Origin of the sequence: Nostoc sp. DedQUE07, from assembly GCF_034530975.2 — a bacterium.
GTDB lineage: Bacteria > Cyanobacteriota > Cyanobacteriia > Cyanobacteriales > Nostocaceae > Nostoc.
Genome location: NZ_JAVRCC020000040.1, coordinates 1 through 57,671 on the forward strand (window position 1 = coordinate 1; position 57,671 = coordinate 57,671).

A 57,671-nucleotide genomic window follows, 5' to 3' on the forward strand; every position below is an offset into this window, starting at 1 on the left:
GGATTAGTTATTTACGGGCTGGATACCGAGATTGTCTAATCAACGAATCGCACTAACTTGTCTCCACCAAACATAGGGCGCAAAAAATCGACACTAGCATGAACAATGGGGAAAGCTACAGAAGGATTAGTAAAAAAATCTTTGAGATTAATACTTGATGCTTCTAAAGATTCTTCATAAGCTTCATGGCAAATACCCAAAACGTTAGCAAAATAAACTACCCCAGCAGCATCAGTATCTTGAAAGCGAACCGTGCGGTTATAAGTAAAAGGCATTTTTGACAATTGAATATTAAAAAAACAGCAGGATTATTGCCTAATCTACAAACTAATTTTATTGCAACTAAGTAAATCGGTGAGAAAAATTCTATTCTCCCAATTCTGAGTTTGTATCAAGATGTTTAGTCTTATCTAATGCTTTGGGGTGAGGAAAAGCGATCGCTTCTACATTGACTCCAACGGCGGAACCTCGAAGTCATTAAACGAGGAAACATTGTAAGACGAAGCGGCTAGAGCTTTCACCAGCTTACCATCAAGAGTCAGCAAAGTAGCACCTATCTGCTGTGAAAGTGCTACATAAGAGCCATCGTAAGCGGAGATTCCATAATTTAATGCGATCGCAACAGCATCCGCCATCAAATCAGCCGTGGAGACAACACGTAAAGGGAAGTTTTTGAGAGTTGCTAAATCTGCTGGCACATCAGCAACAGCATAAAGTCTGGCGCGGACATACTTCCAAATGATGTTGCCACACTCAATGTAAAACAGGTCTGGGACAAAGATCGCAGTTTGAGGATTGGCAAGATGAGCAAACAGTTGATTAACTTTCGGAGTTAGTGGCTCGTCTGGTATAAATTGCTTAATACCTACACTTGCGTCTACAACACACCTGAGAGGGATAGTCATCTGTCTCGGTCTTCTCGGATTAACGCGGTACTATCAGGCCATTCCACATCAGTCTGGCGACTCTCACGGCGAAGACGGATTTCCTCTAAGAGTTTTGGGACATTTTTTCGTCTTTCGTCCTCAGTTAACTGTGTTTTTGTCTTCTGCAAAGCGTTCTGCAATATTGTAATAACTTGAGCATCAACTGAGCTATTTTCAGCTTTAGCTAACTCTTGCAGTTGTTCATATAACTCATCAGGTATGTTTAGCGTATTAAGGGTAGCCATTGATTGAACTCCCAAAAGAATTTATTGGTAATGGTAGCATGATATCCATAAGGGATAGAGGGTGATTATACTTTTTGCTTTCTAATAACGTATTTGAATCTTTAATTATAGAGGTTAAATAATATTTAATTTTTAGTCTTCTAAAAAATCGTTTACATGGGTTTCAATCCATGTCATACAGTCTCTAAAGTGACCCATCTTATCTTGTGTCATCTGTTTTGCATGTGCATCAGCTCTATACTTGTTTATAGCTTCCATTTTTGAATTAAATTCATCTTGCTTACGTGAGAAAATGTGTTCAAAGGTTGACCATTCTTTTTTGATTATATTTCTCAAAATTTCAAAATATATATTTACCTTATCAGGATCGAATAAATCTTTATAAGCTATGTGATTATGCTTTTTTTGTTCCTCTTTACTAAAATAAACTAATAATTTCTCTCTTGCTTGATTCTCGCCGTATTTGGCTTTTAACTGAGTACGAACTATTTTCCTTAACTTTGGTTCTAAAGCATTTCTTCTTTGAGATATTTCATTTAACATATCTCCATTGCTTGCATTAACCTTTTTATATTTATTTTTTTGGATTAGATACTGTTTGACTGCATCTATTTTAAAATCATATTCATCTCTAGTCTGGCTGATAATTCCATAACCTTTTAGATGATTAGTATATTCTGTTGACTCACTAGCATACTGATTAAAAAAGTTAAGCTCACCAATGGCTAAATATTCTAGTAAATCGTACTCGTCAGGATAAAACTCACTTAATACGCTAACCATCATTTGAATATACTTAGAAGCATGATTTTTATCAAATTCATTTTTAGCTTCATTATACGTAATTCTATCTACTATAATTGGTAAATTTTGAGTGTTTAGCTTATGGATTAAACTACATACTTGTCTGATTAAAAATGGATGTCCACCATAATCTTCCGTTAATTTTGAATAAATTGTTTCCTCAAACTGCAATCCCATAATTCTCCCAAGTTTTCTAACCATATCTCTGGTTTGTGGTACATCAAATCTTGGTAAGTATTCAATTGGTATTGAGTGAAAAATAGGATTATCTTTCCCAAAAATACTTGATTGTTCTATACAAAGTGGGTTAGTTCCTACGATTAAATAAGAGAAGACATTATTTAATTTTTGGAAATTAGCTCTTAAAGTTTGCCAGAAAAATATAAAATCAAATTTTTTCTCCCAGTGTGTAACACTAGAAATATTAAAAGTTATACGTTCGATTTCATCAAATATTATTAAAATGCTTTCTTTTTGAAATATATGATATATTCTACAAATTTCTTCGGCAAAAATTTGAGAAGCATTTTCTTCTGTATATTGATCTTCTGTTTGCAAGAGTAAATTTAATTTATATTTTTTGTGAATTTGTAAAATTATATAATGTAAGCATTTATTCCATCTCCTTTGTTGAAAACTGGTATCATCGCAACTAATCAAAATTGATTTTGCACCTCTTTTATCTAGTGCCCTTTGAACACCAAAAATTACAGAGGTTTTTCCTGTTTTTCGTAATCCAAATAATCCTGAATTTTCATTTGAAAGATGTCTAGTTACTATTCTATTAATAATATCGGTTCTACCAAAAAAGTATAAATCTTTTTTTAATGGAGATTGAAAATCAAATAAGTCCCTTGTATAAAAATTGGTTATAAATTTATTTCTTAAGAAATAAGAATCACTATAATTATTCAAAATTTCGCTATAAGATATTGGAACTATAACCTGAGATTCTTGAGATTCCTTTAAATAGTTTCTGATTTTTTCTTCTATTTTATCGTCTTTACTCAACATAACACTACATATTTTGTCTATTCTTAAATCTTGAAGTTGATCTGAAACAGCATCAATCGCGTCAGTTGATCTAGGCTGAAAAGACTCATAATCACTAAAAATAATAATTAATTCTCTTTCAAAATTAAAAAGCTCCTGATAATTTTTAGGTGCTTTAATTAAGGCATACTTGTATTCACTTCTGTCTCCGATTTTTAAACCATCAAGCCTAGTTACAAACCATTCATTAGCAAACTTCTGAAGAATCTTTTCTTCTTCGTCGCTCAGTATGTATAATTTACGTTGCACTTGTCCGTGTAAACCCGGTTTTATTTGTTCTTGCATACTTAAATTTATTACCCTTATATTACAAAATTGAAAATGTTCTATCTGCCTAAGCCTTGTCTATGACAGCTTGGTATCAATAGAAAAATTCAATTATATTGTATAAATTATAAATATCCTTTTAATTTTAAAAGTGCTTTATGTTGCTTAAAATTCTAAGTGTATAGTTAAGCTTAAGGATGTTGCACTTCTATCAGCCAGCCTTATAGATTTAGTGATAGCAGCCAAAATTTGATAAAAGTATCTCTGTTAAAATACCTCTATGTTTAAAGCTATTGTCAAACATTAGGTTTAAGCTGGCAATTGAAAAACATAATCATGATGTAATCATGACTATCATTGGCTGCTACTATTCGCAAAATATTCAACGGAGAGGGGGAGATTCGAACTCCCGGAGGTTTTAGCCTCATCCGATTTCAAGTCGGACGCAATCGACCACTCTGCCACCTCTCCAATAAATCTGTCAAACTTGTGCTTATCCTAGTTTCAGACGCTATTCAGGCGCTTTTGTTAGTTAGCACTAAAGCTGACAGATAATACTATATCGTATCATCTACGCAGATTGCACTACTGGATGCGAATATCTACGACACAATACGCGATCGCTCGTACAAAATTTCCCCCTTAGCCACCTGAAAGTCATTCCCCACCCAAACTAGGGAAACTTGCGAAACTACACCCGCCTCTAGGGTGACAATGGAAAAATTACGCAACTTATCGCCGTCATTTTCCACAATCCTGGGGACACTAGCCGCATTTAAGTAAATTGTCCCCTCTGGACTTCTAAAGATGGGCTTGCGCTGCACCTTTTTGGTATGGCGTAAATCTCGGTGCATGTGACCAAATGTCACCAGAGGAATGGTTTTACCAGCAGTCAAGGCTTGAGAAATCGCCTCGCCCAAATCTGGATCGCCAAAATCGCCGCCAATTGGGTGCCAGTCTTTACCGCAGGGGTCTTCGGGGCGATCGCCTAACCCACTAGGCCCATTGTGACCCAAAAATATAATTGTCTCGTAAGCGGCGCTTTTAACAGCTTTGAAGATGCGATCGGCGGATTCTTCCAAACTCGTCACACCGTAACGTTCTTTACAGATTTCCGCGAATTTCCACTCTGGGCCACCCCAAGTAAAGGGGCGACCCCCCACTACAGTTAAATTCCAAGCGGGAAAATCCAGCTTACCGTAACCAACATGGGACGAACCTAATAAATCGAGTTGTTCCTGTACCCAGTCTTCCTTAGAGCGGTCATAAGGAGCCTTTTTACGTCCCCATTCGGTGGCGGTGTACCAGGCATCGTGGTTGCCCATCACGGCTGCTTTGGGAATATCGAGAGAAGCGATCGCTCTGACCACTTCCACCGATTCATTGCCAAAATCCCCGACAAACAGCACTAAGTCAACACCCAAATGCTTGAGTGCAACGCCATCTTCCACTTCCCATTGGTCGTGAATATCTCCAACTACAGCAATTTTGAGGTTTATCGATTGAGTTTTCTGACTGGTCATGCCACTTTCCTTGCCGTCTATCTCCAGGATATGAAACTCAGCCCGATTTGGACACAACCCGAAAATATCAACCGTCCACTATTTTTGGTAAAAACTACTATAATTGATTCCACAGGACATAAATTTGCAACATAAAGCACCCCTAAACTGTGTTTACCACTGCACTAGCTCAAAGAGAAAACACCCAACTGGGTGAACTATTACTAGATTTGTTTGCCGCGATTCAGAGTCTCAAAAAAGAACTCAACGCCGTTATCCTGGCACATTATTATCAAGAGCCAGATATTCAGGATATTGCAGACTTTATTGGGGATTCATTACAACTAGCAAGAGCCGCCGAAAAAACCAATGCGGATGTGATTGTCTTTGCTGGCGTTCACTTCATGGCAGAAACAGCAAAGATACTTAATCCTGATAAATTAGTACTTTTACCAGATTTGGATGCTGGTTGTTCTTTAGCAGACAGTTGTCCACCAGAGGCGTTTGCAGCTTTTAAAGCAGCGCATCCGAATCATTTGGTGGTGTCTTACATCAACTGTTCTGCTGATATCAAAGCGATGAGCGATATTATTTGTACTAGTTCCAACGCTGTGAAAATTGTGCAGCAGATACCCAAAGAACAGCCGATTATTTTTGCTCCAGATCGGAATTTGGGGCGGTATGTCATGGAACAGACGGGAAGAGATTTGGTGCTATGGCAAGGTAGCTGTGTTGTCCATGAAACCTTTTCGGAAAAGAAAATTGTCCAGTTAAAAATTGCCCATCCTGAAGCAGAGGCGATCGCACACCCAGAATGTGAAAGTAGTGTATTGCGCCACGCCAGCTTTATTGGCTCCACAGCCGCTTTACTCAAGTATTGTCAAAGTAGCCCCACCAAAGAATTTATCGTTGCGACAGAGCCGGGAATCATTCACCAAATGCAAAAACTTGCTCCTGACAAGCATTTTATTCCTGCCCCGCCAATGAATAACTGCGCTTGTAACGAATGTCCGTTTATGCGATTAAACACCCTAGAAAAGCTTTACTGGGCAATGAAAAATCGTACTCCCGAAATTACCATGTCAGAGGACATTCGGCTGGCTGCACTGCGACCAATGCAACGAATGCTGGAAATGAGCGTGTAACCAGTATTTTTTATCGAGATGGTAGAGACGCAGTTTTGTTGCGATCTCTACCTGCAAGTTATTTTTTCTAATAACTTGCAATTTATAAAACATGGTGCTAAGATTTTAAATCGTGAGACAAATCGGGTCGGTGTCCGAGTGGTTAATGGAGACGGACTGTAAATCCGTTGGCTAGCGCCTACGCTGGTTCAAATCCAGCCCGGCCCACCACTTACGAAGTTATAAGTTATAATGACTGGGTTAAGAGCAAAGCTCCCAGCATTGTAACTTAAAACTGAAAAATCAAAGTTATATATTGCCCGTGTGGCTCAGTGGTAGAGCACACCCTTGGTAAGGGTGAGGTCACGAGTTCAATCCTCGTCACGGGCTTTTTAAATTGATACGTCATGGATTGTTAACTGTCCTTGTACTTTTCCATAAGCTTTCTTTACCCAATACCCTCTAGGTGGCTTTTCTATCCCATAAGCCTTACACCACTTTTCTACAGCCTTATCAGATACGCCAAAATCTTTCCCAATTTGCGCTGTTGGCTTTTCCCAAACTAGTTTTTCTAGTTCTTCTTTAGATGGCCTTTCTACTTTTCTAGTATGAATCCTAGAGTCTGGGTTAACCTTTCTAGGTGTTAAGTCAACACCAAACTCCTTGTAGGTTCGCTTAGACGCTGCTTCAGTTAAATCTATAAAATCTTCCCACCAGTAAAACGGTGTAGCTGAATTAGGTATTTGAGTAGTTATGTAGCAACCATTAAAGTTAATTGATGGATAAACAACTTTATCTATATCAGGCAGATAAACAGCATAAAAGTCAAAGTCATTTTCTTTATACTTCTTCTGATGAGTACCATTTTTATCTACCCAAATAGTTTTATTGACTACTCTATTATCTCCCGCGTATTTAGCTTGTATTTTGTAAAATTTATCGTCTTTGTAGGCAACAAAATCAAAAGATAAATGCTCACAAACAAATGGTGTGAGAATTAAGTATCCTTTTAAAGTTAGATCGGCGATCGCTTTTGTAGCAGCAATATCGCCTTTGTTCTTAGTATGATGCAGCAATAACGAACCCTCATTTGAGGAAATAATTATATCACTTCACGGTGCTTGAAGGTTCATATTGAGTAAAAACGAGCGCGGCAGGGTTCGAACCTGCGGCCGATTGCTTAGAAGGCAATTGCTCTATCCACTGAGCTACGCGCCCAAAACAAAATAATGGCTCCCAAAAGAGTCATCTTAACTATTATATCGTTTCGACGTAACAAGAAGCAATCGAAAATTGCAGATTTACCACTAGCAAGGCTAAGATGCTAGTCGCTAGTTAGTGCAATCTACACTGAAAACGAAACAGATGGGGTATTGGTTTAGATATATTGTGTTGTCAAGGGGTTATTTGCCCGTTAGCGCTAACGTCCTCTGGGCGGCTACCTTCGGGAAGAATCTGGCGATCGCGAGGCTCATTCCTACAGTATGCTAGGTAATTTCAGCCTTGGCGATACTGCCAAATGCCATTATATATTCCATATTAAGAGTGCCCCTGTGAGGAGTTATTTGCTAGTGCCATGTTTATTCTCAAACGGCAGGATGTTGAAATATCAAGCATTCAGCACCCAAAAAAGGATCAGCAGGTGCCGATTCTTAGTTATCAAGGGCAGACTTTCCGCTTGATTAGTGTTTTCAAAGCTAGTCAAGAGGAAGAAGCTAGAGCCTTATGGAGAGAATTAACGGATAACCGAGGTAAAGCCTGTGTTTTGCTGGAGGAACCGGAACGCTTTAGTGTTTGGGGTAAAATCCGTTTAGAGCAACTAGATAGTGACACAGGTAATCATGGCAAAACGGCGATTTTAATCCAAGCCGGTATTTTGCTGTTGCAGGGTGTTTCTATCGACATTGAAGAGTTTTTAGGTGCTAGACAAGCTGCATTATTTGAAAAAGATATTGCGGAGGTGTTCAAGCAAAAACAATTTCCCCAAGCATCTTCCTTAGAAGCAGTGAAATATCTGGTATCTACTAATCCTTTGCCAACAGCCAAAATACCTGATTGGCAAGAAAATCATGTAGTTATCCTGTTACAAGAACTGCATAGATTAGGAAAAGCCTATTTTGGCAATGCTAATTTTACCAAACAAGTAATTTATAAGCTAGAAGATATGCCAGAAGCCGAGCGATCGCTGTTTATCACTTGGCTAAATCAATCGCCACTGGGTAAACTATGGCAGTAGCAGGGAAATTTTTTCACAAAATTCCTGCCACTGGCACTTGCTTTTGGTGTCCGATTGTGTATTACCTAATAGACACACTGCTAGATATACAGTCCTTTAACTCAAAATACTGCCAGAGTGCATCTACATAGTCAAGTCCTATGAGTAACTCTTACGAGAATTCGTTCCTTTCTAAATCAATTTTCACTACTCAGAACATTGTCTTAGCTAATATTGGCTGGGCCGTACTGGCACTGCTATACTTTTTGTTATTTAGTGCCAAAGTTCCTGGAGCCGATGGCATAGAAAGCCGAGCCGAGTGGTATGTGATTGGCACAAATATTTTTGAAGCTTTAGCTTATTTGGGTGCCAGTATCTTATGCTTGAGGAACTGGCTGAGTCCGCAAATCGTCAGTGGGCGGAATGTTTGGCTCTTAATTGGGCTAGGTATGCTTTCTTATTTCGTTGGAGGGATAATTTTCGGTTATACCGAAATAGTTTTAAAAGATGAACCGGATGTGTCTGTGGGCGATATATTTTTTGTACTGACTTATCTATTACTTGGCGCAGGCATGATTTTAGCTGTGGCTTCCAGGCGAATCAATCTGGAAAAATGGCAGTGGCTAATTGTATTAGCAATTGCAGTGTTCGGTAGTTTGTTGGCATGGTGGATTTCTATGCAACAAGAAACACCCTCAGAACTGCTAGTCGCTATTTTGAATTGGTTTTACGTAGTTAGCGATGTAGTTTTGTTAATTATTGCTACCACTCTGCTACTAGCCTTTTGGGGGGGAAGAGTTTCCCAGTCTTGGCGAATGATTGCAGCGGCGGCCTTTTCGCTCTACATTGCAGATATGTGGTTTAAATATGCCCAAGGCCCCAATTATCAAAGTGGAGAAATATTAGAAGTGTTTTGGGTGTTTAGTGGAGTGTTATTTGGTATGGGCGCTGCCTTAGAATATGACGCATCACTAAGACGAACGCGGCGTACCAGCGGACGTAAACGAGCTTAGTAAAGATTTTTGGTATCTACCGTGAGAAAACTAACAGACTCTGACAAGCAAGAAATTCTTAAGTTATATCGAGAGACTGCTGAAACAACCTCAACTTTGGCAGACCGCTATGGTGTGAGTAATTCGACAATTAGTCGCCTGCTCAAAAGCACTTTGCCAGAAGATGAGTATGAATACTTAGTCTCCTTAAAGCGGGCTGCGAGAACTCCTGAAGGAAGGGCACAGGTGAGCTACGAGCAGTTACCACTGCTGAGTCAACCAGAACCAGAGCCGGAGATAGAAGTTCCACCCAGCGAAAGCCAACCCTTGGAAGTGCCAAAGGTTGAGCCACTACCACGTAAGATAATTCGTGTAGAGCAGGAAGTGTACTCAGAGGAAACGGCGGAGTCAATTGCTGCTAGTAGACGAGTGCGGCGACGCCCTTCGGCGACGGAGAAACCGAAACTCCGAGTCACAGCAGATAAATTAGAAACTCCAGAGCCAAAGCCGCCGGAAATAGTCAGCATCCCTATCCCACCGCTAAAGAATGAACATCCAGGAGCGGCTGTCATCGCGCACATGCTAGGCGAAGATTTGCTCGACGAATCAGAGGATTTGGATGATTTAGATGATGATGATTTAGAGGATGACGACTTTGAGGAAGAAGACTTTGATGATGATGACCTGGATGAGCAAAGACCTTTAGTTACAAGAAGAAGACCAGGTGAAGCATCAGTTGAAGTTTTACCACTGTCGATAGCCAATTTGCCCAAAACTTGCTATTTGGTAATTGACCGTTCCTCAGAATTAATTACCCGTCCTCTGAAAGACTTTGGTGATTTGGGACAAATTCCCAGCCTGGAAACCCAGCAAAGAACTCTGCCGGTGTTTGATAACCATCGCGTCGCCAAGCGTTTTTCTACTAAACGCGATCGCGTGATTAAAGTTCCTGATAGTAAAATGCTGCATAAGGCTCGGACTCATCTCCAAGCTAAGGGCATTACACGACTGCTAATTGATGGTCAGGTCTATTCTTTGTCTACGGTTTAAGAGTTAGAAGTTAGGAGTTAGGAGTTAGGAGTTTAGAGTTTCATAATTCTTAACTCTTAACTTTTAACTCCTAACCTAAGTGTAGACAGCCCTTGCAAAACGCTCTGCTAAGTAAATAATGTCCTGTCTACGAGCAATTTGATTTATCCATTGTTTGGGAATATTTTCCACGCCGTAGTAAATTCCCGCTAATCCACCAGTGACAGCAGCGGTAGTATCTGTATCTCCGCCTAAGTTGACAGCTTTCAGTACAGCTTCAGAATAAGACGAGCTATTTAACAAACACCACAGGGATGATTCTAAAGTATCAATCACATAGCCACCAGAATTAATCTCTTCCACTGGTATCTTGGCAATCTCACCACTGAAAATTCTGCCAAAATGCGGCTTCTCTAATAAAAATTCTCGGACAGAATAAATTGTTTGGATATCTTGCAGTCCTTGTAAATAAGCTGTTTGGGGGTCAGCCCCTTCTAAGAGCGCCACTGCAATACTAATATAAATGCCACAGGCCATTTGAGAACGGAGATGAGCGTGGGTAATGGAAGAAACTTGATGTACCCGTGCAATCAATTCATCCAGAGATAAACTTTTGTGACAATAAGCCATCGGCAAGATTCTCATTAAAGAACCATTACCATTACTATTTTCACTAGTACCACCTGCTTTCAGGGGTGGAGTTCCTTGTTTCCAGTTCACAATTGCTAAAAATGTGGTGTTACCGATATCAAATACTTCACCTTGAGCAGTCCAGTAACTTTCGTGATACCAGCGCCAGAAGGAATTAGCAATCGCATCCAGTGAAAATCCCTCACAAAGACATTCTGCCAAGCAAAAAGTCAGAGAACTGTCATCTGACCATGTACCAGCAGGAACATCCCAAGTTCCATAACCCAGCATCGATATGACTGGAGATTTTACTCTTTCAGCGCGGCTGGTGAATTCCACTGGCACACCCAATGCATCACCAACACATAAACCCATCAAACCAGACAACGTTTTTGCAGAGGTGAGCATTGTCAACCAGTATGAAACTTTTCTACAACTGATTTTACTTGCGAAAAGCCGGTTATCAAACGCTTGGTATAATTTTTAATTCCAAACTAGCTGTAGACAGCCCTTGCAAAACGTTCTGCTAAGTAAATAATGTCCTGTCTACGAGCAATTTGATTTATCCATTGTTTGGGAATATTTTCCACGCCGTAGTAAATTCCCGCTAATCCACCAGTGACAGCAGCGGTAGTATCTGTATCTCCGCCTAAGTTGACAGCTTTCAGTACAGCTTCAGAATAAGACGAACTATTTAACAAACACCACAGGGATGATTCTAAAGTATCAATCACATAGCCACCAGAATTAATCTCTTCCACTGGTATCTTGGCAATCTCACCACTGAAAATTCTGCCAAAATGCGGCTTCTCTAATAAAAATTCTCGGACAGAATAAATTGTTTGGATATCTTGCAGTCCTTGTAAATAAGCTGTTTGGGGGTCAGCCCCTTCTAAGAGCGCCACTGCAATACTAATATAAATGCCACAGGCCATTTGCGATCGCGCATGAGCATGAGTAATTGCCGAAACATCATGCACCCGCGCCAGCAATTCGGCTAAAGTTAAGCTTCTGTGACAATAAGCCATCGGCAAGATTCTCATTAAAGAACCATTGCCATTAGTATTTTCAACCTTACCACCGGCCTGATGGGGAACAACTCCCTGTTTCAGGCGCATAATTGCTGTGTGGGTAGTTTGACCAATATCAAAGACATCGCCACGGGGAGTCCAGTAAGCCTCCTTATACCAGCGCCAGAAGGAATTGGCTATCGCATCCAACGAATACCCCCGACAAAGGCATTCTGCCAAGCAAAAGCTTAAGGAACTGTCATCTGACCAAGTTCCTGGTGGTTGATTCCATGTGCCATAACCTTGCATCGTTGTCACTGGAGATTTTACTCGTTCAGCACGGCTAGTAAACTCCACTGGCACACCCAACGCATCACCGACACATAAACCCATCAAACCAGATAACGTTTTTGTAGCGGTTAGCATTATTCAATCTCCACAAGAATTGCTCAAAATTAACTTTATAGATTCCCTCTATAGCTTGTTGCAACAGATGTTACAGCCTACTTTATCATCTGTGAAAAGGTAGGCAAAAATTATTAATCGGGTATTTTATTTACCATATCCCGACTTATTTTTAGTTCCAAATATTGTGACAGTTTTAAAAGCGTCTATTGGGGGAACAAACAGACAGAATGTAAAGACATTGAGATGTAATTATAACAGCTTATTTATCAATTTAAGGGATAGTTATCCTGTAAGCTTTATACATTAACCACAACAATTTTTTAATAAAAATTGGGAATCATTTGGAACATTATCACTTTATTTTCGACCTGGAATATACAAGTAAAAAATACAAATTTTGGTAAAAATTATGAAACGCTTACTCAAGTCTTTCGTGACAATTTCTGCATTGTCTTCCTTAATAGTTGCTCCTTTTGTTCTATCAGCTGGTCAAGCTTCTGCTGAAACTAAAAAGGGTACTGATGCTAGCTATGTTGGTGCTGGTGTTGCCGCTGGCGTTACCAGTGGCGGACAAGGTATCAACGATGATGCCACATTTGGTGGTAATGTTACAGGTCGCGTGAAATTAGGAACTACGCCATTTTCTGCACGCGGTAATGTCCTCTGGAGTGATAAAACAAGTGCCATTATCCCAGAAGTTTCTGTGGATGTGCCTATCGCTAATAGAACTAATGCTTATTTAACTGGTGGTTATTCTTTTGTAGAGAAAGATGGCTCACCAACTCCTATAGGTAACAAAGATTCAGTAGTGGTAGGTGCTGGTGTTGAATCGGAAGTTGCTAATAACTTCCTCGTCTACACTAACGCTAAAGTAGGACTTGGTGCCTACCAAAATAGTGATGCTTCTGCTGTTACCATCAACGGTGGTCTTGGCTATCGCTTCAAATAAAAAATTATTGAGTCCTCAGTCAGTTTATACTTTACTTAGTACTTAGGACTCAGCACTTCTTCACTCACTACTCCAAAAAGCTGGTTTTGTTAAGTATTACATCACTGACAAAGCCAGCTTTTGCCGTGATAAAATTAAAATATTCCTCATTATTCCGGCCGGATTACCGGGGATAAACTAGCCGAAGGGTGCTGATTCGGCGTCTACTAATGCTTTATTGAGAATACTATACAAGTCTAATGGTTAAATCTGCTCCTTCCCCCATCGCTAGCCGTAAGCCTTCCAAAGTAGAAGGGATCAAGGAAAATAGTAATTTTTTGCGTGAACCTGTAGCAACTGAAATCCTTCAAGACACTACCCATTTTACTGAAAATGCGGTACAGCTTTTGAAGTATCACGGTTCTTATCAGCAGGATAACCGCGACAACCGCACCAAGGGACAGGAAAAAGATTACCAGTTTATGCTGCGGACAAAAAATCCGGGTGGTTTAGTACCGCCGCAGCTATATCTGGCTTTAGATAAAATAGCTGATGAGTATGGCAACCACACGTTACGAGCAACTACGCGTCAAGGTTTCCAACTGCACGGAATTTTAAAGAAGAATCTTAAATCAGCAATTGCCACGATTGTCAAGAACCTGGGTTCGACTTTGGGAGCTTGCGGCGACATCAACCGCAACGTGATGGCACCACCAGCCCCTTTTAAGAATCGCCCAGAGTATCAGTATGCTTGGGACTATGCCCAGAATATTGCTGACTTGCTGACAGCACAGACAGGCGCTTATTACGAAATTTGGTTAGATGGCGAAAAAGCAATTAGTGCTGAAGAAGACCCAGAGGTGAAGGCAGCCCGACAGCGCAATGGGAATGGCACAATTATTCATGACAACGAAGAACCGATTTATGGCACGTACTATATGCCTCGCAAGTTTAAAATTTGCGTGACAGTGCCAGGGGATAATTCGATTGATTTGTATTCTCAAGACCTGACGTTGGTAGTGATTACCAATAAAAAGAAGCAATTAGAAGGATTTAATATTTTTGCTGGTGGTGGTTTAGGTAGAACCCACGGTAAAGAAGAAACTTTCGCTAGGTTAGCAGACCCCATCGGTTATGTGGCGAAGGATGACGTTTACGACATAGTAAAAGCGATTGTTGCTACCCAGAGAGATTATGGCGATCGCACCGACCGTCGTCATGCCAGATTAAAATATTTAATCAACGATTGGGGCCTAGATAAATTCCGTGCCCAAGTTGAAGAATATTTCGGTAAATCAATTGAAGCCTTCAAACCACTGCCAGAGTTTAAATATTACGACTTCCTCGGCTGGAATGAACAAGGTGATGGCAAGCTATTCTTAGGAATTTCCATTGACAATGGTCGAATCAAAGATGAAGGTTCGTTTCAACTGAAAACCGCTTTGCGGGAAATTGTCGAGCAGTTCAACTTACACATCCGCCTGAGTGCCAACCATAACCTGATTTTTTACGATATCGAACCAGATAGCAAGCAAGCTATTCAAGACATTCTCAGCCGTCACGGTGTCGTAGACGACCCCAGTAAAATCGAACCTTTAGTACGGTATGCAATGGCTTGTCCGGCTTTGCCCACTTGCGGCTTGGCAATCACGGAATCAGAACGAGCAATACCGGGTATTTTGGAAAGAGTTCGCGCCCTTTTGGATAAAGTTGGTTTACAAAAAGAGCATTTTGTGGTAAGGATGACTGGATGCCCCAACGGTTGCGCTCGTCCCTACTTAGCAGAATTGGGCTTTGTCGGTAGCGCCCCAGAATCTTACCAATTATGGTTAGGGGGTTCGGCAAATCAAACTCGACTGGCGCAACCTTACATAGAAAAGCTGCACCATAATGACTTGGAAACCTTCTTAGAGCCGATTTTTGTCTACTTTAAGAAATCTCGCAAATCGAAAGAAAAGTTTGGTGATTTTTGCGATCGCGTTGGTTTTGATGCCATCCGCGAATTTGCTGCTAGCTACGAACCGCAAACAGCTAATGGTGCAAACAAATCGCGTCATCGGGTCAATTTGAAAGAAGAGGTTTATGGCAAGTTGAAAGAAGTAGCAGAAAGTCAAGGTAAGCCGATGACTCAGTTAGTTACTGAAGCGCTAGAGGTTTACTTCCAGAATCTTTCGTAAGCCGAATAAATAATTAAACCATGATGGACACAGATGGATTTATCTGTGTCCATCTTTGATTTGATATTCTTGAAATTCCAAAATCCCATGTCTCAACTGCAAAGAATTGCGATCGCACCCTCCCAATTTCAACAAGGGCAAATTTTACTCACCAAAGAACAGCAGCATTATTTGGGGCGTGTGTTGCGCTTGCGTGAAGGCGATCGCTTTATTGCAATGGATGGTAAAGGAAAATGGTGGTTAGCGCAGCTAGCAGGGGAACAAGCACAGGTTTTAGAACCGCTTGTAGTAGAAACAGAATTACTTGTATCAATTATCCTGATAGTGGCGTTGCCCAAAGGCAATGGATTTGATGAAGTGGTGCGGTGTTGTACAGAGTTGGGAGTAACTTGTATTGCACCAGTATTGAGCGATCGCACTTTACTTCATCCTAGTCCTCAAAAGCTCGAACGCTGGCGGCGCATTGCAGCCGAAGCCGCCGAACAATCAGAACGCTCATTCGTGCCGACAATTTTAGAGCCTGTTGCTTTTAATACGGGTTTGTCATCAGTCATTAGTCATTTGTCATTGGCGAATAGCCAACAATATATTTGTGTCGCGCGTGGTGAGTTTCCCCATTTAAAAGATTGCTTACACCACAAAGGACAAATGACAAATGACAAAGGACAAGAAACAATTGTCATTGCTACTGGCCCAGAAGGGGGATGGACAACAGAAGAAATTGAGAATGCAAAGTCAGCTGGATTTCAGCCTGTTTCTCTTGGTCGCCGCATCCTGAGAGCAGTTACAGCCCCAGTAGTAGCATTATCCTTGATTACCGCAAGTTGTGAAGTATAAATGATTAATAGCTCACGCAAAATTACTTTTGCGCGAGACATCACTCCAACGTGTATTTAGAGTAAGTGATGATTGAGCAAGTTGCGATCGCCTTTGAGCATAAAGATTATCAAACAGCAGCTAAATTACTCAAACAGCTGCAAAAAGAATCACCCGAAAATCCTTGGGTACAATATTATCTCGGTCGGCTCCATGAAGTATCCCAAAAGCGCCAAGATGCAGAACAAATTTATCGGCAATTGCTGCGAGATACAAGGAACGCCAAAATAGTAACGCTCGCACGCCAAGGTTTGCGACGCCTACAAGAAATGGAGCTAGAAGAAAGACAAAGAGCTATTTCCCAAGCAAAATCTGAACCAAATAACACCGAACTTGGCGTACTAGTCTTAGAGCCACTCAGTAACGAATTGAAAACAGAAGTGTCTCGAAAATTCGCCCAGATTATGCAGCTAGACCCCTACACTGCACGGCTGGTACTCCCAAGTCGTGGCTGGAGATTGTACCGCACTGGCCAAGTAGGAGAACTAAAATTTTATGGCAAACAGCTACAGCAGGCTGGTATTCCTTGCTTTTGGGCAACAATAGCGCAAATTCAGCAAATTCAAGTTTATCAAGTCAAACATTTCCAAGCATCTACCCCACAAGCTACTGTTGTTTGCCGAAACGAAGTCAATCAACTTGGTTCTCTCACCTTTGACTGGTCAGAAGTCACAGCGAGAGTAGTAGGACTTTTGCCCATTTTTGAACAAGTTGTAGATGTTGATGCTCGCCGTAAACTGGAATGGAAAACCCAAACACAAGACTATGCTCAGTTTTGTGATTTACACATACCTGGTAGGCGTTCTATTCTCCGACTTTATGATAATGGCTATGAATTCCAGCAAGGTTTAGAAATCATTCCTCAAGCTAGCCAAAATACAATCAGAATTAATTGGAATAGTTTATCAAGTTGGATTGACCAGCAACTACCTCAAGTCAAAATCTGGTCAGATTTCACGCCTTTTGCAGATACAACATTAGATCAAACAGAAATGTTGAGTCATATCAAGTCTCACATCGATTTGTTTCGTCGAGAACAGACTAATTGGGATTCAGCTTTTCATTTGTATAGTGGACTGGTGTTTGTTAAATAATTCGTAATTCGTAATTCGTAATTCGTAATTAAGTTACTTATTGCCTACTTTAAAAAGTAAGTTCACAAATCAAATAGGAGTGTTCTATGAATATAGTAAGTGCTAAAAAACAACATCTAGGGGGTTTGTATGTTCAATCGCCTCAAGGAGAGCAACTAGTTTTTCCACTCAAGCATACAGAGGTTCTAGCAAAAATTGCAGGTAACTTGTCACGAGTTGATGTCATTCAAAGCTTTGAAAATACCTTCACGCAGCCTTTAGAAGCAGTCTATATCTTTCCGTTACCTGATGAGGCGGCGGTGGATGACATGGAAATAAAAATAGGCGATCGCATCATCAAAGGTAATATAAAAAAACGTGAAGAAGCACAACAAATCTATGAACAAGCCAAACAAGAAGGACGCACCGCCGGACTTCTAGAACAAGAACGAGACAACATTTTTACCCAATCTCTAGCTAACATCAAACCTGGCGAACAAATTGATGTTACAATTCGTTACACCGAAAGTTTAAAATTTGAGGCGGGAAACTACGAATTTGTTTTCCCGATGGTGGTGGGGCCAAGATATATTCCGGGAACGCCGATAGATGGTAGCGGTGATACAGACCAAGTTCCTGATGCTTCCCGCATTACACCGCCTGTAGTCCCAGAAGGAATGCGATCGCGTCACAATATTAATGTCACAGTCGAAATTGATGTAGGTTTACCAATTTCTGAACTACGTTCTCCTTCCCATCAATTAAAAATTGAACACTCAGGTCAAATTGTGCGGATTGAATTAGCCAAAGAAGATACAATTCCCAACAAAGATTTAATTCTCCGCTATCAAGTTTCTGGTAAAGAAACTCAATCCACAGTATTAAGCCAAGCCGACGATCGCGGCGGACATTTTGCCATATATCTGATTCCAGCTTTGGAATATTCCACGGATCAAATTGTCCCTAAAGATGTTGTATTTTTGGTGGATACTTCCGGTTCACAATCTGGCGATCCGTTATGGAAGTGTCAGGAATTAATGCGGCGATTTATTAATGGGTTAAATCCCAACGATACTTTCACAATTATCGATTTTTCCAATAGAGTCAGACAGTTATCAAAAAAACCTCTACCGAATACAGCAGAAAATCGTACCAAAGCGATCGCTTACATTAACAATTTACAAGCTGATGGCAGCACAGAAATGCTCAGTGGCATTCGTACAGCCATAAATTTCCCTACACCAGTCGGAAGATTACGCAGTGTTGTACTCTTAACTGATGGCTATATCGGCAACGAAAATGAGATTTTAGCAGAAGTACAACAGCACCTCCAACCAGGAAATCGCCTTTACAGTTTTGGTGCTGGTAGTTCAGTCAACCGTTTTTTACTGAATCGCATCGCCGAAATTGGCCGGGGAATATCCCAAATCATTCGTCATGATGAACCCACAGAAGAAGTTGCCGAAAAGTTTTACAGGCAAATTAACAACCCCGTACTTACAAATATTCAAATTTCTTGGCAGGGTGAGACAGAATCGCCTGTTATTTACCCAGCAATAGCGCCTGATTTATTCAGCGAACAACCATTAGTGTTGTTTGGTCGGAAGCAAGATAAAGTCGGAGGTAATCTGCAAATTTCTGGCGTTGCTGCGGGCGGTAAAGACTACGAAAAAACTTTTCACCTCAAATTTGAAGAAACAGGAAATCTTGCTGTAGCCCAGTTATGGGGACGTGCTTGCATCAAAGACTTGATGAATCAGATGGTGAGCTTTGAAACTAAAGCTGGTGTAGAAGCGGTGACAGAAACAGCCTTAACTTATCAACTACTTTCTCAATACACTGCTTTTGTTGCCGTCAGTGATGACGTGCGGGTTGAACCAGGAAGCGAATATGTATCTATGCAAATGCCAGTGGAAATGCCTGAAGCAGTTAGTTACAAAGGAGTGTTTGGCAATGCTCCGGCTGGTGGTTTTGCGGATCAAATGGAATTCTTAACCTTATCAGCGCCAGCTTCAGCAGAAGCTCCAGATTTTCTTCGGCAAAAGCGATCGCCACAATCCCCAGTAGCCAAAGAAGTCGAGATATCTTTGAACTTTGATTTAGAGGAGATGGCACAAGATGAAATATTAGACGCAGCCATCAACCATCAGTTAGAGATCATCAGCGTTACTGGCTTGGATGACACAGAAATTGCTGATCTAACCCGACACCTTCAGCAACTAAACTTTCCTTCAGGCTTCAGTGGTGAAATCGTCTTTGAGTTCACCGTCAAGAAAGGTCGGGTAGAACGGGTAGTTTTGGATGAGGAAACCTCCACCCTCAAAGATTCAGTTGTAGTGGAGAAAATTAAGCGATCGCTCTTACTTTGGAGAGTTCCCCCATCTACAACTGGCAAAGTTATCTTAACCTTGCATCTTCACGCTTAATCTATAGAGACCGTAAATTTACGGTCTCTATAAATTATTTAGGTGTTTTAATCTGACGTGCCATGTCTAGATAAGCACTCATATTCGCCCCTGGACGACGACGACCATTAGAACTAGTAGCCGAGGGAGCAAGATATTTTGGTGCAAAGGTAGTTTCTTTTGGCTCCTCTTTGAGGACTTTGGCGGCTGCGGCTTTTTCTTTTTTGCCCGGTTCAACTTTCAGACCTTCAGCAGTCTGGACTAGTTGAACATCGGCTGGTTTGGGATTTTTAGCTGATTTCTCCTTAGCCTTACTCTTAGCCGCAGCAGTTTTTGTTCCGTTCAATGAATCTGGTTTAGATGGAGTTGGTGCTTCTGATGTAATCGTCTCTGCTACTTTCTTAGCATTCGATGCAACTGTCGATGTAACTGTCTCTGCTACTTTCTTTGCGTTCGATGCTACCTCTTTAGCAGCATCTTTGGCAGCATCTTTGGCTTCGTCCAATTCTAAGAAGTAGCCGTTGCTTTTCTTCTTCCCTGGTAACAATCCAGTAATGAAACCCAGAATACCGCCAAGAAAACCCTGAATACCCGAAATTAACTTTTTGATAAAATCCATTACAATTACTCCTGCCTTTTACCTTTTATATTTTGAACTCGACCGTAATTGTTAAAAATTACGACAAAATGTTACATTATCTACTTAGTGTCACCTCGCTCTGGTGACAACCCTTATAGGCTTGTGCTTAATTAACATTGTAGTAAAACCACAGGGCAAATGTTCTATTGCAAGCATTTGCAACCTGCACACACCGAGAATTAATTATTAAATTTTACTGTAGCTAAGAGCAAGATTCTGAAAGCAAGCTTTACAATAATTAACATTTCTTTGTTTGTTAAATACCCAATTGAAGTTAAATAAGCAGTTTGCTCTCACCCAGTAAGAAGAGTGTCATAGCCTATTGGCAGACGAACGAATTAATTTGTAAAACTTTATACAAATTCTCTTTGGAAGCATTTCAGTTTTGTTTGCAACAATATCGAATCCGAAAAGCAATAGCTTCAGTTTGTAGAGCAGGATGTGTCTACAAAAGTGAAATACACCCTTTAATTCAGTTAGATTCTGTAAATGAACATTGAAAATCAACAACGCAATCCCGTTTTGTTAATACACGGCATTGTCGATACAGAGGCAGTTTTCCATAAAATGAGGGCATACCTCATACAACGGGGTTGGTCTGTATATAGCCTGGATCTCGTTCCCAATAATGGTAATGTGGGTCTTGATGAATTGGCAAAGCAGGTAGCCGATTATGTTACAGCTACCTTTGCACCAGAACAACGCCTAGATTTAGTAGGCTTCAGCATGGGAGGAATTGTCAGCCGTTACTATGTTCAGAGATTGGGAGGAATTAACCGCGTGCAGCGGTTTATCACGATCTCTTCGCCCCATCATGGAACTGTGGTTGCTTATGGTTCTTGGCGTCTTGGTTGCCTACAAATGCGCCCTGACAGCATTTTTCTCAAGGATTTAAATTCAGATGTTGTAATGTTGGGGCAGCTAGATTTTACATCTATCTGGACACCTTATGATTTAATGATTGTCCCAGCGAATAGTTCACAAATCTCCGTAGGAAGCGAAGTAATAGTACCAGTTGCTCTACACCGTTGGATGGTAACAGACCCCAGGAGTTTAGCAGTAGTCACAGCAGCTTTAGCAAAGCCTATTAAGTTACCCTTGCTGAATAAAAAATCCAGTCAGTAACCAGGATGCTTGATAGACTTGCATTACTTAATTTTTAATTTTTAATTTTTAATTTTTTAAGTCCTATCGCCAATTTGCGTATGTTCGTAACTCCCAAAAATTGCCTCTGGATGACGATAATACTTGAACTCCATGAGATTATAAAAGGGATCTTCTAAAAAGAAAGTGCGATGCTCAAGAGGAGAACCGATAAAGCGATTTTTGGTTTCTTCACGAAAAAGTAGCTGTTGTTGTTGTGCCCTTTGTAGTAAGTCTTGCCAGTCACGTTCTTGGGTAAAAATTAGCCCAAAATGTCTGGGATAGATAGTTTGTTGCGGTGTCAAAAGTTCTTTTGTGACATGAGCCACTAATTGATGACCGTAGAGATTGAGTATCAGGGCATGGTGGTTTTCACGACCAGGAATGCAGCCCAAACCATCTACATAATATGCTTTTGTTTGGGCAATGTCAGTTACAGGGAAAGCTAAATGGAATAAAGTTTGGCTCATAGCTTATGTGAAAAATACTAGTAATTTATGCTATCTACAATTTATGCTATGAAGTTTTGATTGTGGTTAACTTGGACACAGTTTGTATTGACATTAACTTATATTCTTTATCCTTATTACTAAGATTGGGGACTGAGTAATACTTCCGCCACTGTACTCTGCGGCTACAGAGAAGAGTTTACCTAACTCAAAAGAAGTTTTGCATTTTGTTTAATCATTGCAGCGTAAATCTAAGACACCATTGATGGTTTGACACTCAGCTTTCAGAATGATGCCTACGCAATTTAGTTAATAATACAAACATATTATTTTACCTAGAGAGGTTGCAAAAATAAAGCACTAAGCATCACAAATTCGTTATTCTGTTGATATTCAGACAAAATTACTCATGATTAATTGCTGATGTCATCCACAATAGATTCTGTAAATCCCTGGTTAGTAGCAGTAGTATTAAACACAATTTTATTGGGTTTAGCTTGGATTGCTCCCAAAAAGCTACTTACCCCTGCTGGATTATTCCACGCCTGGTTTTTGGCCATCTTAATTTGGGTAACATTAGGCTGGCAAGGATATGCAGTAGTAATGTTCTATTTTTTGGTTGGTTCTGGCGTTACCCGCATCGGGATGGCGCAGAAGGAGGCAGAAGGAATTGCTGAAAAGCGTTCTGGGGCAAGAGGCCCAGAAAATGTCTGGGGTTCGGCTTTGACTGGGGCGCTGTGTGCCTTGGGAGTAGGGATAATAAATTCGGGATTTCTTGTACCTAGTCCTCAATCTTTAGTCCCCAATACTTCGGCTTCGCTCAGTACAAGTCTCCAGTCCCTATTATTGCTAGCCTATGTAGCGAGTTTCAGTACCAAGCTGGCTGATACCACTGCTAGTGAAGTTGGTAAAGCTTATGGTAAAAGCACCTTTTTGATTACCACACTCCAACCAGTACCTCGTGGCACAGAAGGAGCAGTAAGCTTGGAGGGAACTTTAGCTGGGATTGTGGCTTCTGTAGCGATCGCATTTGTGGGTTGGGGAGTTGGTTTAATCGATCTATTGGGAGTCGCTTGGTGTGTGCTGGCAGCATTTATTGCCACCAACCTAGAAAGTGTGATTGGCGCAACACTGCAATCTAAGTATACCTGGCTGACCAATGAAGTAGTAAATATTTTTAATACATTAATCGGTGCGATCGCATCTGTACTACTTGCTTGGACATGGATAAGTTTCATTAACTAGACTGGAAAGAAATAATTACTCTATTTAAGTGGGGCATTGCTAGAAAATAACTAATTTGCCGTTACTACTACGCTATCAATGATATTTTCAATCCTGTTTTGTCCCCGTTAGACTGTAAAAGTGATCGTGGCAAATTATTTTATTTACTAGCTATATAATTTTTTGACCATTTAGATGTAATTAGTTCACGGAATCTTTATCATATTTATCCATCAATAACCAGATTATTTCTATATGATTTAATAAAAAAGTACTATAAGTGATTAACCATTTTCACATAATTAGTTCATGGAATCTTTATCATTTTTGACAATTAATGACCAAATAATTTCTATAGAGCAAGCAGTAAAGTACCTGCAAGCGTCTGGAAAATTGGGACAGTTCATTGGAGATATTCTCCGGCAGTACGTAATTGAGGAAGAAATCCGAACAAGAGATGATATTGAAATTGGCACTGCAATAACTGAACAGTCAATAATTGACTTTAGACTAAAAAATCAACTCACTGACCCCCAAAGTTTTCAAGAATGGTTAAAGACAAATAATACGGATTACGCTACTTTTCACACATCGGTTGCTTTTGGTTACAAGTTAGAAAAGCTGAAAGCTGTAGTGACACAAACAAAACTCCCAGAATATTTTATTGAACGCAAGATTTTTTTGGATCGGGTAGTACTTTCCCGGATTGTTGTTGACAATCGAGAATTGGCAGACGAACTCCAAACCCAAATTGAAGAAGGAGGTAGTTTTGAGCAACTAGCTAAAGAGTATTCCCTTTCAGATGACCGAATTGTGAATGGCATGATGGGAATCGTCAGCCGAGGTAGTATGCCGGATATATTACGGGCAGCTATTGATGTGGCCAGTCCTGGACAATTGATTGGACCCATAGAAATCGTTGGCAAAGACTCTCCCCAAGGAGAAGGGCCTTATGGTTTGTTTCGAGTAGAACAATTTCTACCAGCGTCTTTAGAAGATACTCAACTACAGCAAGCACTACAAAATGAGTTGTTTGAAAAATGGCTAGCAGAGAAAATTCAAAAACTGACAGTCAAGTTACAAGTGAGTTAAAAACTCTGGATAATGAATCTTTACGATTAAAAGTGCTAGCTTCTTTGCCTTGGAATCAGCCACCGCTATCCTGGCTGACTCCCGAACAACAATCTCGATTGGAAAATGAGTGCCAAACCCGCCAGTATCGTCTTGGAGAAAAAATCTGGTCAAACGATGTTCGCGGTTATCAATTTTTAATTGTGGCTGGGAAAGTCCGCTTGCGAGAAGAAGGCATTGGTAAACCAATAGCCGCCCTAGATGCAGGGGATTGGTTTGGCGACTTCCAAAAGCTGTCTGCGGATTTTAAAGCTGTAGCTGCTAGTAAAGAAGTGATAGTAGTTTATTGGGATACTGCCCTGTGGGCAGAATTTTCTCATCCACAAATTCAGGAATTTTGGCAAGCGTTACCAGTAGAGATGGAGGGACAAAGGGAAACATTTTCCTTCTCTAGCACTCCTTCAGTAACTTCAGCCTCAGACGGGACTTCCAGCCCCCACAGCCTCCAACCCCAAAAAGGACTCCCAGCCGCCAATTTAATCGCTGCAATTTATCCGTTTGTTGCCAGTTGGAATACCGCTGCTGCCTGTTTAACAATGGTGGCGCAACAACTAGAAAATTCTGTACAACTGGAATGGGTGCAGCGTCAACTCAGAGGACAACGCCCAAAACAGGTTGTGGAAGCAGCAGAAAAGTTAGGGTTAGTGTTGCGGCGCTTACAAGTGAGTTGGAGTGAGTTGCGACAGTTGTCATTTCCAGCTTTATTGCTGTGGAATTCTGACTCACCCCAGAGTCCATCCTGGGTGGTGGCTTATGGAGTTAAAGGCGATCGCTTAATTATTGCTAACCCTCTAAATCCCGAACGGACTTGTGAAAGCTTGCCGCAGTCCATAGTTGAGGCGTCTTGGGATGGACAATTGTGGCAAGTAGAACTCATATCCCAGCAAGAAAAATTTAACCTCAGTTGGTTTACCCCAGCAGTTTGGAAGTATAAGGGATTGCTCACAGAAGTATTGTTAGCATCTTTTACCTTGCAGCTTTTGGGGTTAACAACACCGCTAATTACCCAAGTCGTCATTGATAAAGTCATGGTGCAGGGGAGTTTGCCGACTCTCGATGTGATGGCGATCGCACTTTTATGCGTAGCCATATTTGAATCCGTACTGGGTATTCTGCGCCTATTCATCTTTACCCATACAGCTCGCCGTCTGGATTTGAGTTTATCAGCGCAGCTATTTCGCCATCTGATGCGTCTGCCATTAGCTTATTTTGAGTCGCGACGCGTCGGAGACACAGTAGCAAGAGTCCAGGAACTCGAACAAATTCGTCAGTTTCTCACAGGTACAGCATTAACTGTAATTCTAGATAGCATCTTTGCTGTGGTGTACCTGGCATTGATGTTTTACTATAATATTCCACTCACCTTTGTGGCCTTAGCAGTACTGCCGCTATTTGCCACATTGACGATAGTTGCAACACCAATTCTGCGTAACTGGCTCAACGAAACCTTTAACCGGAGTGCCGATAGTCAATCGTTTCTAGTAGAGACAGTGACGGGAATTCACTCCGTTAAAGCCCATGCAGCCGAACCAGTAGCCCGCGATCGCTGGGAAGGCTTATTTGCCCGCTTCATTCGCACAGGTTTTAAAGCCTCTACCACCTCCAATATCAGCAGCAACATTGGTGACTTTCTCACTAATTTGTCCACCATGCTGATTCTCTGGTATGGAGCCAAGTTAGTCATCGAACAAAAGCTCACAATTGGACAGCTTGTTGCATTTCAAATGTTGTCTGGTAGAGTCACAGGCCCGCTTTTGCGCTTAGTACAGTTGTGGCAAAACCTTCAACAAGTGCTACTTTCTGTAGATCGCATTGGTGATATTCTCAACGTCTCCCCAGAAGCTGAACTGGGAACTGGCTTAGTTTTGCCACCCCTGAAAGGACAAATCACCTTCGAGCAAGTATTTTTCCGCTACCGCCCGAACTTTGAAGCAATTCTGCGGGGAATCTCTTTCAGTGCCGAACCAGGGCAGTTTGTTGGCATTGTCGGACGTAGCGGTTCTGGGAAAAGTACTCTGTCTAAACTATTACAACGCCTCTATCAAATTGAATCAGGACGCATCCTGATTGATGGTTTTGATATAAAAAGTGCCGATTTAGCCTCACTGCGGCAACAAGTTAGTGTAGTTCTCCAAGAAGACTTTTTATTCAATGGTTCTATTTTGGAAAATATCACTCTCGGTAGTCCTGACATTACCGCAGAGCAAGTAGTAGAAGCGGCAAGATTAGCCGTGGCACACGACTTCATTAGTCAATTACCTTACGGTTACGAAACCAATGTTGGCGAACGCGGTACAGCTTTATCTGGCGGACAGAGACAACGTATTGCTCTGGCAAGGCTATTTCTTTCCCAAGCGCCGATTTTAGTTTTAGATGAAGCTACTAGCGCCTTGGATAGTGAAACTGAACAACAAGTACTGCAAAACCTGCAAAAAATCTCTGCCAACCGTACCGTGTTCCTGATTGCTCACCGCTTTGCTCCCCTTAAACGTGCTGATTTGATTTTGGTATTAGAGCAAGGCGTGATTGCCGAACGTGGTACTCACTCACAGTTGTTGCAACAAAAGGGTTTGTATTGGTCATTATATCAGCGACAGCAAGCAAACATTTAATAGATTTAACTAACTCAAAGCTTGTAGCTACATAAAAAAGAAACCTTTGCAAAGCGGCTTAAGCATAGCCTTTGGCGAATGGAGCATAACTCCATTCGTTATTTTTATTTTGTTGATGCTCCAGTCTGTGTGGTGTAAATAACTTTTATAGCTAGCGATCGCAGCAGTTTTAAGAGTAACAAAAGGAGTCATAGCATCCTATTATCATTTTTACTTTAGTCTCCATTAATACACGTCAAATATTTAAGATTTACTCGATAAAGTTACTCTTAATAAAAACCGTAATTATCATAATTTTTTTTGGTAATAAAATTAGCATTTTGTTATTAGATTCCATAGTAATTATTGAGAATGAAGTTTGATTCACCCATTGAGATATTTTGATTGTCAAGGTTTCAATACTTCAAGCTGTCAAAAAACGGTTGCTATCTTTGAGAAAAATTTATGCACATTGATGATGTTAATAACAATATATTGTCAAATAAACAGCTAAATACCACTTCAATCTCCTCATTAGATAGCTTTAATACAAAAGATGAATACAGCCTCAACTTCAGCAGACGTAGTAGCTATAACTCAGCCGATGCTGATGTGCAGTTGCGAAATAACGATGAATCTAAAAATAGCAATAACCCTACTAATAATGCTTTTAGCACTCAAAATTATAACTCCACTAATGGCTATGGTTTGATTAATGGAGCAGCAGCAGTGGCTAGAGCTATTGGTCAAAATACCTTTGCTGATGTTCCCGATCTCGGTGGCAATAATTGGGGAGCAGACATAGTTAAAGCACCGGAAGTTTGGGCACATGGATATACAGGTAAAGGCGTTGTTGTCGCTGTTGTAGATACTGGAGTTGACTACAACCACGAAGATTTAAAAAATAATATCTGGACGAATAGCAAGGAAATTGCAGGTAACGGTATAGATGATGATGGAAATGGCTATATTGATGATAATTATGGCTGGAACTTCGCCGATCAAAATAACAACACCTTAGATGATAACGGTCATGGTACTCATGTTTCCGGCACGATCGCAGGAGAAAATAATAACTACGGTGTCACTGGTATTGCCTACGATGCCAAGATTATGCCTGTCAAAGCTTTAGATAGCTCTGGCTCTGGTTCCTATAGTTCCATATCTAAAGGTATTCGCTACGCTGTAGATAATGGAGCTAATGTGATTAACCTGAGTTTAGGAGGCGGATCTTCCAATCGCACTTTAGAGTCAGCCATTAACTACGCCAGCAGTAAAGGAGTGATTGTCGTCATGGCAGCAGGTAATGATGGTGACTCATCACCAGACTATCCCGCCCGCTATGCATCCAAGTCGGGAATTGCCGTTGGGGCAGTAGATAAGAATAATAATTTGGCCGACTTCTCTAACCGCTCTGGAACAAATCCAATCGCTTACGTCACAGCTCCAGGAGTCAAGGTTTATTCATCAGTTCCGAATAATCAATATGCAACTTATAGCGGCACATCTATGGCTGCTCCCCACGTTGCTGGTATCGTTGCCCTAATGCTTAGTGCTAACTCTAACTTGACAGATGCCCAAGTACGTCAGATTGTCACAGAAACCGCAGAAAAGAGTACGCAAACTACAAGCTCTAGTTTTAAAATTTCTAATGTCAGTTCTCTAGCGAGTCGGGTGATTGCAGAAAGCGCAGGAAATAACACACAAACGACAAACTCTAGTTTTAATAGTTACAATTTTGGCTCTCTAATTGGTCAGGGAATTACAGAAACCACAAGATATCTAACCCCAGAAAATATCAATAGTTTTAATAATTCCAATTTTGGTTCTCTAATCGGTCAGGGAATTACAGAATCCACAAGATATCTAACACCAGAAAATATCAATAGTTGGAATAATTCTGATTTTAACCCTGTAATTGGTCAAGCAATTACAGAAACCACAAAATATCTGATATCAGCCGAAGGTAATAACATATCAACAAATCCAGAATTATGGTCGCAATTTCAAAGCTATGAGAAGATTCTGGGTAGCATCAATGTGAATAGCAATCAGGATGAGAATAATCCAGATTTTGTCAAACTACTAGAGGGAATGTAAAAACAAATAGATCGGTATAGAAAATAAAATTTTTGGGTATAGCTTGAAAATTATAGCAATTTGCAGTTAAGTTCAATACTGCCCGTGTCTCGTTCCCAGTCTCCGACTGGGAATGCCGTCCTAGAGGCTCCGCCTCTCTTGCTGGCGGCAGCAGCCCAATTGAAGTGCATTTCCAGCCAGAGGCTGGAAACGAGGTTTTAAAGGAGTTTCAGCTTAAGTTGACACCAATGAACAATGCTAAACCCTTACTTGTAGCTAATCTAACAGACTTTCCTACCTAACAGAAAATGCCTCGCTGAATCGCCGTGTCACAGGCTCAGTAATGAATGTCAAAATTGACTTTTTCCGAGTGACAATTTCACCTGTAGCAGCCATCCCTGGTGTAAATTCTACTTCTTGACCTCGAACATTTACCGCGTGTTTATTTAGCTTAATTCTCGTCGGAAAAACTAAACCCAATTCTTTATCAGCAATTGCATTTGGACTGACTTGCATAACTTCGCCATCCACAATGCCAAATTCTTGGAAGGGAAAAGTCGCCATTTTCACTTTTGCCTTCATTCCTTGACGAATAAACCCAATATCACGGTTGAGAACTTTCACCTCTAGAAGCATTTCTTCGCCTTCCGGCAAAATTGACAGCAATTCTTCACCCGATTGTACTGGCCCCTTGGTGGCTTTGACTTTATAAATTGTACCGGCTACGGGAGCCTCAATCGTTTCTAAAGCTTGTTGCTTCCTCGCCTGCTCTAATTGACCTTGTACAGTTGTCAGTTCTTCTTTACGCTTATTATATTGCGTCAAAATTTCGCTTTGGCGTTCTGATGCTACACGCTGCGCCTGACTGCGTGCAGCGTTGTAAGCTTGTTGTGCTTGGCGAATTTCCTGGACTTGAGCAGCAATATCTTTTTCTAATGATGTGACTTTATCTTGAGCCTCTGTGATTCTATTCTGAGCGTTGATCACTTCATCTTGCGATCTAGTGATTTCTGTCTTTGCACGAGTTAATCTTTCTTGGGCATCAAGGTAATCGACACGAGGCACAGCGCCAGGAGTAATTAGAGTGCGTAGGCTTTTTTCCCTTTCTTGAGCAAGGGCTAAATTACTTTCAATTTTAATTCGGATGCTATCTGCATTCACAAGGTTGGTTTGAGCATTCGCAAAGCTGCTTTTAGCATTAACTAAGTTATCTTGCAACCTGCTCAAGCGGACTTTAGCTTGATCGATGAGTGCTATTTGACGATTTGCTTCTGCTTCTGCTGCTGCTTGACGCGCTTGGTAGTCTTGCAGGCGGGAACTTAAAAGTTCATCTTGCAGTTTCGTCCCAGTAGTTTTAGCTCCGGTGCGTTCTGCATCCAAACGTTGTAAATCGTCTTGAATCAATCTGGTAGATTTAGCTAGGCGGGAAACATCGGTTACTTGCAAGTCTGGATCTTTTTGAACCAAAACTTGACCTTTAGTAACGCGATCGCCTTCTTGTACTTTAACAGCGACAATTGACCCTCCACCCAAAGATGTCACCGGTCTTACCTGTGTAGAAGCAATTAATTCCCCCGGTGCTGTTGCGACTTCATCTATTTGCGAGAAGTACGCCCAAGCGATCGCTCCAAATACAATGGCACTCATCGTTCCCGCTAATAATCTAGTGTACAGGGGTGGCAATTCCTGTACGGCCTTCCCTAATTCATAAGTAAGTTGTTCCTCCGGTTTAGCGAATCGCTCTTTTGTTTGACGTGCTTGAGCAGCATTTACCATATATTTTTGTCCTTTGTCATTTATCATTTGTCATTTGTCATTTGTCCTTGATTATTCACGAATGACCAATGACTAATGACTAATGACTATTCAAACTGCTAAATAGCGCCGCAAAAAACTGTCTAATGTCTCTAATTGGAAGTTAAAAATCGTCTCTAAATTGGCAATTTCATCTTTTGTACAGAAAAATTCATTTGCTAGCAATGTACGAAAAGTTCCCAAAGCTTTTTGGGTTTGGGGATTAAATAAACCTAATGCACTCTGTAACCCATCAATCAGAAATAGGGGTGAGTTAATTATTACTGGTTCTTTGGCAAAAATCCGACCAAAAATCCGGGGAATATCTTCTCGTAATAAAATCTCTGGCCCTCCCACGGGTAAAATCTGGTTGCGAGCGCCTTCAACTGTCACAGAATCCACTACTATCCTTGCCAAATCATCGGTACTGACAATTGAGGTACGGTTTTTGCGATCGCCAACCAGCAGATACAATCCCGTTTCCCGAAATCGTTCTACTAGTGGCAGCAAGTTAGATGCTAATCCAGCTGGGCGCAAAATAGTGTAATTTAAGCCACTAGCTGCTAAATATCGCTCTACTGCTCGTTTAGCTTTAAAAACAGGAGCATCTTCATAACCGCGATCCGCTCCCAGTACAGAAATGAAGACAAAATGCTCTACGCCATTGGCTTTCGCTTGGTCGATGAGTTCAATATTGGCACGGTAATCTAAAGATAGGGCATCGCTATCAGAACCGTGGGCGCTGATAATATACCGCACACCCTGACTAGCTTTCTGGATATCTTTTTCCTCTAGCAAGTCACCAATGAAGATTTCTGCACCCCGATGTTCTAACTCGCTATAGCGCGAGGTAAGGCGGACAAATGCCCGCACAGACTGTTCTCGTTGTCGTAGAAGTCGCACAACTCTGCGACCAATGCCTCCCGTTGCTCCAGTTACCAGAAACATACAAATACCTAAATTGAATAGTTACAGCGTTTATAATTGTCAAAATTCTCGATATCTCGATATATAGTCACACCTTATTTATTTTAATACTCTAAAAATGATCCCCCACATCCTTGTAGATGCAGGGGATAGAATAATAGGATTAGTTTTACTGGCTCAACAAGTCAATAGCTTGTTCAAGCGACATCTTAGCCTTGTGCAAATTTAGCAGGTTTTCCTGGTCGTATCGGTCAGGATAGCTCATTTTCCTGCCCTCTAAAGTTATCCGAATTAGTGCTGCTTGCTCATCTGTGGGTGAATTCATCTCATCTATAGCAGAACTGATTACCTGGATAGCGTTAAAGTTAGGGAATTTTAACCCTTTACCTTGCTTCATTTGTTGCAGTGCTAAAAGTGGAAATGCCATCAGAGTTACGATGTACGAGGTTTTGTATCCTGCATTCCCAGTTGGTTTGATGCCGTATCTCCGACACAAGTCGCGTAATTCTTTAATAGTCTTGATTTCAAGTTCGGAACGCGTGAACATAAAATAGTAGTGTCCATTTTTGAAATTGGATATTGGTGGTTGTACTTCCGGCAAGTTGTAGCAACCACCAAAAAAGAATTTAATCTGCTGCCTACCAGTGATTAAAATTATATTTATATTTCTACATAAATGCCTAACCCTAAAGGTCATCCAGAAAATTTAAAACCATTTAAATCAGAGAGGGAAGAACCTTTAAGTGAGCGTCTTAACTTACGTGTCACAAAAACTATGAAGGAAGAACTATCCACCAAGGATGATTCTCCAGAATTTTGTCGTCGTGCAATCCAGGAAGCATTAGATAAGGATAAAGAGAAGTAATTTCAAAGGGAATGAAGGGGTTGAAGTGTGAATGCCGAAGAGTTGTTGCAGCGATATGCTGCTGGGGAGAGAGATTTTACTGGAGTTAAGTTGCCAAGAGTTCGCTTGCGAGACGTGAATCTTAGCAGGGCTATTTTCAGGGAAGCCGATCTCAGTAACGCTAGTCTGGATTGGACTAATCTTAGTTATGCTGACTTGAGCTATGCCAACTTGAAGGGAGCGCGTCTTGGTGAAGCCGCTTTGACAGGAGCTAATTTGGAAGGGGTTGATTTGAGTGGAGTTGTTTGCGGTCAAACTGGTTTCTTTGATGCTAATCTCAGTCATGCCAACTTGAGAAGAGCTATTTTGACGGAAACATCTTTTGACGATGCCAACCTCAGCCATGCTGATTTTAGAGGAGCTAGTTATTTTAGTATTAATCGTTGCAAGGGAGCTACTTTTAATGAAACCATTATGCCTGATGGAAGCATCAGAAGCGATCGTATTTGAGGTGAGAATACCTCATAAAATAAGTGTTTCATAGGCAACTACAAGTGCAACTTTACAAAAAATATTCCCCACATCTTTGTTGATGTAGGGGAGTAGTAGTCCAATTTAAAAGTTACGAACTCAAAAGATTTTCGCAAGAAACCTTTTTAACTGTCGCTTGTAGGGCAGGGGACAGACTTTTCTCCTGACCAATCTGTAAGAGTATTTTCATCTCTATAATGCCGGGGAGTTTTCAGCAGCAAATGCCAAGCTTCTCCAGCATCCAATAAATTAAACTTTTCAGAATATTGAGTTTCTAACAAATCCCTAACCATCCTATAATAGTCCGAGTTCATTCCTGGAAAAATATGATGCTCAGTGTGATGAGAAAAATTGAAATGCAACAAGTCAAATATTTTATAAACCCGGATAGACATACTATTAATTAGTGGATCGTTAACACTGGTCATCCGACAAAGTAAATGATTTGTATAAATATAAAAAATTACTCCAGCATAACCAATTGCAATAGGTAAAAAGTAACCAAGTATGAGCTTTATGGGGTCAAATTGGAGATAGATGAGGATACTCAGATGAATCACGATCATCATCAATAATTCCCCTGCGATCGCTCGACGATCTTTCGGACTGACTGTAAATGCAGCAGGAACATAATCGACGGATTTATGATTGAAAAACAGCACGGATGTCAGATTGCGAAAAGTATGTACTCCCCAAGCAGAAGTCATTCCCACTATGAACCATATAGGATTGACTTCAGTCGAAGGTACAAATAAGTCCTGAATCCATTTTCCCCAGGTTGAAGATTGTTCATATAAGTAATTACGATCTGGGTCGCCTAAATCGTTAGTGTGATTATGATGTACTCGATTATGAACTGCTTTCCATAATGTTGGCGGCATCCACAACATTGTTAGTCCTATAAAACTAATTATATAGATTAATCGGGGGTTTTTAATTACGCTACCATGCATCAAATCATGGGTGCTAAATAGTAAGACAACCACGCTATTACCCATAATTATGCTTAAAGGTACATAAAGCCACAAAAGGTATGGCGACCAAGAATCTAACCGCGCCGCTATCATCCAACCTAGGATTAAAATTGCCAGATTAATGAACAAGATAATTAACTTACTGGGATCGGTAATAAATGCTTCAGGTGGCATCAAGGAACGTAATTCTTTCGCATATATTTTCTGATGAATAAGTGTCCGATCTGTACTAACATTCATAAATAATTTTTCAGTTAGATAATTTCACTGGGTAAATTTTTGCAGTAAATCGTAAGCATTTTTCAACTGGAATAATTAAATTCACAAGTAGCTAAGTATTTAAATCCTAACACAAAATATTTCTGCGGTAGACCTCTTGCATAATTTTGGCATTGCCTACACGTTTTACTCAGAATAATTTATGTGGTTAAAAGTGAAAGTTATCTAAAGCTAACTAAAATTATTGTTTTAACCATATTACTAGCTATAGGCTATTAGGATGTCAAGGTTATCTTAATAGGTAATGTTTTTTTAGTAATAGCTTTAGTCTTTATTTTCTCATAAATAAAATGCTTACTAAAAACCCTATATATTAGCTTGAAAAAGTACTAAGAAAACGTAAGTTTGTTAAAAGTTTTCCCAATTTCAATCCCCCCACATCTTTATAGATGCAGGGGGAGTAATAAAATAACCCACAATTTGAATTTTTGATTAATTTTTGGGCAGTATTCACCCATTAATCCCATATACGATAGGTGCAATTGCACTATTTATACTTTGTGCAAGCAGCCCATCTCAAAACTATTCAGACGCTTTGTTATTAGCTCTATTAGCACGCGCCTCAGCTGAAGCCATCACCTCATCGAAATTTTCTAGCACTTCGCCAGGGAAGTTTTCCAAAACTCTGGTAGAAAGAGCAACCCGGCCTTTACCTTCATCCAAGTCAATAATTACAGCTTTAATTGGCTGACCAACTTGAAATACTTTTTCTAAAGAATCAATAAATTTCTGGCTTACTTGCTTGATATGAAGTAAGGCGCTCATCCCACTTAAATCGACAAATACACCAAAAGGTTTGATGCCAGTAACTTTACCTTCCACCAGTTGACCTAGTTCTAATAAGCTGAAGTTGCTAGAACGAGTTGCTAAACGCTGAGAAAGGATGAGTTTGTTGGTATTTTTATTAATTTCCAAAAAGCCCACAGTCAGATTTTGACCTTTGAGTGCATCTAAATTATCACGCTCTGCCAAGTGCGATCGCGGGATAAATCCCCGCAAAGAAAGAATATCAACGGTTACACCACCTTTATTCACACCCATAACTCGTACTTGCACAGTCTGAGCATTTTCCTGCATTTCGGCCAGTCGTTCCCAGATGTGCTGAATTTCCAACTGCTTTCGAGAAAGGGTGACTTGCCCTTCTGCATCCTGATCTCGGATAATCAAAAATTGCATTTCCTCTTGCAATGGCAGCACTTCCGATAAATCGGTAACTGCTCTCAACGAAGCCTCATCGCGTGGCAGAAAAGCTGACGACTTGCCACCAATATCAACATAAGCTCCATCATGATCGAGTTGGAACACTTTGCCATTTACAAGCTGTCCCTTTTGAAATTGGTAGTCGTGTTTTTCTAGTGCTTTGGCAAAATCGTCCATTGTAAAGGGCGAATTGGCTGTTTGAGAAAGTTTCGATTCGGAATTCATGACTTTTGAAGATTAGTTTTTATTTGATATGGTGCAACTGAAGTTTAAATTGTCATTTGTCATTTGTCATTTGTCCTTTGTATTCACCAATGACCAATGACCAATGACGAACTTGGGTGCGTATGCTTCAGTTTAGTTGACCAAAGAGTTGTTTTACTTGCTCCCAAGCATCGGTCGCAGCTTTAGGATTATAACTGGCACGGTGGTCGCAGAAAAATCCGTGATCAGCTCCATCGTAGCGAAACACATGATGAGGAATTTTATATTTTTCTAACTCTGCTTCAATTTCGGCTACTTGTTCGGTTGGGATGCTAGTATCTTCTATGCCAAAAAAGGCATAGAGAGTACCTGATATTTCTCTGGTGCGAGTGACAGTAGGAGCGCCACCTCCCGGCGTGCGGGTGGTAATTCCAGCACCGTAGAAGGAAGCCGTAGCTTTAATATCTGGCAAGGTGGCTGCAAGATATGCGACATGACCGCCAAAGCAGAAGCCAATACAGCCAAAACCATCTTTTTTCACTTGGGGCAGATTTTTGAGGTAGTCAATTGCTAGTTGAATATCGCTCAATAACTCTGAGGCTTGAGTTTGCATGGCGTAACTTCTGCCCGTTTCAATATCTTCGGGTGTATATCCGGTTTCAAAGCCAGGAGCAATCCGTTGAAAAAGTGCAGGTGCGATCGCTACATACCCAAGTTGGGCAATCCGTTCTGTAACTTCCCGAATGTGAGCGTTGATACCAAAAATTTCCTGTAATACTACAACTCCTGGGTAAGATCCAGGTTCTTTTGGCTCTGCTAGATAAGCAGACACTTGAATATTATCTTGCAAAAGATTAACCGTTGTGGTAATTGTTGCTTGCTCTGTCATAATAATTTTTACCAGTGCTGTGTGATTAACCGTGTGTTTATTTGATATAACTATGCCAGTATGCCCAGCTTTTTTCTAATTAAATTATCAGTTCCCAGTAGTGAGAGCATTAGAAATTGAGTTTAGAAAAAATTTATATGTAAATAACTAATCTTGTATGTAATAAATCAACTAGTTATCCGGGGATGCTGAGTTAAAAGTGCTGAGTAGGAAAGCAACACCTAAGACTCAAACCTCAGCACTCAAGACTCAGCACTCAGCACTTAGTATTCAGGAGGTTTGGTGATGATTCAATTCCGTATTCAGCCAGACAGCGAAATTCCCGCATCAACCCAGCTGTTTAATCAAATCCGATTTGCGATCGCTTCTCGACAATATCCCCCAGCCTACAAATTACCAAGCACACGGGCGCTGGCAATGCAAACGGGATTACATCGCAATACCATAAGTAAGGTTTACCGTCAACTAGAGGAAGACGGATTTGTTGAAAGTATGGCTGGTTCGGGTATTTATGTTCGCGCCCAAGGTCATGAGGGCGGTAGTAGGCTGCAATCACCAATTCTCAAACAAAATCCTGATGCATATCAAGTTGTCCAGCAAGCACTTGACGAACTGCTCTCTCAAGGATGTACGCTGAATCAAGCCAGAGAGCTATTTTTAGCAGAAATTGACTGGCGCTTGCGTTGTAGTGCGCGGGTACTGGTTGCAGTTCCATCTTATGATATGGGTGCTGGTGAGTTGATGGTGTATGAATTAGAGCGATCGCTAAAAATTCCAGTGCAATTGGTAGCAATGGAAGAATTAACAGCTGTGCTAGATAAAACTACCTCTGCCACAGTAGTCACCAGTCGGTATTTTATCAGTAATGTGGAAGCGATCGCAGCTCCAAAAGCTGCACGGGTGATTCCTCTCGATATCTACGACTACAGCAAAGAACTCAGCCTCTTGAAAACCCTACCAAAAGAAAACTGTGTTGGGATAGTTAGCCTCAGTTCCGGGATTGCACGAGCCGCAGAAGTCATCCTCCACGGTTTACGGGGCGATGAACTATTGGTGATGACTTCGCAGCCAAAAGATGCTTACAAACTTCAAGCAATGGTTAAACGGGCTGAGGTCATCATCAGCGACCAAGCTAGTTTTGCGGCAGTACAAGCAGCCGTGCAAGCCTCTGATGAAGATATTATTCGTCCACCAAAGCTGATTAAGGTTGAAAATTATATCGGCGCTAACTCGATTAACTTGCTAAAACGAGAACTGGGTTTAAGTTAATCTCAAGATAATTCTACCAACATCTTTGAGAGCAACTGATACAGGAGGGATAGGATAGTGCAGATTGTAATTGTGGGCGCAGGCCCAACAGGTGTAACCCTTGCCCTGCTTCTTGTAAAACGTGGTATTGCTGTAACGTTAATTGAAGCAGCAAAAGACTTTCATCGGGTATTTCGCGGCGAAGGATTAATGCCCAGTGGCTTAGATGCTCTAGAGCAAATGGGTCTATTGGCGTTGTTAGAGGATATTCCCCATCGGCAACTCGACGCGTGGGAATTCATTATCGGGGACAAGCAGTTGTTTCGAGTTGAGGAACCAATGGGAGCAACCCGACCCTGTACACTGGTTTCACAACCACCACTGCTCAAAGCACTGATTTCGTCAGCTCAAACCAATGATGGATTTGAATTTATCCAAGGTGTTCCTGTCAAAGATTTGCTGTGGAGTAACCAACGTGTCGCAGGTGTAGTACTGAGTGATGGGAGAGAATTTACTGCTGACTTAGTGGTTGGGGCAGATGGTAGAAATTCCCTTGTGCGCCAACGTATAGGTTTGGAATTGGTACGTCAGCCCAAAAATATTGATATTCTTTGGTTTAAACTTGCCGCCAGTCCTGAGTTTGCAGCCGATAATGTGTTTCGTACTATTGTAAATGGCGATCGCGTATTTACCATCTTTCACGGAGCAGAATCAGGAAAACTACATCTGGCTTGGGTGATGTCCGCAACTGAAAACACTGACTCCAAACAAGCCAACTGGGCAGAGATTTTTGCCTCACTATCACCCTCATGGCTAGCAGAGCATTTCCGTAATCATGCAGACACCATCGAATCTCCGATTCGGCTCTCTGTTGTGGTTGGTTATTGTCCCCAATGGCACGCACCAGGGGTATTACTTCTAGGTGACGCTGCACACCCAATGTCTCCCGTCCGTGCCCAAGGAATTAATCTCGCATTCCGTGATGTGATTGTCGCTGCTAATCATCTTGTGCCACTGTTGCAAAAAGAAGCTGGACACCAGAATATTGACATGGCACTATCGCACATCCAAGCGGAACGTCAGCCAGAAATTATCCGCGCCCAGCAACTCCAGTTAGAAGAAGCTAAACAAGGCGAACTACTGCGAAAAAATGCACTGCTGCGATCGCTGTTGATTCAACTTGCGCCCTTACTCCGTAAAATAATTAAAAAGTCTTGGTTAAGGCGACAATATAAAATGCGTCAAGGTATCACACAGGTACACTTAACTGTCTAAAAAACCGTTCTTAATTATCCTACTTGTGGTTGTGGGGTGTTAATTTGCAAAAACTCTTGTACCTGTTGCATATAAGTTGGCGCATCTTCCAACATTGGGAAATGCGCTGTGTTAGGAATCATCACAAATTTAACTTTGTCATTCAATGCAGCGGCTTGACGCCCCATCTCGGCTGGAATAATTTTGTCATACTCCCCCGCCACAAGCAGAGTCGGCACTGTTAGCTTGGCAAACTCTTGCGGCATCACTTCAGATTGAGCCTTACTGACTGAAGTAAAAATTGTTCCTAAAGCCGCATCGTAATCTGCTTCGAGAAAATCTTCCAAAAAAGCTTGCCGCTCAGAATGTGGTATGGAACTATGCAGAAATCTGGCCATAAACATCCGGTCAACAAATGGGATTTTGCTTAACCATTTGGGACGGAATTTTACTACATAGCCACCGAATTTATGAAAAGCACTAAAAGATTTTTCGTCATACTCAAAAATGCCGCTACAAGTTAAAATTCCTCGTTCTACTCGTTCGGGATAGCGGTTAAAAAATAAAGTGGCAACAGAAGCGCCCATCGAGTGAGCATTGATATAAACACGCTGGAGATGCAACCCATCTAACAAAGCTGCCAAATCATCAGCGTATTCCTCTAATTCATAGGTTAACTCTTTAATTGCCTCTGATTCTTCCTGGGGGGATTCCGATTCGGCAACAGCTTCACTTGCTTCGGCTATGGTTGGCTTCCCACCAGAACGGCCAAATCCCCGCATATCGTAGAGTAAACAATCAAATTGCTCTGATAAAGCATCAGCAGTATTTTGCCAATATCTAGCCGAACCAGCCCAACCGTGAATGAAAACCATCACTGGTTTTACCAAAGAACCGGATGGTTTTTTCACCCATTCGTAGTAATGCTCAACGCCACGAACATTAATATAAGGCATTAGTCATTTGTCCTTTGTCAGTTGTCATTAGTCCCTGGTATATGGTTATTATTCCTTATTTTTTGACCAATGACTAATGACCAATCACTAATGACTATTAAGCTGATTCTGGCTTCGGTAGTGAAGACGGATGTATTATCAGTTCGGCAGTCGATCGCTTCTCGACCATCTCCCTTGTAACTGTACAGCGTGTCACATCCTTACGGGATGGTAACTCATACATTACATCCAACATTAATTCTTCGACAATACCACGTAATGCTCTCGCACCAGTTTTACGGCGGTAAGCTTCTTGAGCGATCGCTCGTAAAGCATCTGCTTTAAAATCTAGCTGGACATTATCCATCTTCAGCAGTTTTTGGTACTGCTTCACTAGCGCGCTGCGTGGTTGAGTGAGAATCGCCATCAGTGCTTCTTCATCTAACGGATCTACTACTGCTACCATTGGCATCCGCCCAATAAATTCTGGAATCAGGCCAAATTTTACTAAATCATCCGGTTCTAGATGGCGAAGCGTGTCTGCTGCTCGTTTTTCCTTCGATTGGCCTTCTCCTGGCTGCACAAAGCCGATTGCTTTTTTGCCAACTCTCTGATCTACAATCTTTTCTAAGCCAACGAAGGCACCACCACAGACGAACAAAATATTACTTGTATCAATCTGGATGCAGTCTTGATAAGGATGCTTGCGCCCTCCTTGGGGTGGTACATTAGCGATCGTTCCCTCTAACATTTTCAGCAAGGCTTGCTGCACGCCTTCGCCAGAAACATCGCGGGTAATTGACGTGTTCTCGCTCTTACGAGCAATTTTGTCAATTTCGTCAATGTAAATAATTCCCCGTTGCGCTTCCTCTATATCCAAATCTGCCACCTGTAACAGTCGCAGCAAGATATTTTCCACATCTTCTCCCACATACCCAGCTTCCGTCAGCGTCGTCGCATCGGCTACGGCAAAGGGTACATCCAGGATTTTCGCTAGGGTTTGGGCTAAGAGAGTTTTGCCGCAACCAGTCGGGCCGATTAACAAGATGTTGGACTTTTGCAGTTCTATGGCATCATCCGCCCCAGGTTTGCCACTGGCCTTAGACTGAATCACCGCCAGCCGCTTGTAGTGATTGTAAACAGCGACTGAAAGCACTTTCTTCGCTTCGTCTTGACCAATAACGTGTTCGTCTAGATATTTTTTAATCTCTCTTGGCTTGGGTATTTGATTAAACGAAATACTAGCAGAGTGGGTACGCCGTTTTTCAGGTGGTTCTGCTCTTGGTGCTGGTTGTGCTGCCGCACCACTGGTATCGAGCAACTCCTCGTCTAGTATTTCATTACACAAGTCAACGCATTCATCGCAGATGTAGACTCCCGGCCCTGCGATTAACTTACGCACCTGCTCTTGAGACTTGCCACAAAATGAACATTTTAAATGGGAGTCGTACTTAACCATACCAGCCTCTTATTTCAGAATGGTGACGTTTTCCCCTGCTACGGGAAGATTTTGCCTGGAAATGACTTGATCGATCAAACCGTAGTTTTTTGCCTCTTCTGCCGACATAAAAAAGTCGCGCTCAGTATCTGCTTCTATTCTTTCTAAGGGTTGACCAGTATGGTGAGCCATTAGCTGATTCAACTTAGCCTTTACGTAAAGAATTTCTCTGGCTTGAATTTCAATGTCAATGGCTTGACCTTGAGCGCCACCAAGTGGTTGGTGAATCATAATCCGGGAGTCGGGCAGAGACATTCGCTTACCGGCAGCTCCTGCTGTCAACAAAAATGCCCCCATGCTCGCGGCTAATCCAAAACAGATGGTAACAACATCAGGGCGAATTTGCTGTATTGTATCATAGATTGCCATCCCTGCGTAGACGGAGCCGCCAGGAGAATTAACATACAGTTGGATGTCTTTTTCTGAGTCTTCGGCGTCTAGGAATAACAACTGAGCCACAATTGAGTTGGCTACGGCATCGTCTATTGGCGTTCCTAAAAAGATAATCCGCTCTCGCAGCAGGCGGGAGTAGATGTCGAAAGCTCTTTCTCCCATGCCAGATTGCTCTATCACCATCGGCACGATGTTGCTAGGGCTGCTTAACTGGGAGTTAATGTTTATTCGACTTAAGTTGCTGATTGGGGAATTTCCCGACTGCGATTCAAGCATACAAGCTTTCTTTGACGATTATTTAGGACAAATTTTTCAGCAGCGGATGCTGCCTTTTCAACGAATGGAATTTTTATAAGCTACGTGTTAACCATTATGCCTCATATAATTTCCTCTCGTGTAACACAGTATCAAGCTCAAGTGATAACAAGTGTCACTATTTGCCGAAAATTCATTAATTCTTTAATTATTTTGACTTCATCCCTGAGTCATGGGGCATGGGGCATTGGGCATTGGGTATTGGTTATTTTCCCCTGCTCTCTGCTCCCTCATCTCCCTTAGCTTACCCATTTCACCAGTACTTTAACTCAGAACTGGTGAACTCATGGTTGTGGGATTTTTTATTATCCTTCTGTAACTTCTGTAGAAGCTTCGGTGTTTTCTTCCTCAGTCTGAGGTGCATCAGCATCAGCATCTGATTCTGCGTCTTCCGTTTCCTCCGCAGTACTCAATGAACCTTCCGGTACAAGTTCAACTGATGAGTGTTCTAAGAGCCAATCGATGATTTTTTCGGTTAACAGTTCGTTTTCCACGATTGAGCGCAGTTTATCTTCATCAACGTCCTGTTCCTCCGAGTACTGTTCCAAAAGTTCTGTGACTCTGGCTGCGATTTCTTCTGGTGTTACCTCGATAGATTCGCGTTTGCCGATTTCTCGTAAGGATAAAGAGCGTTTGATGCGTTCAATTGCTTCAGTACGCGATCGCTCCCGCAATTGCGGAATAATATCTTGAGTAAACAGCTTTCTCACATCCAATCCCTGCTGAGACAGCCGGATTGCTGTTTGCGTTAGCATTGCATCCACTTCTTGCTCAATCAAGGTTGCTGGTAAGTCAACTTCTACCTGCTTGAGCAGTTCCGTTAACAAGGCTTCCTGCTTATTGGTTTTTGTTTTGTCGTCTGCCTCTTTTTGATATCGCTCTACCAAAGAAGCGCGTAACTCCTCTAAGGTTTCAAAATCGCTGATTTCCTGGGCGAAATCGTCATTTACTTCTGGTAGTTCCTTTTCTTTCAGTTCTTTGAGCGTCACGGTAAAAGTTGCCGCTTTTCCAGCTAATTCTTCATTAGCATAAGGATCTGGGAACTGTGCTGCAATCTCTTTGGTTTCTTCAGGATTCATCCCCACTATTCCCGAAATAAAGCCTGGAATAAACTTATCTTCCTGCAACTCAACTTGAAAATCAGTTGCTTCGGCTCCGGGAATCGGTTCTAGTTCTGTTGTTTCGTCCTCGCCCTCAACTCTGGCGAATGAACCTTTAAAATCGACTACAGCAATATCGCCGATTTGAGCTGCACGTCCTTCCACAGGAATCAATGTCGCCAATTCTTGACGTTCCTTATCCAGCGTGTTCTCCACTTGCTCTGGATCGAACTTGACTTCTTCGGCCTTGGCTTGCAAATCAGTGTACTGCACTAGATTCACTTCTGGTTCTACATCCACAGCAGCCGAAATCGTCAAGGGTTTTCCCGGTTCATAATTATTAATCAAATCCTCAAAAGAGGAGCGCAATTGCGGCTGACCGATTGCTGGGATGGCTTCTTGTTTGACTGCTTGCTCAATGCCATCTTGAATTAGTTCTTCCAGTGCCGCTGCCTTGATTCGAGTTGTACCCAGCCGTTGTAGTAATATCGGCCGAGGCACCTTGCCTTTACGAAACCCAGGAATATTGGCAGTACTCGCTAAGTTTTTAATGACCTGTTCGTAAGTTTGCTTGGTAATTTCCGGCGTAATCTCTATTTCCAGGCCAATTTGGCTGGCGGGAAGTTTTTCCTGGGTAACTTTCATGCTTCGTCTCTAGTTTTCTGGTATTTTATACTCCGAGTACACACAAAACGCAATAAAATAATTGTTTGCGTTTATAGCTTGATGTCTCTTAGGGCAATGGAAGTTTGCCAAAAGGTCTTGTGACATCCAAGGATGGATGTTTGTCTTGGGGCAAAGATCCAGTTTACTGCCAATTATCAAGGACTTGACATTTTACTTTCATAACAATTTGGTTAATGGGGCATTGATATTAAGGGGGAGGTGATAGGGAAATAATCTGTAACCCTTACCCTGTCACCTCTACCCTGTAACCTAATACGCTATTCCCTTCTTCACCCCCGACTCACTCTAAAACTTGGGAATTAATTATTCAGTGGGCTAACGCCGTGATATCCTGGTCTCAAAGAGTGGTTAGTACCTCAAATTAAAGTTATAGTATTGAGTCTAGCTATTATCTAGCTATTATTAAGTTATGTGTGGTACGAGAGTGCATCTGTCACTTAACCACATAGCTCAGTTTTGTGTTGTGCTGGCTTTTTGCATTTAGCTCGTAGTATATTCATCATCTTTGGTAAACAAGTTTGTAGCCAATACATTTGTTTCTTTACAGGAAGGATGCTTGTTAAACCCCTAAATGCAGATATCTCCCTTTTTCTGATAAATAGCGGTTTATTGTATAATATATAGTTATAGTTATTGATGAAAAAATTGGCGTTATTTTAAAATGCAACATTATAAAAAAATGTATTAAATATATAAAGATATATTAAATGAAAGAAAAATTTAAACCTATTTAAAATGTATTTCCAGACTGCGATCGCTATTTAAATATAACTAAATTGTCCATTGTTCCAAGAAATTGCAGATTAAGTCTCTTAATAAGGAGGAAGCAAGTTTGTCGAAATCCTATCGTTTAGCTATTTTAGGAGCTACTGGTGCAGTAGGCACAGAGTTGCTGGAATTATTAGAAAGTCGTAATTTTCCGGTTGCTGACTTGAAGTTATTGGCATCAGAGCGGAGTGCGGGGCGATCGCTGCGGTTTCAAGGTGAAAATATACCAATAGAGGCAGTGAGCGATCGCGCCTTTGAAAATGTCGATATAGTACTAGCTAGTGCAGGCGGTTCCACATCCAAAACTTGGGCAGCAGTTGCTGTGGAAAAGGGCGCAGTGGTAATTGACAACTCCAGTGCTTTTCGGATGAACCCGGAAGTTCCCTTAGTAGTACCAGAGGTGAATCCCCAAGCTGCGGCGCATCACCAAGGCATTATTGCTAACCCCAACTGCACAACAATTTTAATGTCTGTGGCAGTCTGGCCATTGCATAAAGTTAAACCAGTGCAACGCATCGTCGCTGCAACCTACCAATCTGCTAGTGGTGCTGGGGCTAGGGCAATGGCAGAAGTTAAAACCCAAACAAGCGCTATACTACAAGGACAGCCAGCGATTGCCGAAATATTGCCTTATCCATTGGCATTTAATTTATTCCCGCATAACTCCCCATTAAACGATTTGGGTTACTGTGAGGAAGAAATGAAAATGGTCAACGAAACCCGAAAAATATTTGGTACGCAGCAAATCAGAATCACTGCAACCTGTATACGGGTTCCCGTACTCCGCGCTCACTCAGAAGCCATTAATTTAGAATTTGAGACTCCCTTTAGTGCGAAGGAAGCCAAAGAAATTTTAAATTCCTCCCCGGGAGTAAAATTGGTAGAAGATTGGGGAACGAATCATTTTCCGATGCCAATAGAAGCAACCGGTCGAGATGAAGTTTTAGTGGGAAGAATTCGCCAGGATATTTCTCATCCTTGTGGCTTGGAATTATGGTTATGTGGCGACCAAATTCGCAAAGGTGCAGCATTGAATGCAGTACAAATAGCCGAATTGTTAGTAGAGAAAAATCTACTTAAACCATTAGCTATTAGTCATTAGTCACTTGTACTGAGCGTAGTCGTAAAGCCTGCGGCATAGCTACGCTTCGGGCGCAGCCTATCGTAGAGAAGTATTAGTCATTGGTAATTAGTAAAATGACAAATGACAAAGGACAAATAACAAATGACTAATGACACTTGAAAGCAATTTGCAGATAGGTTATTACAATAGAGAACCACCAAGATATAAAAACATGGGTAATCAGGAGTGAAAAAAGGGTGGGAGATTTTGGCAATGTTTTAACCGCTATGATTACGCCATTTAAAGCAGATGGTAGTGTCAACTATGATGTAGCGGCAGAACTGGCGGCGCATCTAGCTAACAACGGTACAGATACATTGGTGATGTGCGGCACAACCGGAGAATCCCCGACACTAAGTTGGGATGAGGAATACCAGTTGTTTGTCGAGGTATTGCAGTCCGTGGCCGGAAAAGCCAAGGTAATCGCAGGTTGTGGATCGAATTCCACCAAAGAAGCGATCGCAGCCACCCAAAAAGCGTCTAAAATAGGAGTACATGGTTCCTTACAAGTTGTTCCTTATTACAACAAACCGCCGCAAGCGGGATTGGAAGCGCACTTTAAGGCAATAGCACAAGCCTGTCCCGACTTACCGTTGTTGTTATATAATGTCCCAGGTCGTACCGGACAAAACCTTCAGCCAGAAACAGTTGCCCGGTTAGCTGAGGTTAACAATATTGTCGGGATTAAAGAATCCACTGGTAATATAGATCAGGCTAGCGTTATTCGTCGCTTGACACCAAAAGAATTCCACATTTATTCTGGTGATGATTACATGACTTTGCCCTTGTTAGCGATCGGGGCAAAGGGTGTGGTAAGTGTGGCTTCTCATCTGGTAGGAAACCAACTACAGCAGATGATTCAAGCTTTTAGGGCGGGAAAAGTTGAGGTAGCAAGCGACATTCATCTCCAATTATTTCCGTTGTTTAAAGCTTTATTTCTTACTTCAAATCCCATTCCAGTGAAAAAAGCACTGCAACTTCAAGGTTGGGAGGTTGGTTCAACTCGTCCGCCGCTATGTGAAGCTGATTTAGAAGTAAGTCAAAAGTTAGAAGCGATTCTGAAAGAACTTAGTTTAATTTAACCACCAGCTATTTAAATGTTGATACTCTCCTCCTTGCCAAAGATACATATACACAACGATCGTAATTGTTCATAAGTTGCATTTAAAAACCTGTGCTAGGACTGATAGATATACTATGAATCCTTGAGTTTTACAGTTGATTTTATTGAATAAAAAATTGAAATCTTCAATTAAAACTTGATTGCTTTGGGACTGGCTTAAAAGACAGATGTTGTCTGAAATACAAGGAAAGTTAACTATCAACTTAATTAATCAAAAGTAACAATCTAAGGAGAAAATGGCTAAAAACGAAGCTAATAATTCCGCCTTGAAAATTATTCCTTTGGGCGGTTTGCATGAAATTGGTAAAAATACCTGTCTTTTCGAGTATGACGATGAAATTATCCTGTTAGATGCAGGATTAGCTTTTCCCACAGAAATGATGCATGGAGTCAATATTGTTTTACCAGATATGACCTATCTGCGGGAAAATCGGCACAAAATTAAAGGGATGATTGTTACTCACGGTCATGAAGACCATATCGGCGGGATTGCTTTTCATCTCAAGCAATTTGATATCCCAGTGATTTATGGCCCCAGATTAGCAATGGCAATGCTAGAGGGTAAATTAGAAGAAGCAGGAGTCCGCGATCGCACAGAAATCAGAACAGTTCTACCACGTGATGTGGTGCGGATTGGCAAAAACTTTTTAGTTGAATATATCCGTAATACTCACTCCATCGCTGATAGTTTCACAGTTGCCATTCATACTCCCCTGGGTGTAGTTATTCACACAGGGGATTTTAAAATCGATCACACCCCAGTGGATGGTGAAAAGTTTGACTTGCAACGCCTAGCAGAACATGGAGAAAAAGGCGTTCTTTGTTTGCTAAGTGATTCCACTAACTCAGAAGTGCCAGGATTTACACCTTCAGAACGTTCAGTTTATCCCAATCTGGAGAGAGTATTTAGTCAAGCACCTGGGCGATTATTTGTCACGACCTTTGCTTCTAGCGTCCATCGCATCAACATGATTTTGGATATTGCCAAGAAGCAGAATCGTGTAGTGACAGTTGTCGGGCGTTCCATGCTGAACTTGATTGCTCATGCCCGCAATTTAGGTTACATCAAGTGTGAAGATAATCTGTTGCAACCATTGCACGCTGTCCGCAACCTACCCGATGAAAGAGTGCTGATTTTAACTACAGGTTCTCAGGGTGAATTGATGGCAGCCATGACCCGCATTGCTAACAAAGAACATCCTCACATTAAAATCCGCGAAGGAGATACAGTAGTATTCTCTGCTAACCCAATTCCCGGAAATACGATCGCTGTAGTCAACACCATTGATAAATTAATGATTCAAGGTGCGAAAGTGGTCTATGGACGGGATAAAGGAGTTCACGTCTCCGGTCATGGCTGTCAGGAAGAACAAAAACTGATGATTGCCTTAACTCGACCGAAATTCTTTGTGCCATTTCACGGCGAACATCGGATGCTAGTGAAGCACGCAGAAACGGCTCAGAGTATGGGCATTCCCGCAGAAAACACGATTATCATTCAGAATGGTGATATTGTCGAATTGACAGAAGATGCCATTTGCGTCGCTGGGAAAGTGCCATCTGGTATAGAACTGGTGGATACTACTAGTTCGGGTATGGTAAGTGCGAAAGTGCTGCAAGAACGGCAACGCATGGCTTCAGAAGGCATCATCACGATCGCAGCTGCCATTGATTGGAATGGTAAACTGTTAGCAAAACCAGAAACTCACCTCCGGGGTGTAGTTACAAGTGTAGAGCGATCGCTCCTGCAAACCTGGGTAAAACAACGCATTGAAGAAATCCTCACGGTGCGCTGGACAGAATTTGCTCCTGAGCAAGGTGAAGCAGCAGATATAGACTGGGGTGGATTGCAAGGTACTTTAGAACGAGAATTGCAACGTTCCATCCGTCGGGAATTGCAATGCCAGCCATCTGTGACTTTGTTGATGCAAATTCCTGATGAGCCACCTGTAAAAGTTGCTGATGGCAGAAGACGGCGGACTCGGACTGCTGCTCAAGTAGCATCATAGGGCAAGATAACAATTTAACAAAGAGGCGCAAAGACGCAGAGTTTTTCTGAAGGTCTTTGCGCTTTGGCGTGAGATAGGGTCTTTTATTATGGGTATAGTATTTGCCTATAGTTCTTGGAGGCGATCGCTATGACTAAAACACCAATAAAAATTAATACTCTGGAAGAGTATATAAATTTTGATGATGGCACCGACAAGCGCTATGAAATTCAGGATGAGGTGCTGGTAGAAATGCCTCCTGGTACTGGCAAACATGAGGCGATTATCACCCTACTGTTAGTTCGCTTTTTTTTAGAAATTCAAAAAATGGGATTGTCTTTACAACCGCGCCCTAACGGTACAGAGGTGCTGACCAATAAACAACTTAGAAGACCTGATGTTTGTGTAATTACTAATGAACAGGCAAAAAGTATTGAGAGTACCTCAGCTATTCTTAAGACTGCCCCACCCCTTTTAGTTGAGGTAGTTAGTCTCGAATCTATTGACCGAGACTATAACCAAAAAACCTCTGAGTATGCGGCGATGGGTGTGGTCGAGTATTGGATTGTTGACCCCCTGGAAAATAAAGTAACTGTGTGTTTACTAAATCAGGGCAGTTACAAGCAAACTGTGTTTATCGAAGACCAACGGATTGTTTCTCAAACGTTTCCAGCATTAACCCTGACAGCCCAGCAGGTGTTTTCAGCTTAAGGTTGTTTGGTTTTTTTGCGTGAAATCAAAAAAATACTGATTGCGTTCGTCGTTCGCGTTAGCGTCTCCGAAGGAGAAGACGTTGCCGTTGGCGAAGCCTCTCGAAGAGAAGGCATCGCCTAAATCTTGCAATATTCAACACGGCATAGGGATCTAACTTGTTAGGTTGCGATCGCCTCAAGCAACTCCAACCAATATCTCTTCATTTTTATCGTCTGCTGAAAGATACAAATCTCTCCACTGCTCAAAGTGGTCAAGATACCATCCTTCCCGACCTTCATCTCTTGCAAACAGTGTTTCAGGATCGATTTGTCGTAAAATGCTTGCTCCTTCACTGACTAGCTCACGGGATATCAGTCCCAATGACTCCTCTGCTGACAATAGAGTTGGAGCAAAAGTTTGATCTCCGAACATGAGCTTTTCAACAATCTCATCGGCATTCGCAAACTTTCTTCTCGATAGCTCTTGCGACAAACGTTTCTCGATCTCAGCAGATGATTTTTCTAGTGTTGCTGTTCTATCTTCAATCCCTGGATAGGCTTGACGAGTAAGCCTTAACTCAGACCGCAATTGTGCGATTACCCGATTTGCTTCTAGCTCAGATCCAAAAGTCTCTTGTTCTGTTTCGATAACATCTTCCACGATTTCGTCAATCTCTTCAGGCTCAATTTCAAAAAAGCGGAAAATGCCGCAACCATAGGGGAAAAGATAAGCTACAAGGATATTGAGTGCCTTTTCACGTAGAAGCCGTGCATACAGCGTACTGTCAGGAGGAATTGCGCTGTAGAATACAGAAACCATAAGCAAGCTCATCTGATTTTAACGCTTCAGACTGTATCATTCTCAAATTGCCACTGCCAACCTAGTTTTGTGAAATGCAATCGATTCTACTCGCTCGACAATCATTACTTCTACGGTATTCAGCCAGCGATGAACAAGACACACTTACGTGAGAAAGTGGGAACACGGAGAGGAAAAATGCCTTCTAGAGTATTACTGATGTTTATACTTAGCAAAAATTCTTTTATAAAGACCTTATATTAAGTTCTGTAAATGTTACACTAAAACCTATCCAATGATGGATGTCTTTATTAAAATTTAAACTGTGTCAAGTTATGAACAAGATCGTAATATTACACTACCGATCCCCAGAAATTTGCGATTAACTTGACGTAGTAATAAATTAGGTTCTGACTTAAGTGGCTAATCAGGTATTACATTATATCGCAGTCAGAACGCGATTTTTCCGGGAAAGTTCGTTGCCACGTTGTATATATTCATCAAAAAGGTGAATAGCCTCAATAACACAGAGGGTTAACCATGAAGGTATTCGACAATACCACAAAAAAGATTTTTCTGGCTAGCTGGGTATCAATCAATCAAGCAGAGACTACTGACCATAAAGTAACCCAGTTAAACCATTCTCCTTCCAAGCCTTATTGGGATATTCTCCAACCCTTACGGCAGCGAGTAGAAAACATTCAAGTCCGCGATCGCCAACTAGCTCACCGTTTGTGCAAACTGATTCCATCTCAGTGCCCCTTTGAGCGCGATGTCAAATTATTTGGCAAGACCTTGTTTCACATCCCGCCGATGTGCAAGCTCAACCCCTTATATGAAGAAGTGGTTGGTTTACGTTTCCGAGCGATGTGCTATCTAGCCGATGAATGCGGCGAAGATATATCTCAGTACTGTTGAGGGAAAAGTTAGGAGTAAGGAATAACGACTCAGGGATCAATAATATAACTCCTAACTCCTAACTCTCTGCTATTTTTTACTATTTTTTTACTATTTCTTTTGCCATTTTTGGATGGCATCCTGAGCATCTTCGTAAGCGCCTGTCTCCTCTGGCACTAAGGCTGCGGTTGCAATTGCGGCATTACGTTCTCCTTCGGCGGCGCGACGCTTTGCCAAGTCTAAAATTTTCTCACTCCATTTATCGATCGATTTTTGGGCAGTATCGAAGCCTGGTTGTCCGGGTGGTACTTTCTTGGCAACTTCGATCGCCCGATTGTAGGTAGATGCCTGTTCGGGCTTAATTAAGGCATTCGCTGCATCTAAAAGAGTTTTGTTACTCACATACTGCTTACCCTCTAAGCGCCACAGGTTAATTGCTGCTTGTGCCTTCGCGTAGGGGGCTTCATCTTTGGTAATTAATCGAGCCGCAGCAATAGCGCTTGCATACTGTCTTTGTTTAGCACGACCTTCTGCTAAATCTAAAATCATCTGGCTCCAAATCTTAATATTCTCCTGAGCTTGTTCGTACAGTGGTTCGCCAGGTTGAATTTTTCGGGCTGTAGCGATCGCCATACTCAAATCGCTCGCCTGAGTTTGTCTGAGCGACATTTTCGCCAGGTCTAATACTGCTTGATTCCGCTTTTTCGACTCGGAACTAGAGGTTATTTGGGCGCTAGATTGATTTTTGAGTCTAACTGGTGGAGTGCGTAGGCGTAGCCCGTCGGAGACATCGCTTGGTAAATTTTCGACAACCTGGCGATCGCTAACAGTAGCATTGGGTAATGCACTTGATATTTGCTTAATTCTAAAAGTTTCTTGATTGCGCAGAAAAACTACGGCGATTAAACCTGCTACCAGTAAGCTGCCTCCGCCCCACAAGATAAACTGTTTCCAAAAAGGGATGCTTGGCTGATTCGCTGGCAATCGAGAGACGTAACCTTTAGAGGAATTGGGGATAAATCTTCCTTTGGTATTCACTCCCAAGGAAGTTTCCGGCATTGGCTGGGCAACTAATCTGCTACCCGACTCCTGGGCTTTTTGACCTTTCGCCTGTTGGGAGGAGTTCACACTAACTTCTCCCCGTCTGCCTGGATCTGCTGAAGTTCTAGCAGAATCGTCGAGACGAGGAGCTGCAAGGGCAACAGCAAAGGATTCTTCAGGATAAATTACGGGTTCTGGTTGAAAATTATTTTCCATTGCCAATTTTGGCAAGATTACTTGCTGCCTTGATGGGATGATCGTGGCGGGGTTTTGGATAGGACGCCAGTGGTGGTGACATAACTTTGGCACGATCAGGCTGAGGTAGCTTTCTAAATCTGCCAAGTTGCTGCCATTACCAGAACGCAAAGCTTCTAACAAAGCTGCTGTAAAGAATCCGTGACCTAATTCGCTACTCTCATGGGAAAATTGCTCTGGTTGGCAAGAAAGAATAGTCGCCAGTTGTAGTTCTTGGGCTAGTTCTATTGTTTCTTCACCAACGGGAGCATCCGCTTGAGTGCCAAAGGCGCGGTTGATATCGAGTAGTAGCAATACATTTAGGTTAGCAAGTTGCAGACTTTGCATTAGCGATCGCAATTCTATGCCAGTCTCTTGCACCAGTTCCGGGTTGCCCTCTGCTGGCATTAAGTAATCTTTACCCTTGTAATTAACTCCATAGCCGCTAAAAAATAACCACAGATAGTCTTCCGGTTGCCAACTTGTTGCTGCCAAATCTTCAAGTAGCAGCAAAATATTTTCCTTCGTCGGGTAAGTCGATCTATCCCCAATCGGCGGCGAAGTATCTGTCATGACTAGACAGTGCTTGGGGAGAAAACCTGCCTCTGTTACCAAAAAATCTTCTAGTGCCTCAGCATCTGCTTGGGCACAACTTAAAGGTTGAAATAACTGATATTGATTGATACCAATCGCGATCGCCCAGTAATTTGCCATCCCGCTCTTTGTCAGTTATTGTTGTTTGCTGGTCTTAAAATTGCGGTTGGCTTTGTCAAATCAAACAAAGCTAACCTATGTCTTATAGTCTAGGTGATTCTGATTGAATCTTAAGTTAGAATGTAATTTTTATTACGTTATTTAGCCGGAAAATACCTTTACCTAATTTCAATAACAGATCATTACTAAGGAGATAGAAGGTCATGAGCAAAATTTCTGCTCACCTACCATCATCGCTCGCTCCCTTTTCAGTTATTAGCCAAATTGCCAGAAGAATCCGGATAATTCCTTTAGTAGTTTTGCTCATATCTACTGTTCCTGCGTGGTTTTTGATGGAAGCGATCGCACCGCAGCTTGTGCGAGCTTACACCGCTAGAGTCGATCTAGCTATCGACCGCCTGCCAGAAGAAAACTATGAAACCGTTCTCAGGAGAGCGGAAGCGGTCGCTAGGGCAGCTGCTCAAAGGAGCTTCGACCAAGATATCTTGGTGACAGATGTTTCCATCATTGTGTCCGTACAAAATTATGGAGCGATCGCACCAGTCTTGACATTAGATGTCAGTCGTCCTCAATGGCGATCGCGTCCTGATGCTCAAAATTGGGCCACTTACTTCAAAACTGCGCGATCTTTACTTTTCTTTGAAAATAACTCTAATCAAGTTCCAGCAGCTAGCGCTGTGTCAACGCCAAAATGACGGGTTGAGCTAGAAGTCCGAGCCGAAGCTTTTTTGGCTCGGAACCTTGGGGGAACTTAGGGACTTCCAAATAAAAAATATCCCAAATTTTCTTGTGGGATGGGTGTCCTCACCCGTCCCATATTCAGGGCGGGCAGGATGCCCACCCCACAAGATGGATAATTATTTCTTGTCAGTCCTTAAAAGAAAGTCATTCTTGCTGTTCCCGCGTCCTAGTGTCAGTCTTAACCCAACTTACTTATTCCTGACTCAACTATTGTCTTTGGCGTCAGTGGATGGCCTAGAATAAGAAGGTTGTCAAAAATCGCGATATCTGCTGACATGGCTGTTCCTAAGAAGAAAACTTCCAAATCAAAACGAGATAAACGTCGAGCTACCTGGAGGCATAAAGCCGTCGTTGAAGCTCAAAAAGCCCTATCTTTGGGTAAGTCAATTTTGACTGGACGTTCTACATTTGTTTATCCAGCTGCTGAAGAAGAGGAAGAAGAATCATAATTTCTCAGTCAGGAAAAGCACGAATAGCACCGATAGATTTGATTGCCAAACTCAACAATCAAACTTCCGATCGCTAGATAAATGCTTTTTCTTAGCTTTCCTGATTGCATTATGAGTCATAGACACTCTACATAAGCTCATTAGATCGAAAAAAATTGGTAGTGAGTAATTGGAAATATCCATTACCCATTACCTATCATTCAAGAGTTTATATAAAGAGTAAAACATCTGGTGCTGTTGGCAACTCAGCAAAAAAGCTTGTAAACATCTTGAGAAAACTTATTTTTCTCTAATTATGATAGGAAAATTTTTTCAGAAACCAGGTAAAGAAGAAAGCGAACGCGTCCCTCCTGGTCAACACTTAGCTAAAGGTTTCCCCGTATTAACTTACGGCGAAACTCCCAAAGTCAGCACTGAGGAATGGGAGTTTCGAGTTTGGGGTTTAGCAAAATCTACTACCTTTAGTTGGTCAGATTTTATGGCGCTACCTCAACACGAATTCACAGCTGACTTCCACTGTGTAACGCGCTGGTCTAAACTTGATGTCAAATGGACTGGCATTAAAGTTACAGATTTCATGGGTCTGATTGAATTAGACCCGAAAGTAGCCCACGTTATGGAACACTGCTATGGCGGCTACACCACCAATATTTCTGTAGAAGATTTTCTGCGCGAAGAAAACTTCTTTGCTTTTAAAGTCTTTGGTGAAGACCTTCCATCTGAACACGGTGGGCCGATGAGGCTAGTTGTACCCCACCTCTACGCTTGGAAAAGTGCTAAGTGGATTAATGGTTTGGAATTTTTAGCTGCTGAAGAACTTGGTTTTTGGGAGCGCAATGGCTACCATCGCCGTGGTGAACCTTGGGCTGAGGAGCGTTACAGCAACGCTTTTGGGATTTAATAGTTAGAAGTTAGAAGTTTAGAGTTAGGAGTTAAAAATTCATAACTCATAACTCATAACTCATAACTCATAACTTCTATCCTAAAAGTTTCTTGATTAGCGGCAATTTGCCCTGATATGGAGCGTATCGCCATTTTAAATCGAGCCAGAAGGAGTTTTGCAATACACTTTTCTGATGGGAAAAGGTGTCAAAGCTAGCTTTGCCGTGATAGTTGCCAATACCGCTATCTCCCACTCCACCAAATGGTAAAGACGAGACACCAACCTGCATAACTGTGTCGTTAATACAAACTCCACCAGAGGAAGTTTCCTGCAAAACTCGCTTTTGCAGGTTTTTATCTTGAGAAAATAAGTATAACGCCAAAGGTTTGGGTCTAGAGTTAATCAAGGCGATCGCTTCTGCAATGTCAGTATATTCAATGATGGGTAGAATAGGGCCAAAAATTTCTTCTTGCATGACAGAATCTTCTAGTGAGACATTATCAATTAGTGTTGGAGCAATATAACGCTCTGAAGGTTGATTTTCTCCACCGATGACAACTTTTCCATCTTTAAGAAAACTAACTAATCTCTCAAAGTGTTTTTCACTGATAATCCGGGCATAATCAGGGCTGTTTACAGGATTATCACCATAAAATTCTTTTAAAGATTTTTCCAAACCATCTATTAAATCTTTCTTGATTGTTTTATTAACTAAAAGATAGTCGGGGGCGATACAAGTTTGTCCCGCATTAATAAATTTGCCCCAAGTAATTCGTCTGACAGTATGTTCAATATTAATGTCAGTATCTACAATGCAAGGACTTTTGCCACCCAATTCTAAAGTCACTGGTGTGAGATATTTTGCTGCTGCTGCCATGATGATTTTGCCAACGGCTGTACCACCAGTAAAAAAGATATGGTCAAACTTTTCTGCAAGTAGTTTTTGACTTGCTTCCACGCCTCCTTCAATCACTGCAAGATAAGCAGGGTCAAAATATTTAGCAATAATCTTAGCAATGACATCAGAGGTATGAGAAGCAATTTCTGAAGGTTTGATAATTGCACAATTTCCGGCTGCGATCGCACCTATTAAAGGTGAGATAATCAACTGAAATGGATAGTTCCAAGGGCCGATGATTAAGACAACCCCTAATGGTTCTGGATAAATTTTCGCTGAGTAGGAAAAAAAATCCCAGGAAACTGCTGCTTTTTGGGGTTTAGTCCAGTTTTGAAGATGTTTGATAGCGTAATCAATATCCTTAACTACGCTGATTTCTGTAAGATAAGTTTCTACTTCTGGTTTATGTAAATCCGCTTGTAATGCCTCGACTATTGACTGTTCATGTTCGATAATTGCTTGCTTAAGATTTTTCAGTTGTTCAATGCGAAAAGTTACATCTTTAGTTTTGCCCGTTTGAAAAAACTCTCGCTGATTCTGGATAATATTGCCAATGTTAGATAATTCAGTGGTAATCATTGTTTTTTCCTATTAAAAACTATTTGTTTAATGCTGTTATCTCAGCATATTTGATTTTTCAATTCTTAGCATTTGATTTTCTGATTTAATTTTTTACTTTAAATTATCGTAGATACTAGTAAGGTTATAAATCATGAATTACCAGGATAAAAAACTCTATAATTCATAATTTATAATTACTAGTTTTTCATGCTTTGGTGGGTAGAAGCACAATAAATACACTACCTTTGCCCAACTCGGAATTAAGCAGAATAATGCCTTGATGTGCCTCGACAATTCGACGAGCAAGATACAGTCCTAAGCCACTACCAGAACTCTTATGACTGCCTTGGCGAAATCGTTCAAATATAGTGGCTTGTTCTTCAGGGCGAATACCTGGGCCAGTATCCGCTATTTCAATTCTAATGTAGTCAACGGAATTGGATGTTTCAGAGAACTGAGATTGATTACTTTTGTTGAACTGCCGTTGAGAAGTAAAACGAATAGTAATAGACCCGGAGTCGGTAAATTTGATCGCATTTCCGATGAGATTGGTAAATAAACGATGTAGTTCCAAGCGATCGCCCATCACTATATTTGTGACTGACTCTTCAGTAACATCCAAATTTAGGGACAGTGTTTTATCTTGAGCTAAGGGTGACAATTCTCCAGTCACTTCATCTAGTAATTGACCCAGATTAACCGGTTGAAACGCCAAACTTTTGCGACCCGCTTCAAAACGATAAACTTCCAATAAAGTATTTACCATA

Annotated in this window: 49 protein-coding genes, 4 tRNA genes and 1 pseudogene (1 of these 54 running past the window's edge); 28 read left to right on the forward strand and 26 right to left on the reverse strand. The window is 41.5% G+C overall.

Going from position 1 to position 57,671, the window contains the following annotated elements:
- Positions 1 to 50 precede the first annotated feature (50 nt).
- The 6 genes and pseudogenes from RMZ95_RS24800 to RMZ95_RS24825 all read right to left on the reverse strand — a co-directional run.
- Positions 51 to 275 (reverse strand): annotated as a pseudogene (locus RMZ95_RS24800) (acyl-CoA thioesterase); the annotation flags it as partial.
- A 168-nt stretch (positions 276 to 443) separates the two neighbouring features.
- Complete coding sequence (locus tag RMZ95_RS24805) at positions 444 to 905, reverse strand: type II toxin-antitoxin system VapC family toxin (RefSeq protein ID WP_322686927.1); 462 nt, start codon at positions 903 to 905, stop codon at positions 444 to 446.
- Entirely contained in the window at positions 902 to 1,171 is a 270-nt protein-coding gene (locus tag RMZ95_RS24810) for a hypothetical protein (protein ID WP_099099929.1), read from the reverse strand. Before RMZ95_RS24810 ends, RMZ95_RS24805 begins: the two co-directional genes overlap by 4 nt.
- A 132-nt stretch (positions 1,172 to 1,303) precedes the next feature.
- A complete protein-coding gene (locus tag RMZ95_RS24815) occupies positions 1,304 to 3,313 on the reverse strand; it encodes an AAA-like domain-containing protein (RefSeq protein WP_322686926.1) in 2,010 nt (669 codons plus the stop codon).
- A 368-nt stretch (positions 3,314 to 3,681) separates the two neighbouring features.
- Positions 3,682 to 3,766, reverse strand: a tRNA-Ser gene (locus RMZ95_RS24820).
- 131 nt (positions 3,767 to 3,897) lie between these two features.
- On the reverse strand, positions 3,898 to 4,818 hold the full coding sequence (locus RMZ95_RS24825; RefSeq protein WP_322686925.1) for a TIGR04168 family protein: 921 nt from the start codon (positions 4,816 to 4,818) through the stop codon (positions 3,898 to 3,900).
- 149 nt (positions 4,819 to 4,967) lie between these two features.
- Here RMZ95_RS24825 and nadA point away from each other — a divergent pair, with 149 nt between their 5' ends.
- The 3 genes from nadA (at position 4,968) to RMZ95_RS24840 (ending at position 6,311) form a co-directional block, all read left to right on the forward strand.
- Positions 4,968 to 5,942, forward strand: a complete 975-nt coding sequence (gene nadA, locus RMZ95_RS24830) for a quinolinate synthase NadA (RefSeq protein ID WP_322686924.1) — start codon at positions 4,968 to 4,970, stop codon at positions 5,940 to 5,942.
- A gap of 124 nt (positions 5,943 to 6,066) precedes the next feature.
- Positions 6,067 to 6,152 (forward strand) — tRNA-Tyr (locus RMZ95_RS24835).
- An 87-nt stretch (positions 6,153 to 6,239) separates the two neighbouring features.
- Positions 6,240 to 6,311, forward strand: a tRNA-Thr gene (locus RMZ95_RS24840).
- 2 nt (positions 6,312 to 6,313) lie between these two features.
- Here the strand turns inward: RMZ95_RS24840 and RMZ95_RS24845 are convergent.
- Positions 6,314 to 6,997, reverse strand: coding sequence for a group I intron-associated PD-(D/E)XK endonuclease (locus RMZ95_RS24845; protein WP_322686923.1), 684 nt, complete (start codon positions 6,995 to 6,997; stop codon positions 6,314 to 6,316).
- A 69-nt stretch (positions 6,998 to 7,066) separates the two neighbouring features.
- A tRNA-Arg gene (locus tag RMZ95_RS24850) sits at positions 7,067 to 7,139 on the reverse strand.
- 358 nt (positions 7,140 to 7,497) lie between these two features.
- Here RMZ95_RS24850 and RMZ95_RS24855 point away from each other — a divergent pair.
- From RMZ95_RS24855 to RMZ95_RS24865, 3 genes are all read left to right on the forward strand, one after another.
- Positions 7,498 to 8,157, forward strand: a complete 660-nt coding sequence (locus tag RMZ95_RS24855; protein ID WP_322669652.1) for an Npun_F0813 family protein — start codon at positions 7,498 to 7,500, stop codon at positions 8,155 to 8,157.
- Positions 8,158 to 8,297: 140 nt separating this feature from the next.
- Positions 8,298 to 9,149 carry a hypothetical protein gene (locus RMZ95_RS24860; protein WP_322669653.1) on the forward strand — a complete coding sequence of 284 codons (852 nt, stop codon included), beginning with the start codon at positions 8,298 to 8,300 and terminating at the stop codon, positions 9,147 to 9,149.
- Between the two features lie 21 nt (positions 9,150 to 9,170).
- A complete protein-coding gene (locus RMZ95_RS24865; RefSeq protein ID WP_322686922.1) occupies positions 9,171 to 10,178 on the forward strand; it encodes a transposase in 1,008 nt (335 codons plus the stop codon).
- 75 nt (positions 10,179 to 10,253) lie between these two features.
- Here RMZ95_RS24865 and RMZ95_RS24870 read toward each other — a convergent pair whose 3' ends face one another.
- Positions 10,254 to 11,195: an ADP-ribosylglycohydrolase family protein gene (locus RMZ95_RS24870; protein WP_409883717.1), complete on the reverse strand. Its 942-nt coding sequence runs from the start codon at positions 11,193 to 11,195 to the stop codon at positions 10,254 to 10,256.
- 86 nt (positions 11,196 to 11,281) lie between these two features.
- Complete coding sequence (locus tag RMZ95_RS24875; RefSeq protein ID WP_409883719.1) at positions 11,282 to 12,223, reverse strand: ADP-ribosylglycohydrolase family protein; 942 nt, start codon at positions 12,221 to 12,223, stop codon at positions 11,282 to 11,284.
- Positions 12,224 to 12,614: 391 nt separating this feature from the next.
- Between RMZ95_RS24875 and RMZ95_RS24880 the strand changes: the two genes are divergently transcribed.
- The 5 genes from RMZ95_RS24880 (at position 12,615) to RMZ95_RS24900 (ending at position 19,685) form a co-directional block, all read left to right on the forward strand.
- Positions 12,615 to 13,154, forward strand: a complete 540-nt coding sequence (locus RMZ95_RS24880; RefSeq protein WP_322669656.1) for an outer membrane beta-barrel protein — start codon at positions 12,615 to 12,617, stop codon at positions 13,152 to 13,154.
- Positions 13,155 to 13,393: 239 nt separating this feature from the next.
- The gene (sir, locus tag RMZ95_RS24885; protein ID WP_322684881.1) at positions 13,394 to 15,310 is read left to right on the forward strand and encodes a sulfite reductase, ferredoxin dependent; all 1,917 of its coding nucleotides are present in this window, start codon (positions 13,394 to 13,396) and stop codon (positions 15,308 to 15,310) included.
- Between the two features lie 87 nt (positions 15,311 to 15,397).
- Complete coding sequence (locus tag RMZ95_RS24890) at positions 15,398 to 16,147, forward strand: 16S rRNA (uracil(1498)-N(3))-methyltransferase (RefSeq protein WP_322684884.1); 750 nt, start codon at positions 15,398 to 15,400, stop codon at positions 16,145 to 16,147.
- 68 nt (positions 16,148 to 16,215) lie between these two features.
- Positions 16,216 to 17,280, forward strand: a complete 1,065-nt coding sequence (locus tag RMZ95_RS24895; protein WP_322684880.1) for a tetratricopeptide repeat protein — start codon at positions 16,216 to 16,218, stop codon at positions 17,278 to 17,280.
- An 86-nt stretch (positions 17,281 to 17,366) separates the two neighbouring features.
- On the forward strand, positions 17,367 to 19,685 hold the full coding sequence (locus RMZ95_RS24900; RefSeq protein ID WP_322684879.1) for a VIT domain-containing protein: 2,319 nt from the start codon (positions 17,367 to 17,369) through the stop codon (positions 19,683 to 19,685).
- A 34-nt stretch (positions 19,686 to 19,719) separates the two neighbouring features.
- Here RMZ95_RS24900 and RMZ95_RS24905 read toward each other — a convergent pair whose 3' ends face one another.
- Positions 19,720 to 20,283 (reverse strand): hypothetical protein, encoded by a 564-nt coding sequence (locus tag RMZ95_RS24905; protein ID WP_322669660.1) that lies wholly within the window; start codon positions 20,281 to 20,283, stop codon positions 19,720 to 19,722.
- A gap of 510 nt (positions 20,284 to 20,793) precedes the next feature.
- Here RMZ95_RS24905 and RMZ95_RS24910 point away from each other — a divergent pair.
- Entirely contained in the window at positions 20,794 to 21,429 is a 636-nt protein-coding gene (locus tag RMZ95_RS24910; protein WP_322669661.1) for a triacylglycerol lipase, read from the forward strand.
- Positions 21,430 to 21,485: 56 nt separating this feature from the next.
- Here the strand turns inward: RMZ95_RS24910 and RMZ95_RS24915 are convergent, their stop codons facing one another.
- Positions 21,486 to 21,917, reverse strand: a complete 432-nt coding sequence (locus tag RMZ95_RS24915) for a VOC family protein (protein ID WP_322669662.1) — start codon at positions 21,915 to 21,917, stop codon at positions 21,486 to 21,488.
- Between the two features lie 402 nt (positions 21,918 to 22,319).
- Between RMZ95_RS24915 and RMZ95_RS24920 the strand changes: the two genes are divergently transcribed.
- From RMZ95_RS24920 to RMZ95_RS24935, 4 genes are all read left to right on the forward strand, one after another.
- Positions 22,320 to 23,141, forward strand: a complete 822-nt coding sequence (locus tag RMZ95_RS24920) for a TIGR00297 family protein (protein ID WP_322684878.1) — start codon at positions 22,320 to 22,322, stop codon at positions 23,139 to 23,141.
- Between the two features lie 288 nt (positions 23,142 to 23,429).
- Entirely contained in the window at positions 23,430 to 24,212 is a 783-nt protein-coding gene (locus RMZ95_RS24925) for a peptidylprolyl isomerase (protein ID WP_099102542.1), read from the forward strand.
- Entirely contained in the window at positions 24,161 to 26,863 is a 2,703-nt protein-coding gene (locus tag RMZ95_RS24930; protein WP_322669664.1) for a type I secretion system permease/ATPase, read from the forward strand. Before RMZ95_RS24925 ends, RMZ95_RS24930 begins: the two co-directional genes overlap by 52 nt.
- A gap of 444 nt (positions 26,864 to 27,307) precedes the next feature.
- Positions 27,308 to 28,942, forward strand: coding sequence for a S8 family peptidase (locus tag RMZ95_RS24935; protein WP_322684877.1), 1,635 nt, complete (start codon positions 27,308 to 27,310; stop codon positions 28,940 to 28,942).
- Positions 28,943 to 29,215: 273 nt separating this feature from the next.
- On the opposite strand, the gene RMZ95_RS24940 is transcribed toward RMZ95_RS24935, so the two are convergent.
- The 3 genes from RMZ95_RS24940 to RMZ95_RS24950 form a co-directional block, all read right to left on the reverse strand.
- Positions 29,216 to 30,724 (reverse strand): HlyD family efflux transporter periplasmic adaptor subunit, encoded by a 1,509-nt coding sequence (locus RMZ95_RS24940; protein ID WP_322684876.1) that lies wholly within the window; start codon positions 30,722 to 30,724, stop codon positions 29,216 to 29,218.
- 63 nt (positions 30,725 to 30,787) lie between these two features.
- Positions 30,788 to 31,663: an SDR family oxidoreductase gene (locus tag RMZ95_RS24945; protein ID WP_322669667.1), complete on the reverse strand. Its 876-nt coding sequence runs from the start codon at positions 31,661 to 31,663 to the stop codon at positions 30,788 to 30,790.
- 148 nt (positions 31,664 to 31,811) lie between these two features.
- Positions 31,812 to 32,189, reverse strand: coding sequence for a hypothetical protein (locus RMZ95_RS24950; protein WP_322669668.1), 378 nt, complete (start codon positions 32,187 to 32,189; stop codon positions 31,812 to 31,814).
- Positions 32,190 to 32,318: 129 nt separating this feature from the next.
- Between RMZ95_RS24950 and RMZ95_RS24955 the strand changes: the two genes are divergently transcribed.
- Both RMZ95_RS24955 and RMZ95_RS24960 read left to right on the forward strand, forming a co-directional pair.
- Positions 32,319 to 32,507 carry a hypothetical protein gene (locus tag RMZ95_RS24955; protein WP_322669669.1) on the forward strand — a complete coding sequence of 63 codons (189 nt, stop codon included), beginning with the start codon at positions 32,319 to 32,321 and terminating at the stop codon, positions 32,505 to 32,507.
- A gap of 27 nt (positions 32,508 to 32,534) precedes the next feature.
- Positions 32,535 to 32,996: a pentapeptide repeat-containing protein gene (locus RMZ95_RS24960; protein WP_322684875.1), complete on the forward strand. Its 462-nt coding sequence runs from the start codon at positions 32,535 to 32,537 to the stop codon at positions 32,994 to 32,996.
- A 146-nt stretch (positions 32,997 to 33,142) separates the two neighbouring features.
- On the opposite strand, the gene RMZ95_RS24965 is transcribed toward RMZ95_RS24960, so the two are convergent.
- From RMZ95_RS24965 to RMZ95_RS24975, 3 genes are all read right to left on the reverse strand, one after another.
- The gene (locus RMZ95_RS24965; RefSeq protein ID WP_322684874.1) at positions 33,143 to 34,231 is read right to left on the reverse strand and encodes a fatty acid desaturase family protein; all 1,089 of its coding nucleotides are present in this window, start codon (positions 34,229 to 34,231) and stop codon (positions 33,143 to 33,145) included.
- A 561-nt stretch (positions 34,232 to 34,792) separates the two neighbouring features.
- Positions 34,793 to 35,695: a S1 RNA-binding domain-containing protein gene (locus tag RMZ95_RS24970; RefSeq protein WP_322684873.1), complete on the reverse strand. Its 903-nt coding sequence runs from the start codon at positions 35,693 to 35,695 to the stop codon at positions 34,793 to 34,795.
- 127 nt (positions 35,696 to 35,822) lie between these two features.
- Positions 35,823 to 36,563 (reverse strand): dienelactone hydrolase family protein, encoded by a 741-nt coding sequence (locus RMZ95_RS24975; RefSeq protein WP_322684872.1) that lies wholly within the window; start codon positions 36,561 to 36,563, stop codon positions 35,823 to 35,825.
- A gap of 285 nt (positions 36,564 to 36,848) precedes the next feature.
- On the opposite strand from RMZ95_RS24975, the gene RMZ95_RS24980 reads away from it, so the two are divergent.
- On the forward strand, positions 36,849 to 37,832 hold the full coding sequence (locus tag RMZ95_RS24980; protein ID WP_322677438.1) for a GntR family transcriptional regulator: 984 nt from the start codon (positions 36,849 to 36,851) through the stop codon (positions 37,830 to 37,832).
- A gap of 54 nt (positions 37,833 to 37,886) precedes the next feature.
- The gene (locus RMZ95_RS24985) at positions 37,887 to 39,086 is read left to right on the forward strand and encodes an FAD-dependent monooxygenase (protein ID WP_322684883.1); all 1,200 of its coding nucleotides are present in this window, start codon (positions 37,887 to 37,889) and stop codon (positions 39,084 to 39,086) included.
- Positions 39,087 to 39,100: 14 nt separating this feature from the next.
- Here RMZ95_RS24985 and RMZ95_RS24990 read toward each other — a convergent pair whose 3' ends face one another.
- From RMZ95_RS24990 to tig, 4 genes are all read right to left on the reverse strand, one after another.
- Positions 39,101 to 40,021 carry an alpha/beta hydrolase gene (locus RMZ95_RS24990; protein ID WP_322684871.1) on the reverse strand — a complete coding sequence of 307 codons (921 nt, stop codon included), beginning with the start codon at positions 40,019 to 40,021 and terminating at the stop codon, positions 39,101 to 39,103.
- Positions 40,022 to 40,118: 97 nt separating this feature from the next.
- Positions 40,119 to 41,459: an ATP-dependent protease ATP-binding subunit ClpX gene (gene clpX, locus RMZ95_RS24995; protein WP_322669673.1), complete on the reverse strand. Its 1,341-nt coding sequence runs from the start codon at positions 41,457 to 41,459 to the stop codon at positions 40,119 to 40,121.
- Positions 41,460 to 41,468: 9 nt separating this feature from the next.
- Complete coding sequence (clpP, locus tag RMZ95_RS25000; RefSeq protein WP_104905916.1) at positions 41,469 to 42,167, reverse strand: ATP-dependent Clp endopeptidase proteolytic subunit ClpP; 699 nt, start codon at positions 42,165 to 42,167, stop codon at positions 41,469 to 41,471.
- 344 nt (positions 42,168 to 42,511) lie between these two features.
- Positions 42,512 to 43,951, reverse strand: coding sequence for a trigger factor (gene tig / locus RMZ95_RS25005; protein ID WP_322684870.1), 1,440 nt, complete (start codon positions 43,949 to 43,951; stop codon positions 42,512 to 42,514).
- 874 nt (positions 43,952 to 44,825) lie between these two features.
- Between tig and RMZ95_RS25010 the strand changes: the two genes are divergently transcribed.
- The 4 genes from RMZ95_RS25010 (at position 44,826) to RMZ95_RS25025 (ending at position 49,706) form a co-directional block, all read left to right on the forward strand.
- Positions 44,826 to 45,863 carry an aspartate-semialdehyde dehydrogenase gene (locus RMZ95_RS25010; RefSeq protein WP_322684869.1) on the forward strand — a complete coding sequence of 346 codons (1,038 nt, stop codon included), beginning with the start codon at positions 44,826 to 44,828 and terminating at the stop codon, positions 45,861 to 45,863.
- 218 nt (positions 45,864 to 46,081) lie between these two features.
- A complete protein-coding gene (dapA, locus tag RMZ95_RS25015) occupies positions 46,082 to 46,966 on the forward strand; it encodes a 4-hydroxy-tetrahydrodipicolinate synthase (RefSeq protein WP_322669676.1) in 885 nt (294 codons plus the stop codon).
- A 277-nt stretch (positions 46,967 to 47,243) separates the two neighbouring features.
- Positions 47,244 to 49,016, forward strand: coding sequence for a ribonuclease J (locus RMZ95_RS25020; protein ID WP_322684868.1), 1,773 nt, complete (start codon positions 47,244 to 47,246; stop codon positions 49,014 to 49,016).
- Between the two features lie 129 nt (positions 49,017 to 49,145).
- Complete coding sequence (locus RMZ95_RS25025) at positions 49,146 to 49,706, forward strand: Uma2 family endonuclease (protein ID WP_322684867.1); 561 nt, start codon at positions 49,146 to 49,148, stop codon at positions 49,704 to 49,706.
- 177 nt (positions 49,707 to 49,883) lie between these two features.
- On the opposite strand, the gene RMZ95_RS25030 is transcribed toward RMZ95_RS25025, so the two are convergent.
- Positions 49,884 to 50,507, reverse strand: a complete 624-nt coding sequence (locus RMZ95_RS25030) for a hypothetical protein (RefSeq protein WP_322684866.1) — start codon at positions 50,505 to 50,507, stop codon at positions 49,884 to 49,886.
- A gap of 519 nt (positions 50,508 to 51,026) precedes the next feature.
- Here RMZ95_RS25030 and RMZ95_RS25035 point away from each other — a divergent pair.
- Positions 51,027 to 51,404, forward strand: coding sequence for a Mo-dependent nitrogenase C-terminal domain-containing protein (locus RMZ95_RS25035; protein WP_322684865.1), 378 nt, complete (start codon positions 51,027 to 51,029; stop codon positions 51,402 to 51,404).
- 90 nt (positions 51,405 to 51,494) lie between these two features.
- Here RMZ95_RS25035 and RMZ95_RS25040 read toward each other — a convergent pair whose 3' ends face one another.
- The gene (locus RMZ95_RS25040; RefSeq protein WP_322684864.1) at positions 51,495 to 53,372 is read right to left on the reverse strand and encodes a caspase domain-containing protein; all 1,878 of its coding nucleotides are present in this window, start codon (positions 53,370 to 53,372) and stop codon (positions 51,495 to 51,497) included.
- A 203-nt stretch (positions 53,373 to 53,575) separates the two neighbouring features.
- Here RMZ95_RS25040 and RMZ95_RS25045 point away from each other — a divergent pair, with 203 nt between their 5' ends.
- The 3 genes from RMZ95_RS25045 to RMZ95_RS25055 all read left to right on the forward strand — a co-directional run bounded on the left by RMZ95_RS25045 (position 53,576) and on the right by RMZ95_RS25055 (position 55,463).
- Positions 53,576 to 54,067, forward strand: coding sequence for a hypothetical protein (locus RMZ95_RS25045; RefSeq protein ID WP_094348614.1), 492 nt, complete (start codon positions 53,576 to 53,578; stop codon positions 54,065 to 54,067).
- 321 nt (positions 54,068 to 54,388) lie between these two features.
- Entirely contained in the window at positions 54,389 to 54,562 is a 174-nt protein-coding gene (gene rpmF / locus RMZ95_RS25050; protein WP_094328804.1) for a 50S ribosomal protein L32, read from the forward strand.
- Between the two features lie 295 nt (positions 54,563 to 54,857).
- Positions 54,858 to 55,463 (forward strand): sulfite oxidase-like oxidoreductase, encoded by a 606-nt coding sequence (locus RMZ95_RS25055; protein WP_322669681.1) that lies wholly within the window; start codon positions 54,858 to 54,860, stop codon positions 55,461 to 55,463.
- 76 nt (positions 55,464 to 55,539) lie between these two features.
- Here the strand turns inward: RMZ95_RS25055 and RMZ95_RS25060 are convergent, their stop codons facing one another.
- On the reverse strand, positions 55,540 to 56,922 hold the full coding sequence (locus tag RMZ95_RS25060) for an aldehyde dehydrogenase (RefSeq protein ID WP_322684863.1): 1,383 nt from the start codon (positions 56,920 to 56,922) through the stop codon (positions 55,540 to 55,542).
- 187 nt (positions 56,923 to 57,109) lie between these two features.
- On the reverse strand, positions 57,110 to 57,671 hold the 3' portion of the coding sequence (locus tag RMZ95_RS25065) for a hybrid sensor histidine kinase/response regulator (RefSeq protein ID WP_322684862.1). The gene runs 584 nt beyond the window's last position; only the last 562 of its 1,146 coding nucleotides appear in the window; the start codon falls outside the window, past its right edge — the gene reads right to left on this strand; the stop codon is at positions 57,110 to 57,112.

Coding starts and splice junctions, on each gene's coding strand:
- RMZ95_RS24805 (WP_322686927.1), bottom strand. CDS start 905: ATGACTATCCCTCTCAGGTGTGTTGTAGACGCAAGTGTAGGTATTAAG.
- RMZ95_RS24810 (WP_099099929.1), bottom strand. CDS start 1,171: ATGGCTACCCTTAATACGCTAAACATACCTGATGAGTTATATGAACAA.
- RMZ95_RS24815 (WP_322686926.1), bottom strand. CDS start 3,313: ATGCAAGAACAAATAAAACCGGGTTTACACGGACAAGTGCAACGTAAA.
- RMZ95_RS24825 (WP_322686925.1), bottom strand. CDS start 4,818: ATGACCAGTCAGAAAACTCAATCGATAAACCTCAAAATTGCTGTAGTT.
- RMZ95_RS24855 (WP_322669652.1), top strand. CDS start 7,498: ATGTTTATTCTCAAACGGCAGGATGTTGAAATATCAAGCATTCAGCAC.
- RMZ95_RS24860 (WP_322669653.1), top strand. CDS start 8,298: ATGAGTAACTCTTACGAGAATTCGTTCCTTTCTAAATCAATTTTCACT.
- RMZ95_RS24870 (WP_409883717.1), bottom strand. CDS start 11,195: ATGCTCACCTCTGCAAAAACGTTGTCTGGTTTGATGGGTTTATGTGTT.
- RMZ95_RS24875 (WP_409883719.1), bottom strand. CDS start 12,223: ATGCTAACCGCTACAAAAACGTTATCTGGTTTGATGGGTTTATGTGTC.
- RMZ95_RS24880 (WP_322669656.1), top strand. CDS start 12,615: ATGAAACGCTTACTCAAGTCTTTCGTGACAATTTCTGCATTGTCTTCC.
- sir (WP_322684881.1), top strand. CDS start 13,394: ATGGTTAAATCTGCTCCTTCCCCCATCGCTAGCCGTAAGCCTTCCAAA.
- RMZ95_RS24890 (WP_322684884.1), top strand. CDS start 15,398: ATGTCTCAACTGCAAAGAATTGCGATCGCACCCTCCCAATTTCAACAA.
- RMZ95_RS24895 (WP_322684880.1), top strand. CDS start 16,216: ATGATTGAGCAAGTTGCGATCGCCTTTGAGCATAAAGATTATCAAACA.
- RMZ95_RS24900 (WP_322684879.1), top strand. CDS start 17,367: ATGAATATAGTAAGTGCTAAAAAACAACATCTAGGGGGTTTGTATGTT.
- RMZ95_RS24905 (WP_322669660.1), bottom strand. CDS start 20,283: ATGGATTTTATCAAAAAGTTAATTTCGGGTATTCAGGGTTTTCTTGGC.
- RMZ95_RS24910 (WP_322669661.1), top strand. CDS start 20,794: ATGAACATTGAAAATCAACAACGCAATCCCGTTTTGTTAATACACGGC.
- RMZ95_RS24915 (WP_322669662.1), bottom strand. CDS start 21,917: ATGAGCCAAACTTTATTCCATTTAGCTTTCCCTGTAACTGACATTGCC.
- RMZ95_RS24920 (WP_322684878.1), top strand. CDS start 22,320: ATGTCATCCACAATAGATTCTGTAAATCCCTGGTTAGTAGCAGTAGTA.
- RMZ95_RS24925 (WP_099102542.1), top strand. CDS start 23,430: ATGGAATCTTTATCATTTTTGACAATTAATGACCAAATAATTTCTATA.
- RMZ95_RS24930 (WP_322669664.1), top strand. CDS start 24,161: ATGGCTAGCAGAGAAAATTCAAAAACTGACAGTCAAGTTACAAGTGAG.
- RMZ95_RS24935 (WP_322684877.1), top strand. CDS start 27,308: ATGCACATTGATGATGTTAATAACAATATATTGTCAAATAAACAGCTA.
- RMZ95_RS24940 (WP_322684876.1), bottom strand. CDS start 30,724: ATGATAAATGACAAAGGACAAAAATATATGGTAAATGCTGCTCAAGCA.
- RMZ95_RS24945 (WP_322669667.1), bottom strand. CDS start 31,663: ATGTTTCTGGTAACTGGAGCAACGGGAGGCATTGGTCGCAGAGTTGTG.
- RMZ95_RS24950 (WP_322669668.1), bottom strand. CDS start 32,189: ATGTTCACGCGTTCCGAACTTGAAATCAAGACTATTAAAGAATTACGC.
- RMZ95_RS24955 (WP_322669669.1), top strand. CDS start 32,319: ATGCCTAACCCTAAAGGTCATCCAGAAAATTTAAAACCATTTAAATCA.
- RMZ95_RS24965 (WP_322684874.1), bottom strand. CDS start 34,231: ATGAATGTTAGTACAGATCGGACACTTATTCATCAGAAAATATATGCG.
- RMZ95_RS24970 (WP_322684873.1), bottom strand. CDS start 35,695: ATGAATTCCGAATCGAAACTTTCTCAAACAGCCAATTCGCCCTTTACA.
- RMZ95_RS24975 (WP_322684872.1), bottom strand. CDS start 36,563: ATGACAGAGCAAGCAACAATTACCACAACGGTTAATCTTTTGCAAGAT.
- RMZ95_RS24980 (WP_322677438.1), top strand. CDS start 36,849: ATGATTCAATTCCGTATTCAGCCAGACAGCGAAATTCCCGCATCAACC.
- RMZ95_RS24990 (WP_322684871.1), bottom strand. CDS start 40,021: ATGCCTTATATTAATGTTCGTGGCGTTGAGCATTACTACGAATGGGTG.
- clpX (WP_322669673.1), bottom strand. CDS start 41,459: ATGGTTAAGTACGACTCCCATTTAAAATGTTCATTTTGTGGCAAGTCT.
- clpP (WP_104905916.1), bottom strand. CDS start 42,167: ATGCTTGAATCGCAGTCGGGAAATTCCCCAATCAGCAACTTAAGTCGA.
- tig (WP_322684870.1), bottom strand. CDS start 43,951: ATGAAAGTTACCCAGGAAAAACTTCCCGCCAGCCAAATTGGCCTGGAA.
- RMZ95_RS25020 (WP_322684868.1), top strand. CDS start 47,244: ATGGCTAAAAACGAAGCTAATAATTCCGCCTTGAAAATTATTCCTTTG.
- RMZ95_RS25025 (WP_322684867.1), top strand. CDS start 49,146: ATGACTAAAACACCAATAAAAATTAATACTCTGGAAGAGTATATAAAT.
- RMZ95_RS25030 (WP_322684866.1), bottom strand. CDS start 50,507: ATGGTTTCTGTATTCTACAGCGCAATTCCTCCTGACAGTACGCTGTAT.
- RMZ95_RS25035 (WP_322684865.1), top strand. CDS start 51,027: ATGAAGGTATTCGACAATACCACAAAAAAGATTTTTCTGGCTAGCTGG.
- RMZ95_RS25040 (WP_322684864.1), bottom strand. CDS start 53,372: ATGGCAAATTACTGGGCGATCGCGATTGGTATCAATCAATATCAGTTA.
- RMZ95_RS25045 (WP_094348614.1), top strand. CDS start 53,576: ATGAGCAAAATTTCTGCTCACCTACCATCATCGCTCGCTCCCTTTTCA.
- rpmF (WP_094328804.1), top strand. CDS start 54,389: ATGGCTGTTCCTAAGAAGAAAACTTCCAAATCAAAACGAGATAAACGT.
- RMZ95_RS25055 (WP_322669681.1), top strand. CDS start 54,858: ATGATAGGAAAATTTTTTCAGAAACCAGGTAAAGAAGAAAGCGAACGC.
- RMZ95_RS25060 (WP_322684863.1), bottom strand. CDS start 56,922: ATGATTACCACTGAATTATCTAACATTGGCAATATTATCCAGAATCAG.